Here is a 53,937-nt window from a genome sequence, read left to right as displayed (position 1 = left end):
CATGTGCTTCGACGTCTACCTGCGCAGCAAGGCGCGTCAGCAGCAGTTTTCCCGGGTGATCTGATCGACTACCCATACTGAGCAATAAAAAACCGCCTCTCGGCGGTTTTTTATTGGAGGCGGGATGGCGGTTAGCCCCGACGGCTGGCGGCGCGGGCGCTCAGTTCGGCCTTCTCGGCCTCGCTCAGGAAGGCCAGCGTCAGACCATTGCGCTGTGCGGTGCGGATTTCATCCGCAGTCATGCCGGCTGCAGGGGCTGCGACCTCGTATTCATATGGCAGATCTATGCCTTCAACAGCAGGGTCATCTGTGTTGAGACAGGCCAGCACGCCGGCAGCCAGGAACTGGCGGATCGGGTGATCGGCGAGGCTCGCCACCGTGGTGGTCTGCAGGTTGGAGGTGAGGCAGGATTCGATGCCGATGCGGTGCTCCGCCAGATAGGCCATCAGGGCCGGATCCTGGATGGCCTTGACGCCGTGACCGATACGCTCGGCCCCCAGATCGCGGATGGCTTGCCACATGCTTTCGGGGCCCGCCGCCTCGCCGGCGTGGACGCTGACCCGCATGCCCGCATCCCGCACCCGACGGAAGTGGCTGGTGAACAGCTCGCCGGGGAAGCCCAGCTCGTCACCGGCCAGATCGATGGCGACCAGGCGATCCCTGAGGGCCAGACAGGCATCCAGCTCGACCCGGCACTGCTCGGTGCCGAAGGTGCGGCTCATGATGCCGATGAGGTTGGTCTTGATGCCAAAATCACGGCTGCCGGCGGCCACGCCGTCGATGATGGCCTCGACCACTCCTTGTGGGTGCAGCTTGTGGGCCATCGCCATGTAGGCCGGACTGAAGCGCAGCTCGGCGTAATCGATGCCGGCGCGCAGCAGGTCTTCCACGTTCTCGTAAGCGACCCGGCGGCAGGCATCGTAATCGGCCAGCACGGCCACGCCCCAGTCCAGCTTCTTCAGGAAGGCGACCAGACTCGGCTCGTTCTCGACGATCTGCACGTGGGGGCGCAGCGCCTCTAGCTCATCGGCGGGCAACCGGATGTTGTGCAGGCGACCCAGCTCGAGAATGGTCTGCGGACGGATGTTGCCATCCAGATGGCGGTGCAGGTCGGTCAGGGGGAGGGATCTGTCAATCATGGTGGCGCCTTCTGCGAGTCGGGTTGGAAAGCCTGCCATTCTAGGCGGGACTCTTGAAAAAGATACCCCGTTTGCGAGCAAACGGGGTCTGATTGGCAGGGGATTCGTCAAGGCGTGATGGGAATCGTTTTTCCCAACGGCTTATGGAATGTCGAGCTCCTTGAGCTTGCGGGTCAGGGTGTTGCGGCCCCAACCGAGCAGGCGGGCCGCCTCCTGCTTGTGGCCTCGGGTATGCTCCAGCGCGGTTTCCAGCATGATCCGCTCGAACTGGGGCAGGGCATCGGCCAGGATGTCGGTCTCCCCCAGCGCCAGCTTGGTGGCCACCCAATCCTGCAACTGCTGTTGCCAGCCGCCGGTCAGGGCGGGCTGACCCGGCTCCGCCGTGCTGGTGATGGGGGTCAGCAGTTCCGGCGGCAGATCGCTCACCAGCACCTCCTGCCCCGAGGCCATCACCGTCAGCCAGCGGCAGACGTTCTCCAGCTGGCGCACGTTGCCCGGCCAGGGCAGGCGGCTGACGTAGGCCTGGGTATCCGGGTGCAGGCTCTTGGCCTCCACGTTCAGCTCCTTGGCGGCCCGCAGCAGGAAGTGCTGGGCGAGCTGGGGGATGTCCTCACGGCGCTCCTTGAGGGCCGGGATATGGATGCGGATGACGTTGAGGCGGTGGAACAAGTCCTCCCGAAACTCGCCATCCGCGACCCTTTTTTCCAGATTCTGGTGGGTCGCGGCGATGATCCGCACGTCCACCTGCACCGGCTGATGACCGCCGACTCGGTAGAACTGGCCATCCGCCAGCACCCGCAGCAGTCGGGTCTGCACATCCAGCGGCATGTCGCCTATCTCGTCCAGAAACAGGGTGCCGCCGTCGGCCTGTTCGAAGCGACCGTGACGGATGTTGTTGGCACCGGTGAAGGCCCCCTTCTCATGGCCAAACAGCTCGGATTCGATGAGATCTTTCGGGATGGCAGCCATGTTGAGGGCGATGAAGTTCTTGTGGGCGCGCGGGCTGTGCTTGTGCAGGGCATGGGCGACCAACTCCTTGCCGGTGCCGCTCTGGCCGTTGATCAGCACCGAGATGCTGGAGCGGGACAGCCGGCCGATGGCGCGAAACACCTCCTGCATGGCGGGGGCCTCGCCGATGATCTCGGGGCTGTTGCCGGGCTCCTGCTGGCGTCCCTTGCGCTTGGTGCGCTGCTCCTTGAGGTGATTCTCGGCCCGGCGCACCAGGGTGACCGCCTCGTCGATGTCGAACGGCTTGGGCAGGTATTCGAAGGCGCCGCGCTGGTAGGCGTTGACCGCACTGTCGAGATCCGAGTGGGCCGTCATGATGATGATGGGCAGGTCGGCCTGACGACGATGGATCTGCTCCAGCAGGCTGAGGCCGTCGATGCCCGGCATGCGGATATCGGACAGGATCACGTCCGGCGAGCGCATCTCCAGCGAGCTCAGCAGGGCTTCGCCATCGGCAAAGCTCTCGCACTCGAAGCCCTCGCTGCCCAGGGTTCGCTCCAGCACCCACCGGATGGAGCTGTCGTCGTCGACGATCCACACTTTTGCTGTCATGAGGTTCCCTTATTTGCGAAGCGGTAGATAGATGGTGAATTCGGTGTGGCCGGGCCAGCTGATGCAGTCGATGCGCCCCTTGTGCTGATCGATCAGGTTCTGGGCGATGGAGAGACCGAGGCCAGTGCCCCCCTCCTTACCGGTGATCATGGGGTAGAAGAGGGTGTCACGAATGGCATCGGGGATGCCGGGGCCGTTGTCGATGATCTTGATCTCCGCCGCCAAGCGGTAACGCTGGCCGTGGATGGTGATCTGGAAGGCGGTGCGGGTCTTGATGCGGATGAGCCCGGCCTGCTCGCCCAGCGCCTCGGCGGCATTGCGCACCATGTTGAGGAAGGCCTGCTGCAGCTGATCCGCCTCCATCTCGAATTCGGGGATGCTGGGGTCGTAATCCCGCTCGATGCGGATCTGGGGCGGCAGCTCCAGATCCACCAGGCGGCGCACCTGCTCGAGCACAGAGTGCACATTGTGCATCTGATGGCGACCGGGACGCTGGGGGCCGAGCAGGCGATCGACCAGCACCCGCAGGCGATCCGCCTGTTCGATGATGATGCCGGTGTATTCGCGCAGGCCAGGGTCCGGCAACTCCTTTTGCAGCAGTTGCGCCGCGCCGCGCAGGCCACCGAGGGGATTCTTGATCTCGTGGGCCAGGCCGCGCACCAGCTCTCTGGCGGCTTGCTGCTGGGCGTGTTGCTGCAGCTCCTGGCTGATCTTCTTCTGCTGATCGATCTTGCGTAGCTCCACCACCATCAGCCGCTGCTCGTGGTCGCCAAGGGTGTCGGCCATAGGGCTCACACTGATCTCGACCAGCCTGGGCTCCCCTTCCACCACCAGCGTGACTTCGCTGTCGGTGAAACCTTGCCCCGAAATGAGGCACTGTTTGAATCGCTGCAAGTCGAGAGAAATATGCTCAAGCAGATGGGGCAGCTCGATCCCGATCAACCGCCGTTCACTGAGGGAGAGCAGCTGTTCGGCCGCGGGGTTGACGAATTGGATGCAGAGCCGTTCATCCATCAGGATGACGGCGGTCAGCAGATTGTCCAAGAGGGTCTTGGCGTGGTCCGAGCGGGTTGGCACAGGTTTCTCCCTAAAACGGTGCTGCACACCAGTTGTGCACCGATATGGTGCATTGAGTTTACCCGCATCGGTGCATCACATCACCCCTAATTGGCCTTGGGGGTGGCTTTGGGAGCCTGATCCACAGTCGTTCTATGCAGGTAGAAGGTGGCTAGCTTGGATTTAGCAAGGATCGTACCGTCTTTGGCGAGCAGCTCGAGCTGCGCCTCATGGGCACCGCGATCGAGGTTTTCTACCCGGATGGCCAGGCTGTTGTGGACCAGGGGGGCCGCCTTGCCGTCCAGAGTCAGGCGCACATCGAATTGCACCGGGGCCTGAGGGTGGACTTCGGCCTGGAAGACGATGTTGCCGGTGTTGTCACGCAGGGTGCTGCCCGGCTCAGGGGAGAGCAATTCGATCGTCAGCTGGGCGGCTTCCTGTGCCTTCTTGGCATCGACCCCGGTCAGGCTGTTGAAGTTGTCGACCTGGACCGAGTGGGGTGAGGTGCCGATGAGGGGGGAGACCCGCAGGTCTATTTCCTTGGCATTCTTGCCGGGAGGGGGGGCATCGGTGTAGTGGGTGACGCCGTTGGCATCGGTCCAGGAATAGACTCTGGCAGCCTGGGCGGTGCAAGACATCATCAGCAATAGGCCCAGCATCCATGGTACTGTTTTCATCCATCTCTCCTTGACGGGGTTTCACTTAATCCTATCAGAGAAAAAACCGTCAGACCGATTGTCGGGTCTGTGGCGGCGATATAGATCCTTTAGTTAGATGACTCGCCCGCTCGGCAGGCGGGATCATGATATTTCAGCCCCTTAGATAAAAAACCCGCCAGATGGCGGGTTTTTCATTTGAGACAAGCTATCCGGCTTAGACGGAGTAGTACAGCTCGAACTCCAGCGGGTGCGGGGTCATGCGGACGCGATCCACGTCATGCTGCTTCAGCTCCAGGTAGGAGTTGATGAAGTCATCGCTGAACACGCCACCACGGGTCAGGAACTCGCGATCGCTATTCAGGGCGGACAGCGCTTCGTCCAGGGAGCCGGCAACGGTCGGCACTTCTGCGGCTTCTTCCGGCGGCAGGTCATACAAGTTCTTGTCCATGGCGTCGCCCGGGTGGATCTTGTTGATGATGCCGTCCAGGCCGGCCATCAGCTGGGCGGCGAAGGCCAGGTAAGGGTTGGCAGCCGGATCCGGGAAGCGGACTTCGATACGGCGGGCTTTCGGGCTCGGTACCACAGGGATACGGATGGATGCAGAGCGGTTGCGGGCGGAGTAGGCCAGCATGACCGGTGCTTCATAACCCGGGACCAGACGCTTGTAGGAGTTGGTGGTCGGGTTGGCGAAGGCGTTGATGGCCTTGGCGTGCTTGATGATACCGCCGATGTAGTGCAGTGCCATCTCGGACAGACCGCCGTACAGGTCGCCAGCGAACAGGTTGACGCCGTTCTTGGCCAGGGACTGGTGGCAGTGCATGCCGGAGCCGTTGTCACCGAACATGGGTTTCGGCATGAAGGTGACTGTCTTGTTGTAGGCGTGGGCCACGTTGTGGATCACGTACTTCAGCACCTGAACTTCATCCGCCTTCAGGGTGAGGGTGTTGAAACGGGTCGCGATCTCGTTCTGACCGGCGGTCGCCACTTCGTGGTGGTGAGCCTCAACGACCTGGCCCATCTCTTCCAGCACCAGACACATGGCGGCACGGATGTCCTGGGAGGAGTCAACCGGTGCAACCGGGAAGTAACCACCCTTGACGAAGGGACGGTGACCCTTGTTGCCGTGCTCGTACTCGGTACCCGAGTTCCAGGCAGCTTCTTCGGATTCGATCTTCACGAAGCTGTGGCCCATGGTGTTGGAGAAGGTGATGTTGTCGAACATGAAGAATTCCGGCTCCGGCCCGAACAGCACGGTGTCAGCGATGCCGCTGGACTTCAGGAAATCTTCGGCGCGCTTGGCGATGGAGCGCGGGTCACGGTCGTAGCCCTGCATGGTGGCAGGCTCGAGCACGTCACAGACGATGTTCAGGGTGGTCTCTTCGGTGAAGGGATCCAGCTTGGCGGAGGCCGCATCCGGCATCAGCACCATGTCAGACTCGTTGATGCCCTTCCAGCCGCCGATGGAGGAACCATCGAACATCTTGCCGTCTTCGAAGAACTCTTCGTTGACCTGGTGGGAAGGGATGGATACGTGCTGCTCTTTACCCTTGGTGTCGGTAAAACGCAGATCAACAAACTTGACTTCGTGTTCCTGGATCAAGGCCAAAACGTTCTGGGCTGACATGCTAAGTAACCTCCGGTGTTAAAACTCTTTGGGTGAATGCGTCGTCACATTCACATAAGCCAGTATCGTGCCAAGTTTGTGACAGCTTGATTTCAGGGCATTTGCACCGTTTCAGGCTGTCGGGTCACCCGCTCTCGTGCATGGCTGCGCATCAAAGTGGTGCAACCTTGGATCGTTTTGGTGCACCAGCTTGGTGCGCCCACGTCCCGATGCCATCTAAGCAGGCTTTCGGCGTGGGGTCCATGATCCAGATCCCCTGTTGTATTCGAATGTGCTGCAATTCTGCTAGGCAGATCACAAAGGCGAGAGTACAATTAGCGCCCAATTTTACCCGGTGATTTGAGGCGAGAATGTTAGAGAATTTACGCAATATTGCGATTATTGCGCACGTTGACCACGGCAAAACGACTCTGGTTGATAAGCTGCTGCAGCAATCCGGTACTCTGGATCGCACCAGCGAAGGTCAGGAACGGATCATGGACTCCAATGATCTGGAACGGGAACGTGGCATCACCATTCTCGCCAAGAACACTGCGATCCGCTGGAACGACTACCGCATCAACATCGTTGATACCCCGGGTCACGCCGACTTCGGTGGTGAAGTTGAGCGCGTGCTGTCCATGGTTGACTCCGTGCTGCTGCTGGTTGACGCCGTTGACGGCCCGATGCCGCAAACCCGTTTCGTGACCCAGAAGGCTTTCGCCCAGGGTCTGAAGCCGATCGTGGTCATCAACAAGATCGACCGTCCGGGTGCTCGTCCTGATTGGGTAATGGACCAGGTCTTCGACCTGTTTGACAACCTGGGTGCCACCGACGACCAGCTGGACTTCAAAGTTGTCTACGCCTCAGCACTGAACGGTTGGGCCACCATGGATCTGGACGTTGAGTCCGAGAACATGGAACCCCTGTTCCAGGCCATCGTTGACAACGTAGAAGCTCCTGCGGCAGATGCCGACGGTGGTTTCCAGATGCAGATTTCCCAGCTGGACTACAACTCCTACGTCGGTGTTATCGGTATCGGCCGTATCACCCGTGGTCGCGTCAAGACCAACCAGCAAGTCACCATCGTCGGTGCCAACGGCAAGAGCCGTACCGGTAAAGTCGGTCAGGTGCTGGGTTACCTGGGTCTGTCCCGTACCGAAGTGGCCGACGCGCAAGCGGGCGACATCATTGCCATCACCGGTCTGGGCGAGCTGAAAATCTCCGACACCATCTGTGACAACAATGCCGTCGAAGCCCTGCCGCCGCTGTCCGTTGACGAGCCGACCGTGAACATGACCTTCCAGGTCAACACCTCCCCATTCGCCGGTAAAGAAGGCAAGTTCGTGACCTCCCGCAACATCATGGAGCGTCTGAACCAGGAGCTGGTCCACAACGTGGCCCTGCGCGTGGAAGAGACCGAAGATCCGGACAAGTTCCGCGTCTCCGGCCGTGGTGAACTGCACCTGTCCATCCTGATCGAAAACATGCGTCGCGAAGGCTACGAACTGGCCGTATCCCGTCCGGAAGTTATCCTGCGCACCGTTGACGGCGTTCTGCAAGAACCGTTCGAAACCGTGACCGTGGACGTGGAAGAGATCCACCAGGGTTCCGTGATGGAGCAACTCGGCCTGCGTAAGGGCGAGATGACCAACATGACCCCGGATGGCAAGGGTCGTGTCCGTCTGGACTTCATGATCCCGAGCCGTGGCCTGATCGGCTTCCAGACCGAGTTCCTGACCATGACCTCAGGTACCGGTCTGCTGTACCACACCTTCGACCATTACGGTCCGCACAAGGGTGGCAGCATCGGCGAGCGTCAGAACGGCGTGCTGATCTCCAACGCTACCGGCAAGGCCCTGACCTTCGCCCTGTTCGGTCTGCAAGACCGCGGTCGTCTGTTCATCGGTCACGCGACCGAAGTGTACGAAGGCCAGGTGATCGGTATTCACTCCCGCTCCAACGATCTGACTGTTAACTGCCTGAAGGGCAAACAGCTGACCAACATGCGTGCCTCCGGTACCGACGAAGCCCAGGTGCTGACTCCGCCGATCCGCATGACCCTGGAGCAGGCGCTCGAGTTCATCGACAACGATGAGCTGGTCGAGATCACGCCGAAGGCGATCCGCATCCGTAAGAAACTGCTGACCGAAATGGATCGCAAGCGCGCCGGTCGTGCTTGATATCTGTTACTCGACAGACAGAGAGAGGCCTTAGGGCCTCTTTTTTTATGGCCGTTTGAGCGCCGATGACGGCTTGCCCGCTGTTACTGGCCATGTCGAGCCTGCTCATGGGTGGTCAAATGGCCACCCTGTCTGACACAATATCCCCATGACGAACTCTTCGAGAACCACGATGCAGCATAAAATCAGCGGCCGCCTGGCTCATGTAATCTCCTTCTTGCGCCACGATGGTGGCCACTTCGCCCACTTTGTCTGGGGCCGTTTCCAACAGGACAGGCTGACCGTCACCGCCGGTTATCTGGCCTATGTGACCCTGCTTTCCCTGGTGCCCATGGTTGCCGTGGTGTTCGGTATGATGTCGGCCTTCCCCGTGTTCCAGAGCCTGAAGCAGCAGATGGAGCAGTTCGTCTATCACAACTTCGTGCCCACCGCCGGCGAGATGCTCAAGGAGTACATCGACGGCTTCGTGGCCAATGCCACCAACACCACGGCGGTCGGCATCGGCGCCCTGATCGTGGTGGCCCTGATGCTGATCTCGGCCATCGACAAGAACCTGAACTACATCTGGCGCTCGACTCAGAACCGGCCGCTGGCCCAGGCCTTCGCCATGTACTGGATGATCCTGACCCTGGGCCCCGTGCTCATCGGTGCCAGCCTCGCCATCTCCTCTTACATACTGTCTCTCAAGCTGTTCGCCGCCGACAGTCTGTTTGGCGTCGGCTATCTGCTGCTGCGCAGCCTGCCATTCCTGTTCTCGGTGCTCACCTTCCTGCTGATCTATACCGTGGTGCCGAACTGCAAGGTGCGGCTGAGCCACGCCTTCATCGGTGCTCTGGTGGCGGCAACCCTGTTCGAGCTGGCCAAGCGTGGCTTCTCTATCTACATCACCAACTTCCCCTCCTATCAGGCCATCTATGGCGCCTTGGCGACCATCCCCATCCTGTTTGTCTGGGTCTACCTGAGCTGGTTGGTGGTGCTGCTGGGAGCGGAGACCACCGCCTGCCTCGGGGAGTACGAGAAACCGGGTGCCGAGGAGCTGGGCTGAGTCTATCGCCCGCCCCGGCGAGCGCTGTGCCCATCCTGTTCGTCTGGGTTTACCTGAGCTGGTTGGTGGTGGTGCTGGGGGCGGAGACCACCGCCTGCCTCGGGGAATACGAGAAACCGGGTGCCGAGGAGCTGGGTTGAGTCAGCTGCCTGCTGTGGCGATGGCCGTGCCGAGAAATTGGCCTCTGCCCGCCGCTTATTGCTAACATTGACGACCGCCTTCGGGCGGTCGCTTATTTTTGACATGGACAAAGGAGTCGCGGGTGATTGCATTGATTCAACGGGTATCCGAGGCCAGCGTGACCGTGGAGGGAGAGATCGTCGGGGCCATCGACGGCGGTTTGCTGGTGCTGCTCGGGGTTGAGCAAGGGGATGACGAGGCCAAGGCCGACAAGCTGCTGCACAAGGTGAGCGGCTACCGGATCTTCTCCGATGAGGCCGGCAAGATGAACCTCAATGTGAGTCAGGCAGGCGGCGGCCTGCTGGTCGTCTCCCAGTTCACCCTGGCGGCGGATACCGGCAAGGGGATGAGGCCGAGCTTCTCCGGCGGCGCCCACCCGGTGGAGGCCGAGCGACTGTACGACTACTTCGTCGCCAAGGCACGGGAGAGCGGCCTGCCGACCGAGACCGGCCGCTTTGCCGCGGATATGAAGGTGCGACTGCTGAACGACGGCCCCGTGACCTTCTGGCTGCAGGTCTGACATCTTGATATTTATCTCGTAAATTCGATATTTATCAGCACATCTTGCTGTTAATTGTAGCATTAATAGTTATTAAAACTGCCTTGGCGCCGCCGTTTATGATGTCGGCGGCCTCTCCTGGCCGAGCATGGGCCGGCCTATGCGGGTTGGCGAGTCGTGTGCAGGATGAGGTTGCGGTAGCCGGGCACGGCGTGGGCCTGGGTCGGGCCAACCCACTCACTGGCCAGCCGCAGCGCCTGCTCCTGCTCCAGTCGGGTGCGTGGCAGCAGGTTGATGATCAGGGTACCGCACAGGCGCCGGGCCAGCGCTTGATAGAGGGGGGCCTGGAACAGCAGCAGCGGGTTGCCGTCCTGGTTGAACAGGTCCAGCAGCACCAGATCGTAGCTATCCTGGCTCTGGAGCAGGAACTGCAGCGCATCGGCATGGTGCAGCTTGGGCCTGTGCCCCGGGGAGGGCTGAAAGAACTGTTGGAACAGGGTGAGGATCTCGGCGTCCAGATCCACGCAGTCTTGCTGCGCCTCGGGCCAGCGGGCGGCCAGGTGGCGGCTGAGATCGCCGCCGCCAAGCCCCAGCTCCAGGATGCGGCTCGCCTGGGCGGGCAACTGAGCCGCGATGTAGCGCTGATGGGGCAGGCAGAGGGTGGCCGGGTCGGCGAGGCTCATGGCCGACTGCACCACGCCGTCCATTTCCAGCCAGCGGTGCTGACCATTTTCCAGCACACAGAGCCGACGCTCGGCTTTGACGCTGAGGTGCAATAAGTGGTCGGCTTGGTACGCTTGCAGATTGAAGTCCATGAATTTGCACGGCAAGATGGATTTCGACCAGTGTAACTCAAGGATGTACCTATGTACCGGGTGGTCACTCCCCAAACGCCAGCCGAGCTGGACTCTTACTACCCGCTGCGCTGGGAGGCATTGGTGCGCAAGCCCTTCGATCTGTCCGTCGGCGCTAACTCAAGGATCGCTTTATGTACCGGGTAGTCACTCCTCAAACAGCAGCCGAGCTGGACTCTTACTACCAACTGCGCTGGGAACTGCTGCGAAAACCCTTCAATCTGCCCATCGGCTCCGAGCGGGACGAATACGACAGCGTCGCCATTCACCGGTTGATGCTGGCCGAGGATGGCACCCCCATCGCCGTCGGTCGGCTGTTCGTCGGCGGTGACGAGGCCCAGATCCGCTTCATGGCGCTGCGCCCCGAGTTTCGTGGCCAGGGGCTGGGGGCCCGCATGGTGGAGGATCTCGAACAACTCGCCCGGGACGAGAAGGTGAAGCGGTTGGTGATGAACGCGCGCCAGGAGGCGGTGGAGTTCTACCGCAAGTGCGGCTTTCTCGAGGTAGGGGAAGGGCCCGTCTCCTTCGGCCGCATCGCCCACCGTCAGATGATCAAGTCCCTGAGCCCGCTGCAGACCATCCAGTACCGCCCCGAGTGGTGCCAGGATCTCACCACCCGCTGGTCGAGGGGCATTCCCATCAGCGAGAAGATGGGGGTCCACATCACCCATTACGACGGCCAGACCTTCCATCTCAAGGCCAAGCTGGCGGCCAACCTCAACGTCCACGACACCATGTTCGCCGGCAGCATCTATAGCCAGTGCGTGCTGGCGGGCTGGGGGCTTATCTGGTTGCAACTCAAGGAGGCCGGGCTGGGAGGCGACATAGTGCTGGCCGAGGGCAACATCAAATACCACAGGCCGGTACGCGAGGAGCCGGAGGCCAGGGTGGCCCGAGAGGGGATGCCCGCCGTGCTGGCGCCGCTCAAGGAGGGGGAATCCGCCCGGTTCAGCCTCAAGGTGCAACTGTTCAGCGGTGGCAAGCTGGCGGCAGAGTTTGCAGGCCACTATGTGGTGCAACCCATCAAACGAGGTCAGCCACCGGGTCAATGACCTGCGCTATCCAGCAACCTATTGCAAACAAGGCCTCATCGTGAGGCCTTGTTTGTTACTGGGTGGCTTCCTGCGCTGCTTGTGGCTTGGGCGTCGTTGCCGGTCGCCATAGCGGGCTGCTGCGGCCCTGGGCCGGGTAGCGCACGCCCGGCTCCCAGCCGCAGGAGGCCTGGGCCGGCAGCTCCCAATTCAGGCTGGGATCGTCGAGCGGACCGCGCCAGCGGGCCAGCAACTCGGCGCAGCGCTGACCGTTGAGCACGCCGAGATCCAGCTGCCACTGACCCTTGGCCAGATCCACGCCCCCTTGCAGGGCAAGCAGGTGGGTGATGGTGGAGGCACCGGCCTGCTCGATCGCCAGTTGGCCCTGCTCCGCCTTGGCCTGCAGCTTGATGCGATAGAAGGGGGTATCCCCCTGCTGCATCGCCTGCCACAGCGCCGCCGGTGTCAGGCTGGGGGGCTTGTTGCCCTTGAACCAGTCATCCAGCAGGGGATCTATGCCGACCTTGTCCCAGAAGGGATCCTTGGCATCCAGGCTGATCTTGCCCTGCAGGGTGCCGAGCCAGCCGTCAGCGGCCTCATCCGGCGCGCCGTCCTGCGTTTTTTGCATGTCTGCCTGCAGGTCGGCGCTGATATCCAGCTTGCCTGCCAGGGAGACGGGAGACGGTGAGTGGGGATGCAGCAGCTTGTTCCACTGCTCCAGATCCAGCTGCTTGCCCTGCAGTTGCAGCTGGCTGAGCTGGCCGGGTGCCTTGCCCCACTGGCCGCTCAGGCTGAGGGAGCCCTGATCCGGCAGTGCGCTGGTCAGCTTGTTGAGCTGCCAGGAGCTGGGGGTCAGCTCCGCATCGAGCTCGCCGTTGCGAGCACTGAGGCCATCCCACACCAGCTCGAACCACTTGCTCTCGACCCTGGCCCGGCCGAGCAGGGGCCCCGGCTGGTTGTCGCGCAGGCTGAGATCGGTCAGGTAGAACTGCCAGCCGGTCAGGGAGAGCGGCAGGGCATCGTCGAAGGAGAGCACCTTGAGCCGATCAAACGTCAGCTTGCGCACGTCGATCTGCTGGGGGCGCCACCCTTGCCAATCCTGCCACCAACCGTCCGGCAGGCTGATGTCCATGCCGCTCAGACTCATCTCTTTGAGGGTCAGCTTCTGCAGATCGGGGTCCGCCGCCAGCTCCAGGCTGAACTCCCCCTCGTAGGCCTTGCCCTGCAGCTCGGCATCGATCTGCTGGGGTGAGAAGGCGAGCCGCCCCTTGATCGCTTCCAGCTGGAACAGGCCGCGGCCGAGATCCGCCAAGGAGCCGGAGAGATAGCCGCTTGGCCGACTACCGGCTTGCCACTCGAAGGCGGTCAGCTGGCCGCTGAAGTTGTTGAGGGCGATCTCCTGGTCGATGGCATTGAGGCTGGTCTCATCGAATTGACCCCGATCCAGGCTGATGCGGCGCAGGGGGAACTCGCCCTGCCGGAAGTCGCCGAGCTCGACGCGTATGGCCCGCGCCTTGAGTCCGTGCAGTTGCAGGCTGCGCTCGGGCCAGTCCAGCACCATGCCGGTCTCCACCAGGCCATCAAACAGGTTGGTGGTCAGCCTGTCGCTGCTCAGCACCTGGCCCTCCAACCGCCCCTTCAGGCTGAGGCGGGCCAGGGTGAACTGGGGCGTCTCCAGCTGATTGATGCCGAGACTGAGATTGGCCTGTGGCTGGCGCTTGGGATCGATCAGTTCCCAGTCGCTCAGGGTGGCGCTCAGGCCGCGCAGGGTCAGCTGTGGGCTCAGCAGGCTGAGGTTGTCTATGGTGCTGTCGCTGATGGTGAGGGATCGCACCGGCAGGGTCGGCAGCTGATTGGGCAACGGCAGCTTGATGATGGGGCGGATGAGATCGAGATGGGCGATACGCACGTCCCGGTTCAGCCAGTCGATGTTGTCTATCTCCAGATAGATCTTGTCCAGCTGCACCGCGTCCCCGTAGTGCACCTGCTCCGCCAGCAAGGTGTAGGGATGCAGTGGATTGAACACCAGCCGGCCTATGGAGACGGGCACGCCGGTCTGCTGGCTGAGCCAGTTGGCGATGGGAGCCCGGGCGCGCTCGGCGTCGAACAGGCCGAGACCCACCCAGACGAACAGCAACAGGAAGGCAAAGAGGTAGAGCAGGGCGCGTAGCCAGGAATTCATCGGTGCTTTCCTCCTCGTCAGGAAATTATCAGGCGTTGGAATAGTGATCCCGCAGGCCCAGCCAGCGGCGGATCAGCGGTTCGACATGGTTGGGATGCCTGTCCATCAGGCACTCTGACCACTTTCTGCCTATCCCCAGGTCAGGCATTGGAATAGTGATCCCGCAGTCCCAGCCAGCGGCGGATCAAGGGTTCGACATGGCCCGGATGCCTGTCCATCAGGCAATCTGTCCATCTTCTGCCTATCCCCAGGTCAGGCATTGGAATAGTGATCCCGCAGTCCCAGCCAGCGGCGGATCAAGGGTTCGACATGGCCCGGATGCTTGTCCATCAGGAAGCGCGCCATCTTCTGCACCTGGGGGATGAGCGACTGGTCGCGCACCAGATCGGCGATCTTGAGATCCGCCAGCCCAGTCTGGCGGGTGCCGAGCAGTTCCCCTGGGCCGCGCAGCTCCAGATCCCGCTGGGCGATGAGGAAGCCGTCGTTGGTCTCGCGCAGTACCCCGAGCCGGCTCTGGGCCGTCTTGGAGAGGGGGGCGTGGTAGAGCAGCACGCAGTGAGAGGCAACGGATCCCCGCCCGACCCGGCCACGCAGCTGGTGCAGCTGGGCCAGCCCGAGCCGCTCCGGGTTCTCGATGATCATCAGGCTGGCGTTCGGCACGTCCACTCCCACCTCGATGACGGTGGTCGCGACCAGCAGTTGCAAGATGCCGGCCTTGAACTCCTCCATCACCCTCTGTTTCTCCACCGGCCGCATCCGGCCGTGCACCAGTCCGATGTGCAGGCCGGGCAGCTGGGCCTGCAGCTCGGTGGCGGTATCCTCGGCGGCCTGGCACTCCAGCACCTCGGATTCCTCGATCAGGGTGCAGACCCAGTAAGCCTGCTTGCCCTCCTGGCAGGCCAGCTTGACCCGCTCGATCACGTCGCTCCGGCGACTGTCTGGCAGGGCGACCGTGGTGATCGGGGTGCGACCCGGCGGCAGCTCGTCGATGACGGAGGTGTCGAGATCGGCGTAGGCGGTCATCGCCAGGGTACGGGGAATGGGAGTGGCGGTCATGATCAGTTGATGGGGGTGAACTCCCTCCCGCTCGCCCTTCTCGCGCAGGGCGAGGCGCTGGTGCACCCCGAATCTGTGTTGTTCGTCGATGATGACCAGGGCGAGACGCTGGAACACCACCTGCTCCTGGAAGATGGCGTGGGTGCCCACCACCATCTTGACGCTGCCATCGGCAATGGCGGCGAGCTGGGTCTCCCGCGCCTTGCCCTTCTGCTTGCCCGCCAGCCAGCCGACCTTGATGCCGAGCGGCTCCAGCCAGTGGGCGAAGTTGATGGCGTGTTGCTCGGCCAGCAGCTCGGTCGGCGCCATCAGCCCCACCTGACAGCCGTTGCCGATGGCCTGCAGCGCTGCCAGCGCCGCCACCAGCGTCTTGCCGGAGCCCACATCCCCCTGCACCAGCCGCATCATGGGATAGCTGCGCTGCAGATCCTGGCTTATCTCCGCCACCACCCGGCTCTGGGCCCCGGTCGGCTTGAACGGCAGGGCGCCGAGCAGTTGCTTGACCAGGGTCGGCGCCGGTTTGAGTATTCGGGCCAGCTGGGTTTGGGCCTGGGCGCGCACTTTCAGCACAGACAGGTTGTGGGCCAGCAGCTCTTCGAGCACCAGCCGCTGCTGGGCCGGGTGTTGGCCGCTCTCGAGCAGCGCCAGCGCCACCGAGGGGGGCGGACGGTGCAACAGCCGCAGGGCGGCGGCCAGATCGATCTGCTGGGGATAGAGGCCGGCGGGCAGCAGCTCGTCCACCCCATAGAGATCGAGCTGGGCCAGCGCCTGATCGGTGAGGCTGCGCAGGCTGAGCTGACGCAGCCCTTCGGTGGTGGGGTAGACGGGGGTGAGTGCCTCTTCGGTCTGGCCGGCCTGTTCCTCGCCGAGCAACTTGTACTCGGGGTGGGCCATCTCCAGTCCGTATTTGCCGGGGCGTACCTCACCGAAGCAGCGCAGCAGGCGGCCTGGGGCCAGGCTGTTCTTCTGGGCGGCGGTGAAGTTGAAGAAACGCAGAGTCAGGCTGCCGGTGCCATCGCTGATGCGGCACACCAGCATGCGGCGGCGGCCCATCACCAGCTGGGTGTCCTGGATTTCGCCCTCGACCGCACCGTGCAGGCCCGGCGGCAGATCGCCGATGGGCCACACCTGGGTGCGATCCTCGTAGCGCAGGGGGAGGTGGAACAGCAGATCCTGCACCGTCGCTAGCCCCAGTCGTTCGAGTTTCTCCAGCATCTTGCTGCCGACGCCCTTGAGGCTGTCGAGGGAGATTTTATCCAATTTCATCAATTAGATGCCCGGAAATACTGTAAATATGTCCAGATGATAGGGTCTATCGATGTCTCGATGCAAGCCGCGTTGCTGTGCGCCGTCCGGGTTTTGAGATCTGTTACCTCTCCCTCTGGGAGAGGGCAGGGTGAGGGGACTTTCTTCTTACACTTCAATGCTTAGGGGGAAAATTGGTATTCGCCCCTCATCCCCGGCCCTTCTCCCGCGAGGGGAGAAGGGGGGAAAGGAGCCAGCATCATCTGGGGGACTGTGCCAGACAACCTGTTAGATGATGCGTTTGAGCAGCAGGTGCGCCTTGACCCTGTGGATGCGGGCCAGCAGTTTGCGGACCTGTTCCGGGTAATCCTTGATCTGCTCTATCTGGTCGAAGTGGCTGATGCGACGGGTGTGCGCCAGTATGTTGGCCCGCTCCTCGCCGAACCGCTCGCGCAGGTGGTGATGCCTGTCGTGCACCAGCAGGCCGTTCTCCAGATCCAGCGCCCAGGCGCGGGGATTGAGGTTGTTGCCGGTCAGCAGCGCCCACTCCTGGTCCACGAAGAGCCCCTTGAGGTGATAGGAGTTCTGCTCGCAGCACCAGAGCATCAGGTTGAGACGGCCGGCATCGATGTGACGCTGGTTGCGCTCGGCAAACTTGCGCAGGTTGGTCTCGTACAGATAAGGCAGGCCGCCTATGGTGGAGAACTTCTCCTCCGGCGGGATGAAGAAGTCGTTCGCGGTCTTGTCGCCCACCACTATGGTCACGGTGCAACCGCGCTTGAGCAGCGACTCCACGTCCTTGCTCAACTCCTTTGGCGGGTTGAAGTAAGGGGTGCAGATGAAGATCTCGCGCTCGGTGGCGCGCACCAGGTTGCGGATCATCCGGTTGAGCTGGTTGCCACGCTTGCCCAGCCCCGCCATGGGAGTGATGGCGATCTCCTGGCTGTTGGCCGGGATGCTCTCGAAACGGTACTGGCTGGTGCGCAGGCTCTGCTTGAAGCGGCGGATCTGGCTCTTCAGCTGTTTGGCGCCCGGGATCTTGGTGCGATCCAGTCGCTGGACGGCATCGCTGCGCAGGAACACATCGTCCACGTAGTTGATCATGCTGCGGGTCAGCGCCTGGCTGCGGATCTGGTGATAGCGATCGAAACGGTAGCGATCCTGCTGATGCAGGTAGATGTCGTTCAGGCTGGCGCCGGAATAGAGCAGGGTGTCGTCGAAGATGAAGCCCTTGAGGTGCAGCACGCCGAGCAGCTCGCGTCCCTTCACGGGCACGCCGTAGATCTCGATCTGGTGTTCGTGGCGAGCGGCCATCTCCTGATACATCAGGTGGTTGCCGCCCTGCTTGCCCTTGCCGATGAGGCCGCGCTGGGCGCGGTGGAAGTCGACAAACACCTTGATGTCGAGGGCCGGGTTGCGCTGCTTGGCGGCATAGAGCGCCGACAGTATCTCCCGTCCCGCCTCGTCATCCTGCAGATAGAGGGCGATCAGATAGATGCGCTGGGTCGCGCCGGCGATGAGCGACAGGATCCGGCTCTTGAAGTCTTTGGCGCTGCTGAGTACCTGAAACTGATCCGCGGCAACCGCGATCTGGGGTAAACGTGTCAGCAACTGTCGATAATGTGCCGATGAATGCATAGAGAAACCTGAAATCACGGGGTTAAGCGTTCCACTCGGGGCAATGAATAGGCGATTCTAGCAATCTCGGCGCTGAATACCCAATAAAGAATCCACGCCGGTGTGACCCTGCTAAAAGAATACGGGTCGGGGAAAGGGCCCGACCCGTATTGCAAGCGGCATAAATAGTGGGTGATTAGAACAGCATGCTGGCCAGCGCCACTATGAGGAAGGCGATGGTGCCGAGCAGGGTCTCCATCACTGTCCAGGTCTTGAGGGTGGTCTTCACATCCATGTTGAGGAAGCGACCGACCAGCCAGAAGCCCGAGTCATTGAAGTGAGACAGCACGGTCGCCCCGCCGGCGATGGCGATGACGATGAAGGTCAGATCCAGCTCGCTCAGGCCAGGGGTCGCGGCCACCATGGGGGCCATCAGGGCGGCGGTGGTGGTGAGGGCCACGGTGGCGGAGCCCTGGGCCACGCGCAGTGCGGTGGAGACCAGGAAGGCGGCCAGGATCACCGGCATGCCGGTATCCGATAGCACGTCCGCCAGTGCCGAGCCGATGCCGCTGGCGCGCAGCACACCACCGAACATACCACCGGCACCGGTGACCAGGATGACGGCACAGACCGGGGCCAGCGCATCGTTACAGAACTTCTCGAGCTGCACCCGGCCTTGCTGGCGATGGAATATCCAGAGGGCGTAAAGCAGGGTGATCATCAGGGCGATCGGGGTTTTGCCGATCATGCGCAGCAGGTTGACCCAGTCCGCACCCTTCTCGATCAGCCCCATGGAACCCAGGGTGTTGAGGCCGGTATCCATGAAGATCAGCACCAGCGGCAACAGCAGGATGGAGATCACCTGACCGAAGCTCGGCAGCATGTTGGCCGGGATCTCGGGCTGTGCGGTGAAGCTCGGCGGCAGCGGCAGCTCGAATTTTTTGCCGGCCCAGAGGCCAAACAGATAGGCGCCCAGGTACCAGGTCGGGATGGCGACTAGCAGGCCGACTATGGTCAGCAGTCCTATGTTGGCACCGAGCAGCTCGCTCGCGGCGACGGGGCCGGGGTGTGGAGGCATGAAGGCATGCATCACCGCGAAGGCGCCGGCGGAGGGCAGTGCGTACTTGAGAACGGAGCCCCCGAACTGCTTGGCCACGCTGAAGATGATGGGCAGCATGACGATGAGGCCCGCATCGAAGAAGATGGGGAAGCCGAACAGCAGAGAGGCCACCCCCAGCGCGAAGGGGGCGCGGTGGGCGCCGAAGCGGCTGATGAGGGTGTCGGCCAATACCTTGGCCCCGCCTGTCATCTCCAGGATCCGACCTATCATGGCGCCGAGACCGACCAGCAGGGCGACCGAGGCCAGGGTGCTGCCGAAGCCACCGAGGATGGTGGGGACGACCTGGTCATAGGCGACGCCGGTGGCGAGGGCAGTGACCACGCTGACCAACGTCAGGGAGACGAAGGCGTGGATCTTGAAGCGCATGATCAACAGCAGCAGCAGGATAATTGCACCGCCTGCTACCGAGAGCAGGTAGGTGACATCGGGGGTATTTACCGCACCATCCATAATTTTTATTTCCTCACGAGTTCCAGTTATTGGCCTGCACTATTTTGTGCACCACTTCACACACCGTAACGTTACCGGTAACATGTTACCGGTAACGTGGTAGCTTAGAACCCATCAACGACAGGTTATTTAAGAATTGAGATAGAGGTCAAAAAATGGCGGGAAAGAGCATTATCGTGATGGGCGTCTGTGGTAGCGGCAAGTCGAGCGTCGGCCTCAAGCTGGCGCAAGCCCTGGGAGCCAAGTTCATCGACGGGGACGATCTGCACCCCCGTGCCAACATCCAGAAGATGGCCAGCGGCGCCCCGCTCGACGATGCGGATCGCGCTCCCTGGCTTGAACGGATCCGTGATGCGGCCTACAGCCTGGAGCAGAAGAACGAGGTGGGGGTGATCGTCTGCTCCGCCCTCAAGCGTCAATACCGGGATCAGATCCGCGAGGGCAACGATTCGGTGCACTTCCTGTTTCTGGATGGCAGCCAGTCGCTCATTCTCGAGCGGATGCGGGCTCGCAAGGGTCACTTCATGCGCGAGGGCATGGTGCAGAGCCAGTTTGATGCCCTGGAGCGGCCGGATGGCGAGGCCGGAGTATTCCACATCGACATAGACGGGTCCTTCGATCAGGTGGTCGATCGCGCCGTCACCGTACTGGAGCCGGCACTATGAGCCGCCCCCTGATCCCGGCGGTTGCCGACCGCCGCCTCATCACCGTATTGGAGCAATCACTATGACCCATAGCGTCATCACCGCGGTCACCGAGCGCATTCGTGAGCGCAGCCGCAGCCGTCGCGCGGCCTTCCTGGCCCGCATCCAGCGCCAGGCCGATCAGGGCAAGACCCGCGCCGCCCTGGCCTGTGGCAATCTGGCCCACGCCGTGGCCGCCTCCGGCTGTGACGAGAAGGGTCGCATCCTCGACATGACCCGTGCCAACGTCGGCATAGTCACCGCCTACAACGACATGTTGAGCGCCCATCAGCCCTACCAGGGCTACCCGGACCAGATCAAGGCCGCGCTGGCCGAACTCGGCCACAGTGCCCAGGTCGCCGGCGGCGTGCCCGCCATGTGCGATGGCGTCACCCAGGGCCAGCCCGGGATGGACATGTCGCTGTTCTCCCGGGATCTCATCGCCCAGGCCACCGCGCTGTCGCTGTCTCACAACACCTTCGACGCCACCCTGCTGCTCGGCATCTGCGACAAGATAGCCCCTGGCCAGATCATGGGGGCGCTCTCCCATGCTCATCTGCCCACCGCCTTCGTGCCCGCCGGCCCCATGGCCAGCGGCATCAGCAACGACGAGAAGGTGAAGGTACGCCAGCAGTATGCTGCCGGTGAGGTGGGTCGCGAGGCCCTGCTGGAGATGGAGTGTGGCGCCTACCATTCGGCCGGCACCTGCACCTTCTATGGCACCGCCAACACCAATCAGCTGGTGTTCGAGGCCATGGGCCTGATGCTGCCGGGCTCTGCCTTCGTGCATCCCCACAGCGAGCTGCGCCATGCCCTGACCGCCGAGGCGGCCCGTCGCATCAGCGCCATGATCCCCGGCTCCCCGGCCTATCGCCCCCTGAGCGCCGTGCTGGACGAGCGCTCTCTGGTCAACGGCCTGGTGGCCCTGCTCGCCTCCGGCGGCAGCACCAACCACAGCATCCACATGGTGGCGCTGGCCCGCGCCGCCGGTCTGGAGCTGACCTGGGACGACCTGAGCGATCTCTCCGAGGTGGTGCCGCTCTTGGTGCGCATGTACCCGAACGGCCCGGCGGACGTGAACGCTTTCGAGCAGGCGGGTGCCGTGCCAGGCCTGATGCGCCGTCTGGCCGAAGATGGCCTGATCCACATGGATGCCACCCCGACCTTCGGCGAGATGCAGGATTACCTCAGTCGCCCCGCGCTGGTGGATGGTAAGCTGGCGTGGCAGCCGGTGGGCGAGAGCCAGGATCCGAGCGTGTTGTCAGTGTCAGGCGCCCAGTTCCAGGCCACCGGTGGCACCAAGTTGCTGTCAGGCAACCTGGGCCGCGCCGTGGTCAAGGTCTCGGCCGTTGCGCCGGAATACCGCGTCATAGAGGCGCCCGCCCGGGTCTTCTCCTCCCAGCACGCGGTGGAGGCGGCTTACAAGGCCGGCGAACTCAACCAGGATGCGGTCATCGTCGTGCGCCACAACGGCCCCGCCGCCAACGGCATGCCGGAGCTGCACAAGCTGATGCCGGTGCTCGGCAACCTGCAAAAGGCGGGTCACAAGATGGCGCTGGTCACCGATGGCCGCCTGTCCGGTGCCTCCGGCAAGATCCCGGCCGCCATCCACGTCACCCCGGAGGCACTGCACGGCGGTGCCATCGGCCTGCTGCGAGACGGTGACCTGCTGCGGGTGGATGCCGAAACCGGCCGCCTGGATTGCCTGACCGATTTGACCGGCCGCACCCAGGCCGAGATCGATCTCAGCCTGGAACAAGAGGGCTGGGGCCGTGAACTGTTCAGCGTGATGCGTCGCGCGGTATCGAGCGCCGAGTGTGGCGCCACCATCTTTGACTAAGAGCTGACTAAGGAAGAGCTATGCAAAACTGGAAAGTGACTCCCGCCGAGGTGTTTGCCGCCTCCCCGCTGGTACCCGTGATGGTCATCAACGATCTGGAGCAGGCCCTGCCCATGGCCAAGGCACTGCTGGCCGGCGGCATCTCGGTGTTCGAGATCACCCTGCGCACCCCGGTGGCACTGGATGCCATCGCCCTGATCGCCAAGGCGATGCCGGAAGCCATGGTCGGCGCCGGCACAGTGCTGAACTGTGCGCAGTTCGATGCCGCCGTGGCCGCCGGTGCCCGCTTCGTCATCTCCCCGGGCATGACCCCGGCCCTGCTGGCTCACGCGGCCCGGAGCACGGCGCCGCTGATCCCCGGTGTTGCCACCCCGTCCGAGGTGATGCAGGCGCTGGAAGCCGGTTATGACCACCTGAAATTCTTCCCGGCCGAGGCCAACGGCGGCACCAAGGCGCTGGCCGCCATCGCCGCACCTTTGCCTCAGGTGCACTTCTGCCCGACCGGAGGCATAGGCCCGAAGAACGTGGCCGACTACCTGGCGCTCAAATGCGTGGCCACCGTCGGCGGCTCCTGGATGCTGCCGGCCGATGCCATCAAGAGCGGCAACTGGGATGAGGTGACTCGTTTGTCTCGTGAAGCGGTTGAGCTGGTTAAACGCTAAGCGCATATCGTTTAGAAAAACCAAACAGGTCACCCTAGGGTGGCCTGTTTTTTTCATGGATTTCAGAGGGTGGCGAGCGCTTCTCTGCCGTGGGGAGAGGGGGCGGGGATGAGGTCAGCCCAGGCTCTCCCCCTGATAGAGGGAGAAACCCAGGTCCCGGCAGGTCTCGGTCAGCGGCTGGCCATTGAGCCGGGCCAGCATCATGGTCGCCGCCTCGCGGCCTATCTCCTGGCGCGGGGTGATGATGCTGGCGAGCTTGGGGGTCATGGCCTGGCCGATGTCGAGGCCATTGCTGCCGGCGATGGCGACCTGCTGCGGCACGGGTATCCACTTGGCTTGGCACTGCAGCAGGGCACCGACCGCGAGGTCGTCGTTGGTGCAAAACAGGCCGTCGAGATCGGGATAGCGCGTCAGCGCCTGTTGCAGCAACTGGCCCCCCAGGGTGAAGCTGGAGGATTGCTCGGTCAGCAGGTGCTGGCCCTCGAGACCATAATCGCTCATCGCCTGGTAGTAGCCCTCCATCCGCAGCTGGGTGCGCACATCGAGCCGGGCGCCGAGATAGACCACCTTGCGCCGACCCCGCTGCAGCATCTCTGTTACCATGGCCCGGGCGGCGGCCCTGTGATCCATGCCGGCCACCATGTCGATGGGAGTCTGGGGCAGATCCATGGTCTCCACCACCGGAATGCCGGCGGTGGCGATCATCTTGCGGGTGCGCTCGGTGTGCTCGCTGTCGGAGAGGATCAGCCCATCCACGTTGTAGGAGAGCAGGGCGGCCACCTGCTCCTCCTCCCGCTGCGGGCTGTAGCCGTAGTGGGCGAGCAGGGTCTGGTAGCCGGCGGGGCGGGTCACTGCCTCTATGCCCTGTACCAGGGCGGAGAAGACCTGGTTGGAGAGGGAGGGGATCAGGATGCCGATCGCCTTGCTGGTGGCGTTGGAGAGCATCTCCGGCGCCCGGTTCGGGATGTAGCCGAGCTCTTCCACCGCGGCGGCGATGCGCTCACGGGTGCCTTCGGCCACGGCGCCGGGATCGCGCAGGTAGCGGCTGACGGTCATCTTGGTGACCCCGGTCAGATCGGCGATGTCTTGCAGGGTGGGGCGGCGCTTGCGGGTGTCGTTCATCTCGAGATCCGTCAAAAATGTTACAGGTAACATTACCGTTTTTACGCCAGGGTGTCAGCATATGGCGCCATAAACAGGAGGAAGCTTGGCATGATCAAGGGCAAAACGTTCGAGGGGAAGCGGTTCGAGCAGCAGGAGGTGGAGGATGAGCAGTTCAGCGATTGCCGCTTCATCGGCTGCAACTTCTCCTGGCTCGACTTGAGCGAGAGCAGGTTCGTCGACTGCAGCTTCTATGAGCGCGAACGCGAGCTCGGCTGCCAGTTGCAGGGCTGCGATTTGCGGGAGGCCAGCTTCCTGCGCTGCGATCTGACCCTGGCAGATTTGAGCCGCAGCCAGTGCCTGGGGCTGGAGATGCGGGAGTGTCAGGCCATGGGGATCAACTTCGCCCAGGCCAGCTTCGCGAACCAGATCACCGCCAAGAGCTACTTCTGCGAGGCCCATCTGACCGGCAACAACTTCAGTTATGCGAACTTCGATGGCTGCCTGCTGGAGCGCTGCGAGCTGAGTGGCAACCGCTGGCAGGGGGCCAGCCTGCGGGGAGCCTCGCTGGCGGGATCCGATCTCAGCGGCGCCGAATTCGGCCAGATAGACTGGACCAGCTTCAACCTGCAGGGCTGCGACCTGCGCCAGTGCGATCTGCCCGGGCTGGATCTGCGGCGAGTCAATCTGGACGGGGTGCAGATAAACGAAGAGCAGCAGCAGGGGCTGCTCGAACAGATCGGCCTGATCGTCTTCCCCTAAGAACCTGTTCACGATCTTACTGCGAGACCGTGATCAAGGCTCATGCGCTGCTCGCTTGTTTGTCATCAAGAAAGCTCATTTATGTCTATAAACTCCGGTTCTTGCGCTGCTCTTCACCTTGCTGACAGCCTCTCGTGACAGATCGTGAACAGGTTCTAAGAGACAGGAAATGCCGTAAGTTTTCATCATTCTGGGCCGGCGCCTGGCGAAGGACGGCATGAAAAAAGCCTGCAAGATGCAGGCTTTTTTCATGGATTGGACGAGGATGTCAGCGCTTTGCCAGCCACTTGGTGGGGTTGATGGCCTCACCCTGATAGCGGATCTCGAAGTAGAGGCCGGGTCTGTCCTGGCCACCGCTGTCACCGACCAGGGCCACGGGTTCACCCTGCTCCACCTTCTGGCCGACCTGGCGCAGCAGCGACTGGTTGTGACCGTAGAGGCTCATATAGCCGCGGCCGTGGTCGATGACCAGCAGCATGCCGAAGCCATCCAGCCAGTCCGCATAGACCACCTGACCCGCCGCCACCGCCTTGACCTGGGTACCTTCGCTGGCGCCGATCAGGGTGCCCTTCCACTTCAGCTCGGCGGTACGGGCCGAGCCATAGGAGATGAGGATGGGGCCCTGCACCGGCCAGCGCAGGCTGCCATTGGTGCTGAGGCCGCCGTAGCCGTTGCTGCTGGCCTTGGCGCTGTTGCGCGCGGCGGCTTGCTGCTTCGTCACCCTGTCCTGTTGCTCGGTGACTCTCTGCTGCTCGGCCGCGAGTCGTTGTTGCTCGCCGACTTGTCGCTGCTGGGCCGCGATCCGCTGCTGGGCCGCGATCCGCTGCTGCTCCGCAATCCGCTTCTGCTCGGCGGCCAGGCGTTGCGCCTCCAGACGGCGCTGGCGCTCCTGCTCGGCCTTCAGCTTGGCGAGGCGTTCCCGCTCGGCGCGCTCGCGCCGCTCTTTCTCTTCCTGCTGACGGCGCAGCTCTTCCAGCCGGGCCTTCAAGGCCTTCTCCGCCTTGACCAGCTTGGTGAGCTTCTGTTCGTCATCTTGCACCGACTGCTGCAGCTGGTTGCGCACCGTGGCACGGCTCTGCTGGCTGGCCAGCAGGCTCTGGTGATGTTGCTGCTGTTCGCTCAGCAGGCTCTGTAGCTTGCTTTCGGTCTCTTGGGTGGCCTGCTGGTTCTTGGCCAGCTTGGTGCGGGTGGCGCGCAGGGCCTCGATGGCCTCGATGCGGGCCTTGTTGAGGTAGTCGAAGTAATCGAGAGCGCGGCTCAGTTTGGCCGGATCCTGCTGGTTGAGCAGCAGTTTGAGGTAATCGTGATTGCCCGCCTGGAAGGCGCTTTCCGCCTGCTTGGCCAGCAATTGCTTCTGATGTTTGGCCTGTTGCTCCAGATCCAGCTTGTCTCGCTGCAGTGTTACCAGCTTCTGCTGGTTCTGCTTGAGTTGCGCTTTGGTCTGATCGAGCTTGGCGGCTGCGGCCGAGATGGCCTGCTCATCGGCCTTGAGCTGGGTGTTGAGCTTGGCCAGCTCCTGCTTGCTGAGCTTGATGGTCTTCTGTTGTTCTTTGATCTCGGACTGCATGGCGCCGAGCTGCTGGTTGGCAGCCAGGGCCTTGCCTGCGCCGAACGACAGACAAAAAAACAGCGCGCCGGCCAACAGGCCGACGCGACTGGTTTTGGTTGAAATAACTTCGCATCCCCGCATGGGGAAGGATTATTTCAGAATCATCAGGGGCTTGCCAGTCATTTCCGGCGGCACCGGCAGACCCATCAGGGTCAGCATGGTGGGGGCCAGATCGGACAGTTTGCCGCCTTCCAGCACCTCGGCCTTGCGACCGAAGTAGATGAGGGGGACGGGCAGATTGGTGTGGGCGGTGTGGGCCTGACCGGTCTCTTCGTCCAGCATCTTCTCGGCGTTGCCGTGGTCGGCGGTGATCAGGCATTCGCCGCCCACTTCGGCCAGAGCCTCGGTGACGCGACCGATGCAGTGGTCAACCGCTTCACAGGCTTTGACGGCCGCATCGAACACACCGGTGTGGCCGACCATGTCGCCGTTCGGGTAGTTGCAGATGATGGTGTCGTACTTGCCGCTCTTGATGGCCGCGACCAGCTTGTCGGTCAGCTCTTCCGAGCTCATCTCCGGCTGCAGATCATAGGTGGCCACTTTCGGGCTGGCGACGATCTCGCGATCTTCACCGGTGAAGCACTCTTCCTCGCCACCGTTGAAGAAGAAGGTGACGTGGGCGTACTTCTCGGTCTCGGAGATGCGCAGCTGGGTCTTGCCCTGCTTGGCCAGCCATTCACCCAGGGTGTTCACCAGGGCAGTGGGCGGGTAGGCGCAAGGGGTTTTGATGTCGGCCGCGTATTCGGTCAGCATCACGAAGTTCAGGGCCGGGGTGACGGCACGGGCGAAGCCGGTGAAGTCGCTGTCGACGAAGGCGCGGGTGATCTCGCGAGCACGGTCGGCACGGAAGTTCATGAAGATCAGCGCATCGCCATCCTGCATGGGGGCGGCGGCACCGATGCGGGTGGCCTTGACGAACTCGTCGTTCTCGTCGCGCGCATAGGCGGCGGCCAGGGCTTCGCTGGCGCTGTCGGCGGTGAACTCGCCCTTGCCCTGAGTCATCAGGTCATAGGCTTGCTGCACGCGATCCCAACGGTTGTCACGGTCCATGGCGTAGTAACGGCCGATCATGGAGGCGAAACGACCCTTGCCCAGACGGGCAAACAGGGCATCGAACTGCTCGATGGAGGACTGGGCGGAGCGCGGCGGTACGTCGCGGCCATCCAGGAAGGCGTGGAAGTAGATCTGCTCGGCGCCACGCTTGGCGGCCATCTCGATCATGCCCATGATGTGCTCTTCGTGGCTGTGTACGCCACCCGGGGACATCAGACCCATGATGTGCACGGCCTTGCCGTTGGTCACGGCGCCGTCAACAGCCTTGGCCAGCTCGACGTTCTGGAAGAAGTCACCGTCCTGGATCTCTTTGGAGATGCGGGTCAGCTCCTGATACACGATGCGACCTGCACCTATGTTGACGTGACCCACTTCGGAGTTGCCCATCTGGCCATCCGGCAGGCCCACGTCCAGGCCGGAGCCGGAGATCAGGGTGCTGGTGTAGTCACGGGCGAGGCGGTCGAGGTTGGGGGTCTTGGCGGCAGCGACGGCGTTGTGCTCTTGCTTGGTGCTGTAGCCCCAACCGTCCATGATGACCAGAACCAAAGGTTTCTTAGCTGTTGACATAAGGCTATGTCCTCTCGGATAGGAATGAATTGCGGGAAGTGAAACTAGCGTAATATTACTACATCTGCCGAAATAGTCACCTGATAGCCAAGTCCCTCTGTGGCCTGGCTTTTTGGTTGTTAAGACCGCGTTTTAGGCATGTTGCCGGCTTGTCTGACAACCCGCATTTCCTCCTTATTTCCTAGGGAACCTGCCCGCCGGATCCATATCCAGGGTCGCTTCATTAGAGGGGGCGATCGGCTGGCAACCCCCGATGGGAGCTTGCTCTCGCTTTGCCGCCAAGATGGCTGATCTTATCAAGGGCCCCATGTATACTCGGGCCCTTGTCTTGGTCCCTGGATAGTAGAAGATGCAAGAGTATTTGGATTTTGCGACCCGCAACCCGCTGCTGACCGCAGCCTGGTTGGGTCTGGCAGGCACCCTGGTGTACACCACGGTGCGTGCTCGTTTTTCTCCGGTCAAGGTGGTGAACAACCACGCCGCCACCCTGCTGATCAACCGTGAGAATGCCACCGTCGTGGACATTCGCAGTCAGGATGAGTTTGCCAAGGGTCATCTGGCCGGTGCCCATCACCTGCCACTCACCCAGATCCAGGCCAACAATCTGGGCCCGGTTGAAAAACACAAAGACGCCCCCATCATAGTGGTGTGCGAGTCGGGGATGACCGCTGGTGGCGCGGGTCGCCAACTGAGCAAGGCCGGTTTCAAGCAGGTATATGTGCTCAGCGGTGGCATGGCCCAATGGCGTGCAGAAAATCTGCCGGTGACCAAAAAACGCTGATTTAAGGGCCTGCGCCCACTCATTTTCTTAAAAGGAATCAAACGAAATGGCTGACGAAATCAACAATCAGGAAGTGCAACCGGAATTCCACATCCAGCGTGTCTACACCAAGGATGTTTCCTTCGAAGCCCCGAATACTCCCCACATCTTCCAGAAAGAGTGGCAGCCGGACGTCAAGCTGGACATGGACACCAAGACCAACGTGCTGGCTGACGGCGTGTTCGAAGTCGTGCTGACCCTGACCGTGACCTGCAAGCTGGAAACCGAAACCGCCTTCCTGTGCGAAGTACAGCAAGCCGGTATCTTCACCATCGGCAACCTGCCGGAGCCCCAGCTGGCTCACTGCCTGGCCGCCTTCTGCCCGAACATTCTGTTCCCGTACGCCCGCGAAGCAGTGGCTAATCTGGTGAGCAAGGGTTCCTTCCCGCAGCTGAACCTGGCACCGGTCAACTTCGATGCCCTGTTTGCCCAGCACATGGCGCAAGCACAGGCCCAGCAGGCGACTGCGGAAGCCTGATAATGGCCGACCAGATCGCTATCTCGGTCTTGGGGGCGGGGTCTTACGGCTCCGCCCTTGCCATTTCTCTGGCGCGCAACGGCCATCCGACCCTGCTGTGGGGTCACGATGCCGCCCATGTCGCCGTGCTGGAACAAGATCGCTGCAACAAGGCTTTCCTGCCGGATGTGCCTTTCCCCACCGATCTGCAACTGACGGCGGATCTGCAGGCCGCGGTGCAAGCCGCCCCCGTGCTGCTGCTGGTGGTGCCGAGCCATGTGTTCGGCCAGGTGCTGACCCGGGTCAAGCCCTTCCTGCGCCCCGATACCCGTATCGCCTGGGCCACCAAGGGGCTGGAGCCGGACAGTGGCCGTCTGCTGCAGGACGTGGCCCGCGAGGTTCTGGGTGACGAGATACCGCTGGCGGTGATCTCCGGTCCCACCTTCGCTCGCGAGCTGGCCGCCGGCATGCCGACCGCCATCTCGGTGGCCTCGACCCACGACGACTTTGCCGACGATCTGTCCCACCTGCTGCATTGCGGCCGCTCTTTCCGGGTCTATACCAACCCGGACTTCATCGGCCTGCAACTCGGCGGCGCGGTCAAGAACGTCATCGCCATCGGTGCCGGTCTGTCCGACGGGCTGGGTTTTGGCGCCAACGCCAGAACCGCGCTCATCACCCGGGGTCTGGTGGAGATGCAGCGTCTGGGCGCCGCCTTGGGTGCCGATGCCAAGACCTTCATGGGGATGGCGGGGCTCGGGGATCTGGTGCTGACCTGTACCGACAACCAGTCTCGCAACCGTCGTTTCGGTCTGGCGCTCGGGGCGGGCAAGAGCGTGGACACCGCCATGGCGGAGATAGGCCAAGTGGTGGAAGGTTATCGCAACACCAAGGAGGTGCATCTGCTGGCGGCCCGTTTCGGCGTCGAGATGCCCATCTGTGAGCAGATCTTCGAAGTCCTCTATCAGGGCAAGAACCCGAAAGAGGCCGCTATCGCCCTGCTCAGCCGGGACAAGAAGGACGAGTAGTCGTCATGGTGCTCGGTGCGCCGGATAGCAAAAGGCCCTGCCAATTGGCAGGGCCTTTTTCATGGGTAGGCGGGGAGATTAATAGTAGGAGTGATCGCCACGCTGGTGCTCGGTGGCATCTTTCACGCCGTTGAGCTCGCCCGGGAATTTCTCCAGCAGCTGCTTCTCGATCCCCTCTTTCAGGGTGTAATCCACCTGAGAACAGCCGTTGCAACCGCCGCCAAACTGCAGAATCGCCAGCTTGTCGTCGGTGATGTCAATCAAGGTCACCTTGCCACCGTGACCTGCCAGCATGGGGTTCACCTCTGACATCAGCACGTATTCGATGCGATCGGCCAGGGGGGCATCGTCGTCGACCTTGCGCATCTTGGCGTTCGGCGCCTTCAGGGTGAGCTGGGAGCCCATCTGATCGGTGACGAAGTCGATGGTGGCATCTATCAGGAAGGGGGCGCTCAAGGGATCTACCAGGCAGTCAAAGCCGCTGAAGGGCAGGTGTTGATCTTCCGGATCGACCGCGTCGGGTGGGCAATATGATACGCCGCACTCGGCATTTTGGGTTCCCGGATTGACCACAAACACCCGGATATTGGTGCCATCAGGCTGCTTTTCCAGCAACTTGCGGAAATGGGCCTGGGCGGTGTCGGAAATGCTGATCATCACTATCCTCATAAACCTGAGTGTACGACTAGGGTATTCATGATAACTCTCTTGGCCTGGCTTGGGTAGCGTGTCGATGGCTACCCGATGTGACCCTGAACGCAACAAGCGCATGACAGGGCGTCAGGCCGCCATTTCCTCTTCTCCATGTGGCCCCGACTATTTGATCTGTCTCTGCGTGCGGCAGAGTGCCCACACGTCCACCTGTTCAACACCGCTGGCGCGGAGTAAACGGCTGAGCTGGCCGGCGGTGGCGCCCGTGGTGACCACGTCGTCGAGCAGGGCGACATGACGGTAGTGGTGGGGGGCAATCTGAAAGGCGCCGCGCAGGTTGCGCCTGCGTTGCCCCGCACTCAGGCTGGTCTGCCGAGGGGTCGCCCTGATCCTGCGCAGCAGCCGGGTATCGCAGGGAATCTTGGTGATAGCGCCAGGGCCAGGGCAATCTCTTCCGCCTGATTGAAGCCGCGCCACCACTGGCGCCACCAGTGCAGGGGCACGGGCAGGATGGCCTCGGGGGGATCGTCCATCACCAGATGGTCGGCGAGCAGACGGGCCAGGGGCGGGGCCAGCAAGACCTGACCCGCGTATTTCAGCTGGGGGATCAGTAAGGGGTAGGGGGGAAGATAGTCTCCGATCACCTGCAGCCGTTGCCAGGGGGGTGGCCTGCGCTGGCAGCGGCCGCAGACCGGCTCCGTCTCTTCCGCGCTTTCCGGCAGTGGCACCGCACAGAGCTGACACTTGAGACCAGGCTGGTGCAGGGCGTGCTGACACCAACTGCACAGCAGCGGCTGGGTGTCGCAAGGCTGGCGGCAGAGCAGGCAGAGGCCCAGCCAGTCGGCCCGGTCGCCGAGGATCGGACTTGCTTTGCCGAGCAGCCGCTTTAACATGCAGGCTCCAAGCAGATAAACAGGATCTTGAGTCTAGATGAGCGTATCGGTTGAGCGGTTTGGCCAGGGTCAGGACCTTGTGTTGTTGCATGGCTGGGGCATGAATGGGGCCGTCTGGCACGGCATAGTCCCCGAGCTGGCGGCCCATTATCGGCTGCACCTGGTCGATTTGCCGGGGTTTGGCAACAGCCCCTTGGCGAGCGGTGTCGAATACGACCTGCCCTGGCTGGCGGAGCAGGTCGTCGCCGTCTTGCCGGAGAGATGCCATCTGCTCGGCTGGTCCCTCGGCGGTTTGGTGGCGAGCCAGTTGGCCCTGACTCATCCCGAGCGGGTGCAATCCCTGCTTACTGTTGCCAGTTCCCCCTGCTTCATGGCGCGGGAGGAGTGGCCCGGTATCGCCCCCAAGGTGCTCGCCGGTTTCAATCAGATGCTGGCCGGTGACTTCAAGCAGACCATAGAGCGTTTCCTCGCGATCCAGGCCATGGGCAGCGAGCACGCCCGTGACGACATCCGCCAGCTGCGCCACTGGTTGGCGGAGCGGCCGGCGCCTCAGCTTGCTGCTCTGGAGGCGGGCCTCGGCCTGCTGGCCGACGTCGATCTGCGGGACGAGCTGACGGCGCTCAGCCTGCCCTGGCTGCGGATCTATGGCCGGTTGGACTCGCTGGTGCCCAAGGCGGCCATCCCGTTGCTGGACGAGCGTTATCCCCATAGCCAGAGCCGGGTGCTGGACAAGGCCTCCCACGCCCCCTTCATCTCCCATCCAGCCCAGTTCATCACCATGGTGCGGCAGTTCATCGGCTGAAAAGTGAGCGTCAGACTTCAATAATGCCTCCGGGTGGTGAATAATCAGCCAACAGCCAGAGGAGCAAGATGATGCGTATCGATTCTGCCATGACCACGGGGGTACAGGGATTTCAGCGGGCGGAGCAGCTGGCCGATCAGGCATCGGGCCAGATAGCCCGCCTCAATACACCGGCTGGTGAGCGGGTGGAGCTACCAGAGGAGCTGGTCAATCTCAAGGTGGCCGAGCTGCAGGCCGGCGCCTCCGCCAAGGTGATCCAGACCGCCAGCGACATGATGGGTACCCTGATCGACATCAGGGTGTGAGATGAACATCAACGTCAGTCTGCCGCCCATCATTCCGAATCAACTGCATCCGCAGACGGAATCGGCACAGACTGACAACCGCCGCGCCGAGCTGGTTCCCCAGCTGCGCCAGAGCGAGGCCTCCGGTGCCGAGTCCGGCGTCTCCTCCCAGAAAGACAAGTCCAGTACTCCCCAGACCCATCCCAATGCACTGCCTCAATCGACCCGGGACAATCCTCAGGCCAATCCGGCGGCCTTGCCCCAGCGTTTTGCCGAGGCCACGGATGAAGAGGGCAAGCGCAGACAGCAGCAGGAGTCCGGCCGACAGGAGCAACAGAAGCAGCAACGACAGGTCGAGGTGCTGGTCGAGCGGGATCTGGAGGTGCGCAAGCACGAGCAGGCACACCAGAGCGCGGGTGGTCAGCATGCGGGCAGCCCGACCTATGAGTATGCCTATGGGCCCGATGGCAAGCGCTACGCCAGCGGGGGGGAGGTGGCCATCGATATTGCCGCCGTTCATGGAGACCCGGCGGCGACCCTCGCCAAGATGCAACAGGTGCGTGCCGCGGCGCTGGCACCGATCGAGCCGTCTTCCCAAGACCTGAGCGTGGCCCGCAGCGCTATCCTCAAGGAGGCGCAGACCCGCAAGGAGCTGATGGCGGCAGGGTCGGAGGATGCGCAGTCGGCCAGCCCGCTCGGTATTTACATGGACAGGCGCAATCAGGTCATAGCACAGCACTATCAGCAGGCGAGCCGACCGGCACCCCGCCAGAGCTTCGGCCTGGATATCTGAGGTGACGCTGGGGGGGATGCAACGCCCGCCGACTCGCGATGATAAGCGCCGTCAGGCACTAGCAATAAAAAAGCCCCTCACGGGGCTTTTTGCATTTTCGGGCAGCTTACTTCTTGGTCTTGGAGAGGGCGGCGGCGAAGGCGTTGCCCATGGCACCCCCCAGGGGGCTGGCTGGGGCTGGCTTGCTGCCAGAGGCACCCTTGGGTCTGGCGCTGCCCACCGGTGATTGACGCTGCTCGGCTGGCTTGCGGGCCGGTTGCCCCGGCTTCTCATCGAGGCGCATGGTGAGGCTGATGCGTTTGCGCGGGGCATCCACCTCCAACACCTTGACCCTCACTATGTCGCCGGCCTTCACCACCTCGCGGGGATCCTTGACGAAGCGATCGGTCAGCGAGCTGATATGCACCAAACCATCTTGGTGTACCCCAATGTCGACGAAGGCACCGAAGTTGGTGACGTTGGTGACCACCCCTTCCAGCACCATCTCGGGCACCAGATCGCTTATCTTCTCCACCCCTTCCTTGAAGGTGGCGGTCTTGAACTCGGGGCGCGGATCCCGGCCCGGCTTGTCCAACTCGCCGATGATGTCGGTGACGGTAGGCACCCCGAAGCGCTCATCCGTGTAGTCGGCAGGCTTGAGGCTCTTGAGCAGACTGCCGTTGCCGAGCAGGTTTTCAACCTGCTGCTGTAGCTGCGCCAGGATCCGCTCCACCACGGGGTAGGATTCCGGGTGCACCGCCGATCCGTCCAGCGGGTTGCTGCCGCCGCGGATGCGCAGGAAGCCGGCGCACTGCTCGAACGCCTTGGGACCGAGCCGGCTCACTTTCAGCAACTGCTGGCGGTTGTGGAAGGCGCCGTTATCGTCTCTATAGGCGACGATATTCTGGGCCAGGGTCTGGGAGAGGCCGGAGACCCGGTTCAGCAGGGCCACCGAGGCGGTGTTCACATCCACCCCGACCGCGTTCACGCAGTCCTCGACCACGGCGTCCAGCCGGCGGGCCAGCTGGCTCTGGCCCACGTCGTGCTGATATTGGCCGACGCCGATGCTCTTGGGATCGATTTTGACCAGCTCGGCCAGGGGATCCTGCAGCCGGCGGGCGATGGAGACGGCACCGCGGATGGAGACGTCGAGATCCGGGAACTCCTGGGAGGCGAGCTCGGAGGCGGAGTAGACGGAGGCCCCCGCCTCGCTTACCACGATTTTCTGCGACTTGGCGGCGGGGTAGCGCTCGAACAGATCGCTCACCAGCCGGTCGGTCTCCCGGGAGGCGGTGCCGTTGCCGATGCTGATGAGTTCGACCTTGTGCTTCTGGCACAGCTCGCTCAGGGTCTTGAGGCTCTGATCGATCTGGCGCTTCGGTTCGAACGGATAGATGGTGGCGTAATCGACCAGCTTGCCGGTGGCATCCACCACGGCGACCTTGACCCCGGTGCGGATGCCCGGATCCAGCCCCATGGTGCAGCGCATGCCGGCCGGCGCCGCCATCAGCAGATCCTGCAGGTTCATGGCGAACACCTTGATCGCCTCCTCCTCGGCGCTCTCGCGGATACGGCCGATAAGCTCGGTCTCCATCTGCAGGGAGAGCTTGATCTTCCAGGTCCAACTCACTACCCCTTGCAGCCACTTGTCCGCCGGGCGGCCTTGCAAGTTGAGCCTGAGGTGATGGGTGATGATCCCCTCGCAGGGGCTGGCACTCTCATCCTCGCCGGTCACCAGCGCCAGGTTGAGCACTCCCTCGTTACGGCCGCGCAGCATGGCGAGCACCCGGTGGGAGGGCGCCTTGTGCAGCGGCTCGTCGTGCTCGAAGTAGTCCTTGAACTTGGCCCCCTCCTGCTCCTTGCCCGCCACTACCCGGGCGCGCAGGGTGGCGTTGTGCCACAGGTAGTCCCGCAGCTTCTCCAGCAGGTCCGCCTGCTCGGCGAAGCGCTCCATCAGTATGTAGCGGGCGCCGTCGAGGGCGGCTTTGGCATCCGTGATGCCTTGTTCAGCATTGAGGAAGGCCAGCGCCTCCTGCTCGGGATCCCGCATGGGATCGGTGAGCAACAGGTTGGCCAGGGGCTCCAGTCCGGCTTCGATGGCCATCTGCCCCTTGGTGCGGCGCTTGGGTTTGTAGGGCAGGTAGAGATCTTCCAGCCGGGTCTTGCTGTCCGCCTCGTTCAGCTCGCGGGCCAACTCGGGGGTGAGTTTGCCCTGCTCCTCGATGGAGCGCAGGATCACCTGGCGGCGATCGGCCAGCTCGCGCAGGTAGCCGAGGCGGCTCTCCAGGGTGCGCAGTTGGCTGTCGTCCAGACCGCCGGTCACTTCCTTGCGGTAACGGGCGATGAAGGGCACGGTCGAGCCTTCATCCAGCAGGCGTACGGCGGCCTGCACCTGTTCTGGGCGAGCGTTGAGCTCGGTGGCGATCTGTTTCTCTATGACGTGGCTGTGCATCGGGGGTCTCTAATGGTCGGGTCTGTAACTGGCCGGCCATGGCGTCGGATTGCCGTGGCTGGGGTCAGCGGCCTCTTGCGGCATATGGATGAGGTATCGAGCATCGCTGTGGCCGGTTTGCGCCCTGAGGCGCCGAGTGTGAGCACTATATGGGGTCGGGGCAGGGGATGCCACCCTGGCCAAGGGAACCTGTGATGGGCTCACCGGCATGGGATGGTCGCAAGATGCCCCTGTCGGGATCACCTGGGATAGGTTATCTCGTTCACATACCAGCAGGCGTCACCCACTGGGGTGCGCACTATGGCCTCGTCGCCGACCTCTTTCTTGAGCAGGGCGCGGGCCATGGGGGAGTCGATGGAGATGTAATCCTTGCGACCGAAGATCTCGTCATAGCCGACGATGCGAAAGCGCTTGGTCTCGCCCTCCTCGCTCTCCACCTCGACCCAGGCGCCGAAGAACACCTTGCCCTCCTGGGAGGGGGCATAATCGACTATGGTCAGCTCCTCCAGACACTTGCGCAGGTAGCGCACCCGTCTGTCTATCTCCCGCAGCCGCTTCTTGTTGTACTGGTAGTCGGCATTCTCGCTGCGATCCCCGAGGCTGGCCGCCCAGGTGACCTTCTTGGTGACCTCGGGCCGCTCCTCCCGCCACAGCATGTCGTGCTCTTGCCGCAGTCGGTTGTAGCCTTCACGGGTAATGAGTTTGGTTTTCATGGGGTTATCAGTCCCTGACGCCAGCTGGCGGGTTAGGTTGTACTGCAGGGGATAGTAGAGTCTGTCGATGCCAAGACACAAGCCGCGCGACTGCGTCAGCAGATCTTGCACCCGCTGCCTGGCGGTCGGGCACCTACGCGCCGCTGGCGGCTCCTTGCCCTGTGACTGGCAGCCGCCATGGCCCGCGGTTGACCGGCTGGGGGTAATAACCGGTAACACTTTTATGCTTTGCCGTTGCAGGGGGGAGCCCTAGTATTGGGAGCAGAGAAAGAGGAGTGGCAAGCATGAGTCAGCAATACAAGGTCCTGGTGGTCGACGATGACCTGAAATTACGTTCCCTGCTGGAGCGTTACCTCACCGAGCAGGGTTTCATGGTGCGGGGCGTCGCCAACGGGGAGCAGGCCGATCGCCTGCTGACTCGCGAGAATTTCAGCCTGATGGTGCTGGATCTGATGCTGCCGGGGGAGGACGGCCTCTCCATCTGCCGCCGCCTGCGCGAGGCGGGCAACCAGATCCCGGTGCTGATGCTCACCGCCAAGGGAGACGAGGTGGATCGCATCGTCGGACTCGAGATGGGAGCCGACGACTATCTGCCCAAGCCGTTCAACCCCCGCGAACTGCTGGCCCGGATCCGCGCCGTGTTGCGCCGTCATACCGTCGAGTTGCCCGGCGCACCCTCCGTCGCCGAGAAGATGGTGAGTTTCGGCGCCTATCAGCTCAACCTGGCGACCCGGGAACTCAGTCGGGACGGTGAGCCCGTGGCCCTGACCAGCGGCGAGTTCGCCGTGCTCAAAGTGCTGGTGAGCCATCCCCGTGAGCCGCTCTCTCGCGACAAGCTGATGAACCTGGCCCGTGGCCGCGAATACACCGCCACCGAACGCAGCATCGATGTGCAGGTCTCCCGCCTGCGCCGGCTGCTGGAGCAGGATCCGGCCCAGCCCCGTTACCTGCAGACCGTCTGGGGTCTCGGCTATGTCTTCGTGCCGGACGGTGACGGCGAATGAAGAAAGTGAGCAGCATGTTCTCCCGCATGCTCTGGTTTCTGGCCGCCGTGCTGGTGGTCTATCAGTTTGTCTCCTATGCCACCTTCTACAACTACCTGCTGGCGCCCACCGTCAAGCAGATAAGCCACCTGCTGGCCAATCAGGTCAAGCTCATCTTCCCCATCGACAGCAAGCAACTGGCGCTCAGCGAAGATGCCGAGGCGCTGGTCTATGTGGCGACCGGCAGCGATATCTATACCCAGGCCGAGGCGGAGCAGCACGGTCTCAAGGAGTCCAAGCCTTACACCTACCTGGAGGAGAGCATCAGCCGCGAGCTGAAGGGGCAGACTAAGGTCAGGGTCGAAATCCAGGATCACTACATCATCTGGATTCAGCCGCCCCAGGCCAAGCAGATGTGGGTGCGGATCCCCTTGACCGAGATCGAGGACGACGACATAGAGCCGCTGCTGCTCTACATGAGCGTGCTGCTGGTGGTGACCCTGTTTGCCGCCTGGCGCTTCGCACGCCAGTTGGTGCGCCCGCTGGAGGATCTGGAGGCGGGGGCCGTGGCGGTGGCCCGTGGCAACTTCCCCGATGCGTTGGGGGAGCAAGGCTCTCGGGAGGTGCGCCGGCTGACGCGCACCTTCAACCACATGTCGAGCTCCATCAAGCGGCTGATCGAGGAGCGCAACATGATGATGGCCGGGGTCTCCCATGATCTGCGCACGCCTCTGACCCGCATCCGTCTGGCGACCGAGATGATGTCATCCGGGGATGAGTACCTCAAGGAGAGCATCAACGCGGACATCGACGAGTCCAATGGCATCATCGATCAGTTCATCGATTACATACGGCCGGATGAAGGGCTGGATACCCAGCAGATCGATCTGACCCAGCTGATCCACGATGCCTTGCTGATGCAAACCGATCAGGGGCTGGAGGTGGAGCTGCTGTTGCCGGAGCAGGCGGTGCGAGTCGCCTGCAACCCCATCAGCCTGCGCCGTATCCTCAACAACCTGTCGGGTAATTCCCTGCGCTACGGGGCAACCCGACTGCAGGCGGAGCTCAAGGATGACGGTCACTGGGTGCGGCTGCGGCTGTCGGACAACGGACCCGGCATTCCGGAACAGGACTACACCCGGGTGCTCAAGCCCTTTACCCAGGGCAATGTGGCGCGCACCGGCGGCGGCAGTGGCTTGGGGTTGGCCATCGTCGCCAAGATAGTGTCCCAGCACCACGGCACCATACGGCTTGGCCAGTCCGAGCTGGGAGGGCTGCTGGTGGAGATCCGGCTACCCAAGTACCAGCCGCTGGAGTGGGTGGATTGAACAGAGGGCGCATCGATGGGTGCGCCCTCTGTGTTATCAAGCTTGGGGTTCGGTCTTCTTGCGGTAGCGTTTGCCGTATTTGAGCTGCTGAATGAGCAGGGCGGCCACGATCAGCGCCAGCCCTATGGGGGTGGCCGGATGAATGGTCTCGCCGATCAGCAGGTTGAGCAGCACCAGGGAGGCAAACGGGGAGATGAAGATGAGGTTGCTGATGGGGGCCGTGTTGGTGGCGTGGCGCAGGGCCATCAGCCAGAGTACGAAGCCAAAGCCCATCTCGAATAGCCCGACGTAGATGGCGCCGGCCCAGCCCTGCCAGGCTGTCATGTGGAAATCGGCGAGCAGCCAGGTTGCCACGACGATGAAAGGCAGGCTGATGATAAAGCCGAGCAGCAGGCTGACGATGGGATCCCCCTGATTGCGGGTGTTGAGGATCCAGTAGCCGGCCCAGATGAAGGTAGACACCAGCGCCAGGGTGACCCCGAGCGGGCTGTCGAAGTGCAGACCGAACAGGTCCCCCTTGGTGGCGATGACCAGGGCGCCGAAGTAACCCAGTACGATGGCAACCCCATCGCGGCGGCGCAGCTTCTGGCCGAGGAAGGGCACTGCCAGCAGGCTGAGGGTGATGGCCCAGGTGTAGTTGAGGGTCTGGGCCTGCTGGGCGGGCAGCAGATCATAGGCCTTGAACAGCAGCAGATAATAGAGGAAGGGGTTCAATACTCCCAGCGCCAGATAATAGTAGGGGCGCGTCTTGATGTAGCTCAGCAGCAGGGGCAGCTTGCCCTGCTTGGCGACGATGAGCCCCAGCGTCAGGGTCGAGGTGAAGGCCGCCACAAGCAGCAACTGCACCGGCTCGAAGTAGGCGAGGGAGATCTTGAAGGCGGTGGCCACGGTCGACCAGAGGGCGACGGCGCAGAGTCCATATTGATAGGCTTTCTTCTGATCTTTGATCATCTGGGGTCGTTCCACTGACAGAGGCGAGGGCGCAGTCTATCAGCCTGCTTGGGGCCTTGTCGTCACCACCGCATGGGGGCAATCCGCCCGGCGAGTGCGAGATCCATCCGTCCCACAAGATTGCGCACTATCTGTCCGCCCTCTCTTGCACGAATTGAAAAAATCCGTATAATCCCCTCCGCTTACCCATGAGGTAGCCAGACGATATGTCTGCTTGCTGAGCTTCCCGTTTACGAGTCGCCAGCCTTACAGTCCTCCCGATATGGGAGGAAACGTGAAAAGTCGCACCTCTGGCGGGAATATTCCCGGTCGGGCGGTGTTGATTTATGTTCTTTTATCTATTGGAGCTCTGTCAATGCAGAACCAAAGAATCCGTATTCGCCTGAAGGCTTTTGATCATCGCCTGATTGATCAATCCACAGCGGAAATCGTTGAAACTGCAAAGCGCACCGGCGCGCAGGTTCGCGGTCCTATCCCGCTGCCGACTCGCAAAGAGCGCTTCACCGTCCTGATCTCCCCGCACGTCAACAAAGATGCGCGTGATCAGTACGAGATCCGCACTCACAAGCGTCTGGTAGACATCGTTGAACCGACTGACAAGACCGTTGACGCTCTGATGCGTCTGGATCTGGCAGCTGGTGTAGACGTCCAGATCAGCCTGGGTTAATTACGGAAAGAGGTTGATAACAATGACAATCGGTCTTGTAGGTCGCAAAGTGGGTATGACTCGCATCTTCACTGAAGATGGCGTTTCTATCCCGGTGACTGTTATCGAAGTTGAAGCTAACCGTGTAACTCAGGTCAAATCTGTAGAAACCGACGGCTACAACGCTATTCAGGTTACCACTGGCGCCAAAAAAGCCAGCCGTGTAACCAAGCCGGAAGCTGGCCACTTCGCCAAAGCTGGTGTAGAAGCCGGCCGCGGTCTGTGGGAATTCCGCTTGAACAACGGTGAAACTTTCACTGTTGGTAGCGAGCTGAAAGTAGATCTTCTCGCTGACGTTAAGATGGTAGACGTTACCGGCACATCCAAGGGTAAAGGTTTTGCGGGCACTGTTAAGCGCCACAACTTCCGTACCCAGGATATGACCCACGGTAACTCCTTGTCTCACCGCGCTCCGGGTTCTATCGGTCAGAACCAGACTCCGGGTCGTGTATTCAAGGGCAAAAAGATGGCTGGTCACATGGGTGCTGAGCGTGTAACGACTCAGAACCTGGAACTGGTTCGTGTTGACGCTGAACGTAACCTGCTGCTCATCAAAGGTGCAGTACCGGGTGCAACCAACGGCAACGTGATCGTCAAACCTGCCGTCAAAGCGTAACGTCTGAGGAGATAGTAATGGAATTGGTAATGAAAGACGCCAAGAGCGCTCTTGAAGTTTCCGAGACTACCTTCGGGCGCGAATTCAACGAAGCTCTGGTTCACCAGGTCGTCGTTGCATATGCCGCTGGTGCCCGTCAGGGTACTCGTGCGCAGCTGACTCGCTCTGAAGTGTCTGGTGGCGGCAAAAAGCCGTGGCGTCAGAAGGGTACTGGTCGTGCCCGTGCTGGCTCCATCCGTTCGCCCATTTGGCGTTCCGGTGGTGTGACTTTTGCTGCTAAGCCGCAAGATCACAGCCAAAAAGTAAACAAGAAGATGTACCGCGGCGCTATCCGTAGCATCCTGTCCGAGCTGGTACGTCAAGAGCGCCTGATCGTTGTTGAGAAATTCGGCATCGAAGCGCCGAAGACTAAAGAACTGATCGCCAAGCTGAAAGAGATGGAACTGACTGACGTTCTGATCGTGACTGCTGAAGTCGATGAGAACCTGTTCCTGGCTGCTCGCAACCTGTACAAAGTTGACGTGCGTGACGTTGCCGGTATCGACCCGGTCAGCCTGATCGCTTTCGACAAGATTCTGATGACTGCTGACGCAGTTAAGCAAATCGAGGAGATGCTGGCATGATCCGCGAAGAGCGTTTGTTGAAAGTTCTGAAGGCTCCGCATATCTCTGAAAAGAGCACCATGGTCGCAGAAAAGCAGAACACTATCGTGTTCAAGATTGCTGTTGATGCCACCAAGGCGGAAGTCAAAGCTGCAGTTGCGAAACTGTTCGAGGTCGAAGTTGAGACCGTCCGTACCCTGAACATGAAGGGTAAAACCAAGCGCTCAGGTGCGCGTGTAGGCCGTCGTTCCGATTGGAAAAAGGCTTATGTGACCCTGAAAGCTGGTCAGGACATCGACTTCATGGGCGCAGCCGAGTAAGAGGAGTTCTGAAAAATGGCAATCGTTAAGTGCAAGCCTACTTCTCCGGGCCGCCGCCACGTCGTTAAGATCGTCAACCAAGAGCTGTACAAGGGTAAGCCCTTCGCCGCTCTGCTGGACAGCAAAAGCAAGTCCGGTGGTCGTAACAACAACGGCCGTATCACCACCCGTCATATCGGTGGTGGTCACAAGCAACACTACCGTCTGGTCGACTTCAAGCGCGACAAAGACGGCATTCCGGCCAAAGTAGAGCGTCTGGAATACGATCCTAACCGTACCGCTAACATCGCCCTGGTGTTGTATGCAGACGGTGAGCGTCGTTACATCCTGGCCCCGAAAGGCCTGAAAGCTGGTGATGCAATCGCTTCTGGTGCTGATGCTGCGATCAAGGTAGGTAACACCCTGCCGATGCGTAACATCCCGGTTGGTTCTACCGTTCACGCCGTTGAGATGAAACCTGGTAAAGGGGCCCAGCTGGCTCGTTCCGCTGGTACTTTCATCCAGATCCTGGCTCGTGATGGTAACTATGTAACTCTGCGTCTGCGTTCCGGCGAAGTACGTAAAGTTCTGGCCGAGTGCCGCGCCACCATCGGTGAAGTGGGTAACTCCGAGCACATGCTGCGTCAACTGGGTAAAGCCGGTGCAAACCGCTGGCGTGGTATTCGTCCGACCGTTCGCGGTATGGCGATGAACCCGGTTGATCACCCGCACGGTGGTGGTGAGGGTCGTAACAAGGGCATGCAGCCTGTGTCCCCATGGGGCCAGAAGGCTAAGGGCTTCAAGACCCGTAAGAACAAGCGTACCGACAAGTACATCGTACGTCGTCGTAACAAGTAATTGTTAACATAGAGGAATCACCATGCCACGTTCTCTCAAGAAGGGTCCATTTATTGACCTGCACTTGCTGAAGAAGGTAGAGAAAGCGGTGGAAAGCGGGGATAAAAAGCCGGTTAAGACCTGGTCCCGTCGTTCAATGATCATCCCGAACATGATCGGTTTGACCATCGCTGTCCATAATGGTCGTCAGCACGTTCCGGTTTTCGTTACCGAAGAAATGATCGGTCACAAACTGGGTGAATTCGCACCGACTCGTACTTATCGCGGCCATGCTGCTGATAAGAAGGCTAAGAAGCGCTAAGGGATAAATGATGGAAGCTATCGCTAAACACCGTTATGCCCGTACTTCTGCCCAGAAAGCTCGTCTGGTAGCCGATCAAGTACGTGGTCTGTCCGTAGACAAGGCTCTGAACCTCCTGACCTTCAGCCCGAAAAAGGCTGCAGTTCTGGTGAAGAAAGTGCTGGAATCTGCCATTGCAAACGCTGAGCACAACGAAGGCGCCGATATCGACGCCCTGCGTGTTGCCACCATCATGGTAGACGAAGGTCCCTCCATGAAGCGCATCCGCCCGCGTGCCAAAGGTCGCGCGGATCGTATCCTCAAGCGTACCGCTCACATCACTGTAGTGGTATCCGACGCTAAGGCTGGGAGATAAGCAATGGGTCAGAAAGTACATCCTAATGGCATTCGCCTGGGTATTACCAAGCCTTGGAATTCTACCTGGTTCGCGAACACCAAAGACTTCGCTGACAACCTGTACAGCGATTTCCAAGTACGCCAGTTCCTGACCAAGGAGCTGAAAAACGCTTCCTTGTCCAAGATCACCATCGAGCGTCCGGCCAAGAGCATCCGTGTGACTATTCACACCGCTCGTCCGGGTGTCGTGATCGGCAAGAAAGGCGAAGACGTTGAGAAACTGCGCAAAGCCGTCGCCGTAATTGCTGGCGTGCCTGCTCAGATCAACATTTCCGAAGTCCGCAAGCCGGAGCTGGATGGCAAACTCGTTGCCGACAGCATCACTTCCCAGCTGGAACGTCGCGTTATGTTCCGTCGTGCTATGAAGCGCGCCGTACAAAACGCCATGCGCCTGGGTGCCAAGGGCATCAAAGTGGAAGTGTCCGGTCGTCTGGGCGGCGCTGAAATCGCGCGTACCGAATGGTACCGTGAAGGTCGTGTGCCGTTGCACACCCTGCGTGCCGACATCGACTACGCAACTTCTGAAGCCCACACCACTTACGGTGTGATCGGCGTCAAAGTTTGGATCTTCAAGGGCGAAGTTCTGGGCGGTCTGGCTGCAGTCAATGCTGCCGCTGCTCAAGAGCAAGCTCCTGCAAAGCCCAAGCGTGACAACAAGCGCCGCGCTGCTAAGTAAGGAGATTCGGTAAATGTTGCAACCTAAGCGTACTAAATTCCGCAAGACCCATAAGGGTCGTAACCGCGGTCTGGCCAACTCTGGTAACGAAGTATCCTTCGGTACCTTTGGCCTGAAGGCGACATCTCGTGGTCAACTGACTGCTCGTCAAATCGAAGCAGCTCGTCGTGCCATGACCCGTCACGTTAAGCGTCAAGGTAAAATCTGGATCCGTGTGTTCCCGGACAAACCGATTACCGAAAAGCCCCTCGAAGTTCGTATGGGTAAAGGTAAGGGTAACGTCGAATACTGGGTATGCCCGATTCAACCTGGCAAGGTTCTGTACGAGATGGATGGTGTTCCTGAGGCTCTGGCTCGTGAAGCCTTCGCCCTGGCTGCTGCCAAGCTGTCCGTTCAGACCACTTTCGTAATTAAGACGGTGATGTGATGAAAGCCCAAGATCTGCGTCAAAAGAGCGTCGATGAACTGAACCAGGAACTGCTGGGTCTGCTGCGTGAGCAATTCAACATGCGCATGCAAGCTTCCACCGGTCAGCTGGCTCAGACTCACACTCTGAAACAAGTGCGTCGTGACGTCGCACGTATCAAGACTGTACTGACAGAGAAGGCAGGTGCGTAATGACTGATAAAATCCGTACTCTGCAAGGTCGTGTGATTAGCGACAAGATGGACAAGTCCATCACCGTCGCTATCGAGCGCAAGGTAAAGCACCCGATCTACGGTAAGATCATCAAGCGTACTACCAAGCTGCACGTACATGACGAAAACAACGAGTGTAAAGCTGGTGACCTCGTGGAAATCCGCGAATGCCGCCCGCTGTCCAAGACCAAGTCCTGGACCCTGGTTGCTGTCGTAGAAAAGGCCTAATCGGTTCTTTTTTGCCCAAACGGCCCCTTATCGGGGCCGTTTGTTTTTTAGGCTACCTTTTCGAAAATAGCTGTGTTATAGTTTCGCGCCTTTTGAAGGCAGCCAGATCCCCCAAAGGGATAAGAAGTAAACAAAGCGGAGCACTAAGATGATCCAGATGCAAAGTATGCTGGGTGTTGCCGACAACTCCGGCGCTCGCAGTGTAATGTGTATTAAGGTTCTGGGTGGTTCGCACCGCCGTTATGCCGGCATCGGCGACATCATCAAGGTTTCCATCAAGGAAGCCATTCCTCGCGGTAAAGTGAAGAAAGGTGATGTGTATAACGCGGTGGTCGTACGCACCCGTAAAGGCGTTCGTCGTCCGGACGGCTCTGTCATCCGTTTCGACAACAATGCGGCTGTGTTGCTTAACAACAACCAACAGCCAATCGGTACTCGTATTTTTGGCCCGGTGACCCGTGAACTCCGTAATGAGAAGTTCATGAAGATTGTGTCCCTGGCACCCGAAGTACTGTAAGGAGTCGAACGATGGCAGCTAAAATCCGTCGCGAAGACGAAGTGATTGTTCTTACCGGCAAAGACAAGGGCAAGCGTGGCAAAGTCACTCAAGTCCTGATTGCAAAAGGTAAGGTTATCGTGGAAGGTCTCAACCAGGTGAAGAAACACCAGAAGCCGGTACCCGCATTGGGTCAGGCTGGCGGTATCGTCACCAAAGAAGCCCCCATTGATGTATCTAACGTAGCGCTGTTCAACTCTGCCACTGGCAAAGCTGACCGCGTTGGTTTCCGGGTTGAAGACGGCAAGAAAGTCCGTTTCTTCAAATCCACCGGCGAACTTGTGAAGTAATTGGAGTTTAACGATGGCGAAACTGCATGATTACTACAAATCCGATGTAGTAAATGAACTGTCCAAGCAGTTCGGTTACAAGACTATCATGCAAGTCCCTCGGATCGAGAAAATCACCCTGAACATGGGTGTTGGTGAGGCGATTTCTGACAAGAAATTGCTGGAAAATGCTGCTGCCGATATGGCTGCCATTTCCGGTCAGAAGCCGCTGATCACCAAAGCACGCAAATCTGTTGCGGGCTTCAAGATTCGTGAAGGCTACCCGATAGGTTGTAAAGTAACCCTGCGTGGCGAGCGTATGTGGGAGTTCCTGGAACGGCTGATTTGCATCTCCGTACCGCGTATCCGTGACTTCCGTGGTCTGAACGCCAAGGCGTTCGATGGCCGTGGTAACTACTCCATGGGCGTGCGTGAGCAAATCATCTTCCCGGAAATCGACTATGACAAGGTCGATCGCGTCCGTGGTCTGGATATCACCATCACCACTTCCGCGAATACCGACGAAGAAGGCCGTGCTCTGCTGGCTGCCTTTAACTTCCCATTCCGCAAGTAAGGTTAGGGTTATGGCTAAAACATCCATGAAAGCACGTGAAGCAAAGCGTGCGAAGCTGGTAGCCAAGTTCGCCACTAAGCGAACCGAGCTGAAAGCTATCATCGTTGATATGAACGCTTCTGAAGAAGCGCGTTGGGATGCTGTCTTGCAACTGCAACAGCTGCCCCGTGATTCCAGTCCGTCCCGCCAGCGTAACCGTTGCAATATTACTGGTCGTCCGCACGGTTTCCTGCGCAAGTTTGGTCTGTCTCGCATCAAGGTGCGTGAGCATGCCATGAAGGGCGAAATTCCAGGCCTCAAAAAGGCCTCTTGGTAAGAATCTCGGGAGTTAGACTATGAGCATGCAAGATCCGATCGCGGATATGCTGACCCGCATCCGTAACGGTCAGGCGGCGAGCAAAGTTGCGGTTTCCATGCCTTCTTCCAAGCTGAAAGTGGCAATTGCCAAAGTGCTGAAAGAAGAAGGTTACATCGCTGGCTACTCCGTAGCAGGTGATGTGAAGCCGGAGCTGGAAATTGAACTGAAATATTTCCAGGGCAAGCCGGTTGTAGAACTGATCCAACGCGTGAGCCGTCCCGGCCTGCGTATTTACAAGCGCACTACTGATCTGCCGAAAGTTATGGGCGGTCTCGGTGTTGCTATCGTGTCCACGTCTAAAGGTGTGATGACCGACCGTGCTGCCCGCAAGGCAAGCATGGGTGGTGAGATCATCTGCTACGTCGCTTAATTAGGAGGTCGGAAATGTCTCGCGTTGCTAAGGCACCCGTCACTATTCCTGCTGGCGTAGAGGTGACTCTGAACGGTCAGGAACTGTCCATCAAAGGTGGTAAAGGTTCTCTGGTTAGTTCCATCCACGCCGGTGTAGAAGTGACCAAAGAAGACAATGTACTGAAGTTCGCCCCGCGCGACGGCATCGCTGGTGCTGACGCTCAGGCCGGTACTGCCCGTGCATTGGTCAACAACATGGTAATCGGTGTTACCCAAGGCTTCGAGCGTAAGCTGCAGCTGGTTGGTGTAGGTTACAAAGCCTCCATCAAGGGCAATGCTGTCGCGCTGGCCCTGGGCTTCTCTCACCCGGTAGAGCATGCGCTGCCGGCTGGTGTCACCGCTGAATGCCCGACTGCTACTGAGATCGTTCTCCGTGGTGTGGACAAGCAGCTGGTTGGCCAAGTCGCCGCCGACATCCGTTCTTACCGCGCTCCGGAGCCCTACAAGGGCAAGGGTGTACGCTATGCCAACGAGCAAGTGCGTACTAAAGAAGCTAAGAAGAAGTAAGGTAACACTATGGACAAGAAAGCAGCTCGTCTCCGTCGTGCTACTCGTGCTCGGAAGAAGATGCAGGAACTGGGAGCCACCCGTCTGGTTGTTCACCGTACCCCGCGTCATATCTACGCGCAGGTTATCGCAGCCAACGGTTCCGAAGTTCTGGCCTCTGCTTCTACAGTAGAGAAAGCCATCAGTGAAGCGCTCAAGTCTACCGGTAATGCTGATGCAGCTACCGCAGTAGGTAAAGCCATCGCTGAGCGAGCTATTGCCAAAGGCGTTCAGAACGTATCTTTCGATCGTTCCGGTTTCAAGTATCACGGTCGTGTAGCCGCTCTGGCTACCGCTGCTCGTGACGCTGGTCTTCAGTTCTAAGCTAGGAGTCGAAGATGGCTAAAGTCGAATCTCAAGCCGGCGAACTGCAAGAAAAGCTGATTGCAGTCAACCGTGTTTCGAAAACTGTTAAAGGTGGTCGTATCATGTCCTTCACCGCGTTGACCGTGGTGGGTGATGGTAACGGCCGTGTAGGTTACGGTTACGGTAAAGCCCGTGAAGTTCCAGCTGCCATTCAAAAGGCAATGGAACAGGCTAAGCGTAACCTGAACAAAGTTGAGCTGAACAATGGCACTCTGCACCACCCGGTGCGCGGTGTTCACTCTGGCTCCACCGTGTTCATGAAGCCGGCCTCACAAGGTACTGGTATCATTGCAGGCGGCGCTATGCGTGCCGTGCTGGAAGTTGCTGGTATCCACAACGTGCTGGCTAAGACCTACGGTTCCACCAACCCAATCAACGTTGTTCGCGCAACTGTCGACGCTCTGGTACAGGGTCAATCCCCGGCCCAGATCGCTGCCAAGCGTGGTCTGCGCGTTGAAGAAATTCTGGGGTAATGCGACATGGCTAACACTGTAAAAGTAACTCAAACTCGCAGCTCTATCGGCCGTCTGCCAAAGCACAAGGCGACTCTGCGTGGTCTGGGTCTGCGTCGCATTGGTCACACCGTCGAGCTGGAGGATACTCCTTGCGTACGCGGTATGATCAACCAGGTTTATTACATGGTTAAGGTGGAGGGCTAAGCATGCGTCTGAACACTCTGTCTCCGGCCCCAGGTTCCAAGTCTGTTAAGCACCGTCCGGGCCGTGGTATCGGTTCTGGTCTGGGCAAGACTGGTGGTCGTGGTGTTAAAGGCCAAACCTCTCGTTCCGGTGGCGGCAAAGTCCGCAACGGTTTCGAAGGCGGCCAGATGCCTTTGAAAATCCGTCTGCCGAAGTTCGGTTTCTTCTCTCGCAAGTCTTTGGTTTCTGCCGAAGTCCGCCTGAACGAAATCGCCCTGGTAGAAGGTGATGTGGTCGATTTGAGCACTCTGAAGCAAGCCGGTGTTGTTACTAAGAACATCGTTTTCGCTAAAGTTGTTCTGTCTGGCAACATTGACCGTGCTGTGACCGTTCGTGGTCTGTCCGTCACCAAAGGTGCACGCGCAGCCATCGAGGCCGCTGGCGGTAAAATCGAGGAATAATCAGTACAATGGCTAAGAAACCAGGATTGGATGTTAAAGCACAGGGTGGTCTGAGTGAATTGAAGAGCCGTCTGCTCTTCGTTCTCGGGGCGATTATCGTTTTCCGTGCAGGCTCTTATGTGCCGATTCCTGGTATTGACGCCGCCGTACTGGCCGAGTTGTTCCAACAACAGAAGGGCACCATCATTGAGATGTTTAACATGTTCAGTGGTGGTGCACTCTCGCGTGCTTCTATTCTTGCGTTGGGGATCATGCCGTACATTTCGGCATCGATCATTATCCAGCTGCTGACTGTGGTTCACCCCGCTCTTGCTGAACTCAAGAAAGAAGGTGAATCAGGCCGTCGCAAGATTAGCCAATATACCCGTTGGGGCACGCTGGTTTTGGGAACTTTCCAGGCCATTGGTATTGCAACCGGTCTGCCGAATATGATGCAAGGACTCGTGAGTCATCCGGGTTTGGGCTTCTATTTCACGGCCGTTGTGAGTCTGGTCACCGGTACCATGTTCTTGATGTGGTTGGGTGAGCAGATTACCGAGCGTGGGATTGGTAATGGCATCTCGTTGATTATCTTCACGGGTATCGTTGCTGGTCTGCCTCATGCCATTGGCGCTACGGCCGAACAGGCACGTCAAGGGGAATTGCACATCCTGCTGTTGTTGTTGCTGGGCTTGATTGTTTTCGCAGTGACTTACTTTGTGGTGTTCGTGGAACGTGGTCAGCGTCGTATCGTCGTTAACTACGCCAAGCGTCAACAAGGCCGCCAGGTATTCGCCGCGCAAAGCACACACCTGCCATTGAAAGTGAATATGGCCGGTGTGATTCCTGCGATTTTCGCATCCAGCATCATCCTCTTCCCAGGGACCATCACCTCTTGGTTTGGTCAGGGCGAGGGCAAGGTAGCCGACGTGCTGCAACAGGTCTCTATGGTCCTGCAGCCGGGTCAGCCCTTGTATGAGATGCTCTATGCAGCAGCCATTATCTTCTTCTGCTTCTTCTATACCGCGCTGGTGTTTAACCCCCGCGAGACAGCAGATAATCTGAAGAAGAGTGGAGCCTTTATCCCGGGGATCCGCCCGGGCGAGCAGACAGCACGTTACATCGATAAGGTTATGACTCGCCTGACATTGGCAGGTGCGCTCTATATCACCTTTATCTGTCTGGTACCCCAGTTCTTGATGACTGCCTGGAACGTACAGTTCTACTTCGGTGGCACTTCGCTGCTGATTATCGTGGTAGTTATCATGGACTTCATGGCTCAGGTACAAACCCATATGATGTCTCATCAATATGGTGACGTCCTGAGGAAGGCCAACCTGAAGGGCTACGGCCGCTAAAGGTCGGCGTAGTTACGGAGTTAAGCAATGAAAGTTCGTGCTTCCGTTAAGGCAATCTGCCGTAACTGCAAAATCATCAAGCGTCACGGTGTGGTGCGTGTGATTTGCAGCGAGCCAAAGCATAAACAGCGCCAAGGCTAATTTTTTACGGTTAGTACTTGCAACAAATAGTTGTGCTGGCTAATATAGCCAGCCAACTTTTGTTGTGTATTGGTTGACCGCCACGTATCCGCTCACGGGCTTTGTGGTGGTCGTTATCTACTCTACGTAGGAGTGAACAGTGGCCCGTATCGCTGGCATTAACATTCCTGACCATAAGCATGCAGTCATTGCGTTGACTGCGATTTATGGCGTCGGTCGTACCCGCTCCAAGGCCATCTGTGCCGCAGCCGGTATTGCTGAGAATGTGAAAATTAAAGACTTGGACGAAGCTCAGATCGAAAGTCTGCGCGAGCAAGTAGGTAAATTCACCGTTGAAGGTGACTTGCGTCGTCAGATTTCCATGAACATCAAACGCTTGATGGATCTGGGTTGCTACCGTGGTTTGCGTCACCGTCGTAGCCTGCCTGTTCGTGGTCAACGTACCAAGACCAACGCTCGTACCCGTAAGGGTCCGCGCAAGGCTATCAAGAAGTAACGGGAAGGTAGAAAATGGCTAAAACTCCGACTCGTGCTCGCAAGCGCGTTAAAAAGCAAGTGAGCGACGGTATTGCGCACGTTCATGCATCTTTCAACAACACAATCGTGACCATTACTGACCGTCAGGGCAATGCTCTGTCTTGGGCTACCTCTGGTGGTTCCGGTTTCCGTGGTTCCCGTAAGTCCACTCCGTTTGCTGCCCAGGTAGCTGCTGAGCGTGCTGGTGAGATCGCCAAAGAATACGGCGTGAAGAACCTGGAAGTCATGGTTAAAGGTCCGGGTCCCGGTCGTGAGTCTTCCATCCGCGCTCTGAACGCGGCTGGTTTCCGCATCACTAATATTACTGATGTGACTCCGATCCCGCACAACGGTTGTCGTCCTCCCAAGAAGCGCCGCGTATAACGCTGTAGCTACTTGGTCTAGGATTGTTGGAGAAAGAAGATGGCAAGATATATCGGTCCTAAGCTTAAGCTTAGCCGTCGTGAGGGCACCGACCTCTTCCTGAAGTCTGGTGTTCGTGCGATTGATTCTAAGTGCAAGATTGACACCGTTCCTGGTCAACACGGTGCGCGTAAAGCGCGTCTGTCCGACTACGGTGTGCAACTGCGCGAGAAACAAAAAGTACGTCGTATCTACGGCGTATTGGAAAAACAGTTCCGCAACTACTACCGCGACGCTGCCCGTCAAAAGGGTAACACCGGTGAGAACCTGTTGCAGCTGCTGGAAGGTCGTCTGGACAACGTCGTCTACCGTATGGGCTTCGGCGCTACCCGTGCTGAATCTCGTCAGCTGGTGAGCCACAAGGCCATCATGGTAAACGGCCGCGTTGTGAATGTTCCTTCTTTCCAGGTATCCCCTGAGGACGTGATCTGCGTTCGTGAGAAGGCTAAGAAGCAAGCGCGTATCAAAGCTTCCCTGGAAGTTGCTGGTCAGCGCGAGAAGCCGACTTGGGTAGAGGTTGACACTGCTAAGATGGAAGGTGCCTTCAAGCGCCTGCCAGAGCGTTCCGACCTGTCTGCCGACATTAACGAACAGCTGATCGTCGAGCTTTACTCCAAGTAAAGCTAGCTTCTAAAGAGAGGACACAATGCTGGGTTCTGTAACAGATTTTCTTAAACCGCGGCTGGTTGACATCGAGCAAGTTAGCCCGACTCACGCAAAAGTGACTCTCGAGCCGCTTGAACGTGGCTTTGGTCACACGCTGGGTAATGCCCTGCGTCGTATTTTGCTGTCATCTATGCCCGGTTGTGCGGTTACTGAAGTCGAGATCGACGGAGTACTGCACGAGTACAGCAGCAAAGAAGGTGTACAGGAAGACATACTGGAAATCCTGCTTAACCTGAAAGGTATCGCTGTGAAGCTGGAAGGCAAGGACGAGGTAACTCTGTCCCTGACCAAGTCTGGAACAGGCCCCGTTACCGCTGGTGATATCACTCACGGTGATGAAGTCGAGATCGTAAACCCGGAGCACGTAATCTGCCACCTGACTGGTGCCAATGCTGAAATCAGCATGCGCCTGAAAGTTCAGCGCGGTCGTGGTTATGTGCCTGCTTCTGCTCGTGTTCACAACGATGATGAAGAGCGTCCTATTGGTCGCCTGCTGCTGGACTCCGCGTTCAGCCCCATCGTTCGCATTGCCTACAATGTTGAAGCGGCACGTGTAGAACAGCGCACCGACTTGGACAAGCTGGTTATCGACATGGAGACCAATGGTACTCTGGATCCTGAAGAAGCCATCCGTCGTTCTGCCACTATTCTGGCCGAACAACTGGAAGCCTTCGTGGATCTGCGCGATGTCAGCGTGCCTGAGAAGAAAGAAGAGAAACCCGAGTTTGATCCGATTCTGCTACGTCCTGTCGATGATTTGGAGCTGACAGTTCGTTCTGCGAACTGTCTGAAGGCAGAAGCAATCCACTATATTGGTGATCTGGTACAGCGTACCGAAGTTGAGTTGCTTAAAACTCCTAACCTCGGTAAGAAGTCCCTGACTGAGATCAAGGACGTGTTGGCCTCCCGTGGTCTGTCTCTTGGCATGCGCCTTGAGAACTGGCCGCCCGCCAGCATCGCTGACGAGTAATCCAGATTACGGGTTTCACAGATTTAGTTAGAAGGATAAGGTCATGCGCCATCGTTTGAGTGGTCGTCAACTGAACCGGAACAGCAGCCACCGTCAGGCTATGTTCCGTAACATGGCCAGCTCCCTGGTTCGTCATGAGATCATCAAGACGACTCTGCCTAAGGCAAAAGAGCTGCGTCGTGTAGTTGAACCGCTGATCACCCTTGCCAAGACCGATAGCGTTGCTAATCGTCGTCTGGCATTTGCCCGCACTCGTGACAACGCGATCGTGGCTAAGCTGTTCAATGAACTGGGCCCGCGCTACCTGGAGCGCGCCGGCGGTTATACTCGCATTCTGAAATGCGGTTTCCGTGCAGGCGATAACGCCCCTATGGCTTACATTGAGCTGGTAGACCGCCCGGCCGCTGCTGAAGCAGCTGCTGAGTGATAAAGAAAAAGCCGGGCTTGTCCCGGCTTTTCTTTTAAGTAATCCTGATACTGCCTCTACTGCCTCTA

Annotated in this window: 63 protein-coding genes and 1 pseudogene (1 of these 64 running past the window's edge); 46 read left to right on the top strand and 18 right to left on the bottom strand. The window is 60.2% G+C overall.

Annotated elements, in window-relative coordinates:
• Positions 1-64, top strand: partial view of an oxygen-independent coproporphyrinogen III oxidase gene (gene hemN, locus BN1124_RS03575; RefSeq protein WP_042639243.1) — the 3' end only. Its footprint begins 1,310 nt before the window's first position; only the last 64 of its 1,374 coding nucleotides appear in the window; its start codon lies beyond the left edge, outside the window; it ends in the stop codon at positions 62-64.
• Between the two features lie 67 nt (positions 65-131).
• Here the strand turns inward: hemN and add are convergent, their stop codons facing one another.
• The 5 genes from add to glnA all read right to left on the bottom strand — a co-directional run bounded on the left by add (position 132) and on the right by glnA (position 6,038).
• A complete protein-coding gene (gene add, locus BN1124_RS03570) occupies positions 132-1,139 on the bottom strand; it encodes an adenosine deaminase (protein ID WP_042639241.1) in 1,008 nt (335 codons plus the stop codon).
• 141 nt (positions 1,140-1,280) lie between these two features.
• Complete coding sequence (gene glnG, locus BN1124_RS03565) at positions 1,281-2,699, bottom strand: nitrogen regulation protein NR(I) (RefSeq protein ID WP_042639239.1); 1,419 nt, start codon at positions 2,697-2,699, stop codon at positions 1,281-1,283.
• 9 nt (positions 2,700-2,708) lie between these two features.
• Positions 2,709-3,776, bottom strand: coding sequence for a nitrogen regulation protein NR(II) (glnL, locus tag BN1124_RS03560; RefSeq protein WP_042639237.1), 1,068 nt, complete (start codon positions 3,774-3,776; stop codon positions 2,709-2,711).
• 86 nt (positions 3,777-3,862) lie between these two features.
• Entirely contained in the window at positions 3,863-4,432 is a 570-nt protein-coding gene (locus tag BN1124_RS03555; RefSeq protein ID WP_042639235.1) for a DUF4124 domain-containing protein, read from the bottom strand.
• A gap of 196 nt (positions 4,433-4,628) precedes the next feature.
• Positions 4,629-6,038: a glutamate--ammonia ligase gene (glnA, locus tag BN1124_RS03550; RefSeq protein ID WP_042639233.1), complete on the bottom strand. Its 1,410-nt coding sequence runs from the start codon at positions 6,036-6,038 to the stop codon at positions 4,629-4,631.
• A 350-nt stretch (positions 6,039-6,388) separates the two neighbouring features.
• Here glnA and typA point away from each other — a divergent pair, with 350 nt between their 5' ends.
• From typA to dtd, 4 genes are all read left to right on the top strand, one after another.
• A complete protein-coding gene (typA, locus tag BN1124_RS03545) occupies positions 6,389-8,200 on the top strand; it encodes a translational GTPase TypA (RefSeq protein ID WP_042639231.1) in 1,812 nt (603 codons plus the stop codon).
• A gap of 172 nt (positions 8,201-8,372) precedes the next feature.
• The gene (locus BN1124_RS03540; RefSeq protein ID WP_042639230.1) at positions 8,373-9,245 is read left to right on the top strand and encodes a virulence factor BrkB family protein; all 873 of its coding nucleotides are present in this window, start codon (positions 8,373-8,375) and stop codon (positions 9,243-9,245) included.
• Between the two features lie 26 nt (positions 9,246-9,271).
• Complete coding sequence (locus BN1124_RS03535; protein WP_378051777.1) at positions 9,272-9,385, top strand: ribonuclease BN; 114 nt, start codon at positions 9,272-9,274, stop codon at positions 9,383-9,385.
• Between the two features lie 122 nt (positions 9,386-9,507).
• The gene (gene dtd / locus BN1124_RS03530; RefSeq protein ID WP_042639226.1) at positions 9,508-9,945 is read left to right on the top strand and encodes a D-aminoacyl-tRNA deacylase; all 438 of its coding nucleotides are present in this window, start codon (positions 9,508-9,510) and stop codon (positions 9,943-9,945) included.
• A gap of 137 nt (positions 9,946-10,082) precedes the next feature.
• Here the strand turns inward: dtd and BN1124_RS03525 are convergent, their stop codons facing one another.
• Positions 10,083-10,739 carry a spermidine synthase gene (locus BN1124_RS03525; protein ID WP_042639350.1) on the bottom strand — a complete coding sequence of 219 codons (657 nt, stop codon included), beginning with the start codon at positions 10,737-10,739 and terminating at the stop codon, positions 10,083-10,085.
• 173 nt (positions 10,740-10,912) lie between these two features.
• On the opposite strand from BN1124_RS03525, the gene BN1124_RS03515 reads away from it, so the two are divergent.
• Positions 10,913-11,830 (top strand): bifunctional GNAT family N-acetyltransferase/hotdog fold thioesterase, encoded by a 918-nt coding sequence (locus BN1124_RS03515; protein WP_042639222.1) that lies wholly within the window; start codon positions 10,913-10,915, stop codon positions 11,828-11,830.
• A 55-nt stretch (positions 11,831-11,885) separates the two neighbouring features.
• Here BN1124_RS03515 and BN1124_RS03510 read toward each other — a convergent pair whose 3' ends face one another.
• The 4 genes from BN1124_RS03510 to BN1124_RS03495 form a co-directional block, all read right to left on the bottom strand.
• A complete protein-coding gene (locus BN1124_RS03510; RefSeq protein ID WP_042639220.1) occupies positions 11,886-13,991 on the bottom strand; it encodes an AsmA family protein in 2,106 nt (701 codons plus the stop codon).
• Between the two features lie 252 nt (positions 13,992-14,243).
• Positions 14,244-16,313: an ATP-dependent DNA helicase RecG gene (gene recG / locus BN1124_RS03505; RefSeq protein WP_042639217.1), complete on the bottom strand. Its 2,070-nt coding sequence runs from the start codon at positions 16,311-16,313 to the stop codon at positions 14,244-14,246.
• A 267-nt stretch (positions 16,314-16,580) separates the two neighbouring features.
• Positions 16,581-17,930 (bottom strand): CDP-diacylglycerol--serine O-phosphatidyltransferase, encoded by a 1,350-nt coding sequence (gene pssA / locus BN1124_RS03500; RefSeq protein ID WP_042639215.1) that lies wholly within the window; start codon positions 17,928-17,930, stop codon positions 16,581-16,583.
• A 175-nt stretch (positions 17,931-18,105) separates the two neighbouring features.
• Entirely contained in the window at positions 18,106-19,479 is a 1,374-nt protein-coding gene (locus tag BN1124_RS03495) for a GntP family permease (protein ID WP_042639213.1), read from the bottom strand.
• A 155-nt stretch (positions 19,480-19,634) separates the two neighbouring features.
• Between BN1124_RS03495 and BN1124_RS03490 the strand changes: the two genes are divergently transcribed.
• The 3 genes from BN1124_RS03490 to BN1124_RS03480 all read left to right on the top strand — a co-directional run bounded on the left by BN1124_RS03490 (position 19,635) and on the right by BN1124_RS03480 (position 22,664).
• Entirely contained in the window at positions 19,635-20,144 is a 510-nt protein-coding gene (locus tag BN1124_RS03490) for a gluconokinase (RefSeq protein WP_042639211.1), read from the top strand.
• A gap of 61 nt (positions 20,145-20,205) precedes the next feature.
• Positions 20,206-22,002, top strand: a complete 1,797-nt coding sequence (gene edd, locus BN1124_RS03485) for a phosphogluconate dehydratase (protein ID WP_042639209.1) — start codon at positions 20,206-20,208, stop codon at positions 22,000-22,002.
• A 20-nt stretch (positions 22,003-22,022) separates the two neighbouring features.
• Complete coding sequence (locus tag BN1124_RS03480) at positions 22,023-22,664, top strand: bifunctional 4-hydroxy-2-oxoglutarate aldolase/2-dehydro-3-deoxy-phosphogluconate aldolase (protein ID WP_042639207.1); 642 nt, start codon at positions 22,023-22,025, stop codon at positions 22,662-22,664.
• Between the two features lie 114 nt (positions 22,665-22,778).
• Here BN1124_RS03480 and BN1124_RS03475 read toward each other — a convergent pair whose 3' ends face one another.
• Positions 22,779-23,786, bottom strand: a complete 1,008-nt coding sequence (locus tag BN1124_RS03475) for a substrate-binding domain-containing protein (RefSeq protein WP_042639205.1) — start codon at positions 23,784-23,786, stop codon at positions 22,779-22,781.
• A gap of 90 nt (positions 23,787-23,876) precedes the next feature.
• Between BN1124_RS03475 and BN1124_RS03470 the strand changes: the two genes are divergently transcribed.
• Positions 23,877-24,527 carry a Qnr family pentapeptide repeat protein gene (locus tag BN1124_RS03470; protein WP_042639203.1) on the top strand — a complete coding sequence of 217 codons (651 nt, stop codon included), beginning with the start codon at positions 23,877-23,879 and terminating at the stop codon, positions 24,525-24,527.
• 268 nt (positions 24,528-24,795) lie between these two features.
• Here BN1124_RS03470 and BN1124_RS03465 read toward each other — a convergent pair whose 3' ends face one another.
• A complete protein-coding gene (locus BN1124_RS03465) occupies positions 24,796-26,217 on the bottom strand; it encodes a peptidoglycan DD-metalloendopeptidase family protein (RefSeq protein ID WP_042639201.1) in 1,422 nt (473 codons plus the stop codon).
• A gap of 9 nt (positions 26,218-26,226) precedes the next feature.
• Positions 26,227-27,756: a 2,3-bisphosphoglycerate-independent phosphoglycerate mutase gene (gpmM, locus tag BN1124_RS03460; RefSeq protein ID WP_042639199.1), complete on the bottom strand. Its 1,530-nt coding sequence runs from the start codon at positions 27,754-27,756 to the stop codon at positions 26,227-26,229.
• Positions 27,757-28,105: 349 nt separating this feature from the next.
• On the opposite strand from gpmM, the gene BN1124_RS03455 reads away from it, so the two are divergent.
• Genes BN1124_RS03455 through gpsA form a run of 3 tightly spaced genes read left to right on the top strand, consistent with a single transcriptional unit; the run spans position 28,106 to position 30,061 of the window.
• Positions 28,106-28,537 (top strand): rhodanese-like domain-containing protein, encoded by a 432-nt coding sequence (locus tag BN1124_RS03455; RefSeq protein ID WP_033132362.1) that lies wholly within the window; start codon positions 28,106-28,108, stop codon positions 28,535-28,537.
• A 46-nt stretch (positions 28,538-28,583) separates the two neighbouring features.
• Positions 28,584-29,054 (top strand): protein-export chaperone SecB, encoded by a 471-nt coding sequence (secB, locus tag BN1124_RS03450; protein ID WP_033132363.1) that lies wholly within the window; start codon positions 28,584-28,586, stop codon positions 29,052-29,054.
• Between the two features lie 2 nt (positions 29,055-29,056).
• Positions 29,057-30,061, top strand: a complete 1,005-nt coding sequence (gene gpsA / locus BN1124_RS03445; protein WP_042639195.1) for an NAD(P)H-dependent glycerol-3-phosphate dehydrogenase — start codon at positions 29,057-29,059, stop codon at positions 30,059-30,061.
• A gap of 78 nt (positions 30,062-30,139) precedes the next feature.
• Here gpsA and nfuA read toward each other — a convergent pair whose 3' ends face one another.
• Positions 30,140-30,718 (bottom strand): Fe-S biogenesis protein NfuA, encoded by a 579-nt coding sequence (gene nfuA / locus BN1124_RS03440; protein WP_042639193.1) that lies wholly within the window; start codon positions 30,716-30,718, stop codon positions 30,140-30,142.
• A 159-nt stretch (positions 30,719-30,877) separates the two neighbouring features.
• Positions 30,878-31,605, bottom strand: a pseudogene (locus tag BN1124_RS03435) (ComF family protein).
• Positions 31,606-31,642: 37 nt separating this feature from the next.
• Here BN1124_RS03435 and bioH point away from each other — a divergent pair.
• The 3 genes from bioH (at position 31,643) to BN1124_RS03420 (ending at position 33,484) form a co-directional block, all read left to right on the top strand.
• Positions 31,643-32,407 carry a pimeloyl-ACP methyl ester esterase BioH gene (gene bioH / locus BN1124_RS03430; RefSeq protein ID WP_042639192.1) on the top strand — a complete coding sequence of 255 codons (765 nt, stop codon included), beginning with the start codon at positions 31,643-31,645 and terminating at the stop codon, positions 32,405-32,407.
• Between the two features lie 71 nt (positions 32,408-32,478).
• On the top strand, positions 32,479-32,712 hold the full coding sequence (locus BN1124_RS03425) for a hypothetical protein (protein WP_042639190.1): 234 nt from the start codon (positions 32,479-32,481) through the stop codon (positions 32,710-32,712).
• Position 32,713: 1 nt separating this feature from the next.
• On the top strand, positions 32,714-33,484 hold the full coding sequence (locus tag BN1124_RS03420; protein WP_042639187.1) for a putative metalloprotease CJM1_0395 family protein: 771 nt from the start codon (positions 32,714-32,716) through the stop codon (positions 33,482-33,484).
• A 106-nt stretch (positions 33,485-33,590) separates the two neighbouring features.
• Here BN1124_RS03420 and BN1124_RS03415 read toward each other — a convergent pair whose 3' ends face one another.
• Positions 33,591-35,915 carry a Tex family protein gene (locus tag BN1124_RS03415; RefSeq protein WP_042639185.1) on the bottom strand — a complete coding sequence of 775 codons (2,325 nt, stop codon included), beginning with the start codon at positions 35,913-35,915 and terminating at the stop codon, positions 33,591-33,593.
• 239 nt (positions 35,916-36,154) lie between these two features.
• Positions 36,155-36,628, bottom strand: coding sequence for a transcription elongation factor GreB (greB, locus tag BN1124_RS03410; RefSeq protein ID WP_042639183.1), 474 nt, complete (start codon positions 36,626-36,628; stop codon positions 36,155-36,157).
• A 284-nt stretch (positions 36,629-36,912) separates the two neighbouring features.
• On the opposite strand from greB, the gene ompR reads away from it, so the two are divergent.
• A complete protein-coding gene (gene ompR, locus BN1124_RS03405; RefSeq protein ID WP_042639181.1) occupies positions 36,913-37,632 on the top strand; it encodes an osmolarity response regulator transcription factor OmpR in 720 nt (239 codons plus the stop codon).
• On the top strand, positions 37,629-38,939 hold the full coding sequence (gene envZ / locus BN1124_RS03400; RefSeq protein WP_042639180.1) for a two-component system sensor histidine kinase EnvZ: 1,311 nt from the start codon (positions 37,629-37,631) through the stop codon (positions 38,937-38,939). Before ompR ends, envZ begins: the two co-directional genes overlap by 4 nt.
• Positions 38,940-38,975: 36 nt before the next feature.
• Here envZ and BN1124_RS03395 read toward each other — a convergent pair whose 3' ends face one another.
• Positions 38,976-39,890 (bottom strand): DMT family transporter, encoded by a 915-nt coding sequence (locus BN1124_RS03395; protein WP_042639178.1) that lies wholly within the window; start codon positions 39,888-39,890, stop codon positions 38,976-38,978.
• A gap of 355 nt (positions 39,891-40,245) precedes the next feature.
• Between BN1124_RS03395 and rpsJ the strand changes: the two genes are divergently transcribed.
• The 28 genes from rpsJ to rplQ all read left to right on the top strand — a co-directional run bounded on the left by rpsJ (position 40,246) and on the right by rplQ (position 53,869).
• On the top strand, positions 40,246-40,557 hold the full coding sequence (gene rpsJ, locus BN1124_RS03390) for a 30S ribosomal protein S10 (RefSeq protein WP_005307944.1): 312 nt from the start codon (positions 40,246-40,248) through the stop codon (positions 40,555-40,557).
• A gap of 22 nt (positions 40,558-40,579) precedes the next feature.
• A complete protein-coding gene (gene rplC, locus BN1124_RS03385; protein ID WP_005319753.1) occupies positions 40,580-41,212 on the top strand; it encodes a 50S ribosomal protein L3 in 633 nt (210 codons plus the stop codon).
• Positions 41,213-41,229: 17 nt separating this feature from the next.
• A complete protein-coding gene (gene rplD, locus BN1124_RS03380) occupies positions 41,230-41,835 on the top strand; it encodes a 50S ribosomal protein L4 (RefSeq protein ID WP_025325386.1) in 606 nt (201 codons plus the stop codon).
• Positions 41,832-42,134 (top strand): 50S ribosomal protein L23, encoded by a 303-nt coding sequence (gene rplW / locus BN1124_RS03375; protein WP_005319747.1) that lies wholly within the window; start codon positions 41,832-41,834, stop codon positions 42,132-42,134. Before rplD ends, rplW begins: the two co-directional genes overlap by 4 nt.
• A gap of 15 nt (positions 42,135-42,149) precedes the next feature.
• A complete protein-coding gene (rplB, locus tag BN1124_RS03370; protein WP_033130006.1) occupies positions 42,150-42,971 on the top strand; it encodes a 50S ribosomal protein L2 in 822 nt (273 codons plus the stop codon).
• Positions 42,972-42,993: 22 nt separating this feature from the next.
• Positions 42,994-43,272, top strand: coding sequence for a 30S ribosomal protein S19 (gene rpsS / locus BN1124_RS03365; protein WP_005307960.1), 279 nt, complete (start codon positions 42,994-42,996; stop codon positions 43,270-43,272).
• A gap of 10 nt (positions 43,273-43,282) precedes the next feature.
• Positions 43,283-43,627: a 50S ribosomal protein L22 gene (rplV, locus tag BN1124_RS03360; RefSeq protein WP_033130007.1), complete on the top strand. Its 345-nt coding sequence runs from the start codon at positions 43,283-43,285 to the stop codon at positions 43,625-43,627.
• A gap of 3 nt (positions 43,628-43,630) precedes the next feature.
• Positions 43,631-44,344 (top strand): 30S ribosomal protein S3, encoded by a 714-nt coding sequence (rpsC, locus tag BN1124_RS03355; RefSeq protein ID WP_033130008.1) that lies wholly within the window; start codon positions 43,631-43,633, stop codon positions 44,342-44,344.
• Positions 44,345-44,357: 13 nt separating this feature from the next.
• Positions 44,358-44,771: a 50S ribosomal protein L16 gene (gene rplP / locus BN1124_RS03350; protein ID WP_005307963.1), complete on the top strand. Its 414-nt coding sequence runs from the start codon at positions 44,358-44,360 to the stop codon at positions 44,769-44,771.
• Positions 44,771-44,962, top strand: coding sequence for a 50S ribosomal protein L29 (gene rpmC / locus BN1124_RS03345; RefSeq protein WP_005319733.1), 192 nt, complete (start codon positions 44,771-44,773; stop codon positions 44,960-44,962). Before rplP ends, rpmC begins: the two co-directional genes overlap by 1 nt.
• A complete protein-coding gene (gene rpsQ / locus BN1124_RS03340) occupies positions 44,962-45,210 on the top strand; it encodes a 30S ribosomal protein S17 (RefSeq protein WP_005307966.1) in 249 nt (82 codons plus the stop codon). Before rpmC ends, rpsQ begins: the two co-directional genes overlap by 1 nt.
• A 148-nt stretch (positions 45,211-45,358) precedes the next feature.
• Complete coding sequence (rplN, locus tag BN1124_RS03335; RefSeq protein ID WP_005307975.1) at positions 45,359-45,727, top strand: 50S ribosomal protein L14; 369 nt, start codon at positions 45,359-45,361, stop codon at positions 45,725-45,727.
• Positions 45,728-45,738: 11 nt separating this feature from the next.
• The gene (gene rplX, locus BN1124_RS03330) at positions 45,739-46,056 is read left to right on the top strand and encodes a 50S ribosomal protein L24 (RefSeq protein ID WP_033130010.1); all 318 of its coding nucleotides are present in this window, start codon (positions 45,739-45,741) and stop codon (positions 46,054-46,056) included.
• A gap of 13 nt (positions 46,057-46,069) precedes the next feature.
• Positions 46,070-46,609 carry a 50S ribosomal protein L5 gene (rplE, locus tag BN1124_RS03325; RefSeq protein WP_005331162.1) on the top strand — a complete coding sequence of 180 codons (540 nt, stop codon included), beginning with the start codon at positions 46,070-46,072 and terminating at the stop codon, positions 46,607-46,609.
• Between the two features lie 10 nt (positions 46,610-46,619).
• The gene (gene rpsN, locus BN1124_RS03320; protein ID WP_005319722.1) at positions 46,620-46,925 is read left to right on the top strand and encodes a 30S ribosomal protein S14; all 306 of its coding nucleotides are present in this window, start codon (positions 46,620-46,622) and stop codon (positions 46,923-46,925) included.
• Positions 46,926-46,944: 19 nt separating this feature from the next.
• Positions 46,945-47,337 (top strand): 30S ribosomal protein S8, encoded by a 393-nt coding sequence (rpsH, locus tag BN1124_RS03315; RefSeq protein WP_005307980.1) that lies wholly within the window; start codon positions 46,945-46,947, stop codon positions 47,335-47,337.
• A gap of 14 nt (positions 47,338-47,351) precedes the next feature.
• Entirely contained in the window at positions 47,352-47,885 is a 534-nt protein-coding gene (rplF, locus tag BN1124_RS03310; RefSeq protein WP_033130011.1) for a 50S ribosomal protein L6, read from the top strand.
• A 9-nt stretch (positions 47,886-47,894) separates the two neighbouring features.
• Entirely contained in the window at positions 47,895-48,248 is a 354-nt protein-coding gene (gene rplR / locus BN1124_RS03305; RefSeq protein ID WP_033130012.1) for a 50S ribosomal protein L18, read from the top strand.
• A gap of 14 nt (positions 48,249-48,262) precedes the next feature.
• A complete protein-coding gene (gene rpsE / locus BN1124_RS03300; RefSeq protein ID WP_011704318.1) occupies positions 48,263-48,763 on the top strand; it encodes a 30S ribosomal protein S5 in 501 nt (166 codons plus the stop codon).
• Positions 48,764-48,769: 6 nt separating this feature from the next.
• Positions 48,770-48,949 (top strand): 50S ribosomal protein L30, encoded by a 180-nt coding sequence (rpmD, locus tag BN1124_RS20640; protein ID WP_005307985.1) that lies wholly within the window; start codon positions 48,770-48,772, stop codon positions 48,947-48,949.
• A gap of 2 nt (positions 48,950-48,951) precedes the next feature.
• The gene (gene rplO, locus BN1124_RS03295; protein ID WP_042639167.1) at positions 48,952-49,389 is read left to right on the top strand and encodes a 50S ribosomal protein L15; all 438 of its coding nucleotides are present in this window, start codon (positions 48,952-48,954) and stop codon (positions 49,387-49,389) included.
• A gap of 8 nt (positions 49,390-49,397) precedes the next feature.
• Entirely contained in the window at positions 49,398-50,726 is a 1,329-nt protein-coding gene (secY, locus tag BN1124_RS03290) for a preprotein translocase subunit SecY (RefSeq protein ID WP_033130014.1), read from the top strand.
• Between the two features lie 27 nt (positions 50,727-50,753).
• On the top strand, positions 50,754-50,867 hold the full coding sequence (gene rpmJ / locus BN1124_RS20635) for a 50S ribosomal protein L36 (RefSeq protein WP_005319705.1): 114 nt from the start codon (positions 50,754-50,756) through the stop codon (positions 50,865-50,867).
• A gap of 139 nt (positions 50,868-51,006) precedes the next feature.
• Positions 51,007-51,363 (top strand): 30S ribosomal protein S13, encoded by a 357-nt coding sequence (gene rpsM, locus BN1124_RS03285; RefSeq protein ID WP_005307991.1) that lies wholly within the window; start codon positions 51,007-51,009, stop codon positions 51,361-51,363.
• A gap of 14 nt (positions 51,364-51,377) precedes the next feature.
• Positions 51,378-51,767 carry a 30S ribosomal protein S11 gene (rpsK, locus tag BN1124_RS03280; protein ID WP_005319702.1) on the top strand — a complete coding sequence of 130 codons (390 nt, stop codon included), beginning with the start codon at positions 51,378-51,380 and terminating at the stop codon, positions 51,765-51,767.
• Positions 51,768-51,806: 39 nt separating this feature from the next.
• A complete protein-coding gene (rpsD, locus tag BN1124_RS03275) occupies positions 51,807-52,427 on the top strand; it encodes a 30S ribosomal protein S4 (protein ID WP_033130015.1) in 621 nt (206 codons plus the stop codon).
• A 25-nt stretch (positions 52,428-52,452) separates the two neighbouring features.
• The gene (locus BN1124_RS03270; RefSeq protein ID WP_005307997.1) at positions 52,453-53,442 is read left to right on the top strand and encodes a DNA-directed RNA polymerase subunit alpha; all 990 of its coding nucleotides are present in this window, start codon (positions 52,453-52,455) and stop codon (positions 53,440-53,442) included.
• A 43-nt stretch (positions 53,443-53,485) separates the two neighbouring features.
• Positions 53,486-53,869 (top strand): 50S ribosomal protein L17, encoded by a 384-nt coding sequence (gene rplQ, locus BN1124_RS03265; RefSeq protein ID WP_005307999.1) that lies wholly within the window; start codon positions 53,486-53,488, stop codon positions 53,867-53,869.
• The last annotated feature ends 68 nt before the right edge of the window (positions 53,870-53,937 follow it).

It is taken from the genome of Aeromonas eucrenophila, assembly GCF_000819865.1.
GTDB classification, from domain to species: domain Bacteria; phylum Pseudomonadota; class Gammaproteobacteria; order Enterobacterales; family Aeromonadaceae; genus Aeromonas; species Aeromonas eucrenophila.
This window is presented reverse-complemented; position numbering and strand designations above follow the sequence as displayed.

Excerpts from the sequence above, each read along its gene's own strand:
- rpmC (WP_005319733.1), top strand. The coding sequence starts at position 44,771 with ATGAAAGCCCAAGATCTGCGTCAAAAGAGCGTCGATGAACTGAACCAG.
- greB (WP_042639183.1), bottom strand. The coding sequence starts at position 36,628 with ATGAAAACCAAACTCATTACCCGTGAAGGCTACAACCGACTGCGGCAA.
- ompR (WP_042639181.1), top strand. The coding sequence starts at position 36,913 with ATGAGTCAGCAATACAAGGTCCTGGTGGTCGACGATGACCTGAAATTA.
- rplN (WP_005307975.1), top strand. The coding sequence starts at position 45,359 with ATGATCCAGATGCAAAGTATGCTGGGTGTTGCCGACAACTCCGGCGCT.
- BN1124_RS03480 (WP_042639207.1), top strand. The coding sequence starts at position 22,023 with ATGCAAAACTGGAAAGTGACTCCCGCCGAGGTGTTTGCCGCCTCCCCG.
- rpsC (WP_033130008.1), top strand. The coding sequence starts at position 43,631 with ATGGGTCAGAAAGTACATCCTAATGGCATTCGCCTGGGTATTACCAAG.
- BN1124_RS03495 (WP_042639213.1), bottom strand. The coding sequence starts at position 19,479 with ATGGATGGTGCGGTAAATACCCCCGATGTCACCTACCTGCTCTCGGTA.
- nfuA (WP_042639193.1), bottom strand. The coding sequence starts at position 30,718 with ATGATCAGCATTTCCGACACCGCCCAGGCCCATTTCCGCAAGTTGCTG.
- add (WP_042639241.1), bottom strand. The coding sequence starts at position 1,139 with ATGATTGACAGATCCCTCCCCCTGACCGACCTGCACCGCCATCTGGAT.
- BN1124_RS03425 (WP_042639190.1), top strand. The coding sequence starts at position 32,479 with ATGCGTATCGATTCTGCCATGACCACGGGGGTACAGGGATTTCAGCGG.
- rplC (WP_005319753.1), top strand. The coding sequence starts at position 40,580 with ATGACAATCGGTCTTGTAGGTCGCAAAGTGGGTATGACTCGCATCTTC.
- gpmM (WP_042639199.1), bottom strand. The coding sequence starts at position 27,756 with ATGTCAACAGCTAAGAAACCTTTGGTTCTGGTCATCATGGACGGTTGG.
- BN1124_RS03420 (WP_042639187.1), top strand. The coding sequence starts at position 32,714 with ATGAACATCAACGTCAGTCTGCCGCCCATCATTCCGAATCAACTGCAT.
- rpsE (WP_011704318.1), top strand. The coding sequence starts at position 48,263 with ATGGCTAAAGTCGAATCTCAAGCCGGCGAACTGCAAGAAAAGCTGATT.
- BN1124_RS03270 (WP_005307997.1), top strand. The coding sequence starts at position 52,453 with ATGCTGGGTTCTGTAACAGATTTTCTTAAACCGCGGCTGGTTGACATC.
- edd (WP_042639209.1), top strand. The coding sequence starts at position 20,206 with ATGACCCATAGCGTCATCACCGCGGTCACCGAGCGCATTCGTGAGCGC.
- rplE (WP_005331162.1), top strand. The coding sequence starts at position 46,070 with ATGGCGAAACTGCATGATTACTACAAATCCGATGTAGTAAATGAACTG.
- BN1124_RS03515 (WP_042639222.1), top strand. The coding sequence starts at position 10,913 with ATGTACCGGGTAGTCACTCCTCAAACAGCAGCCGAGCTGGACTCTTAC.
- rpsN (WP_005319722.1), top strand. The coding sequence starts at position 46,620 with ATGGCTAAAACATCCATGAAAGCACGTGAAGCAAAGCGTGCGAAGCTG.
- rpmJ (WP_005319705.1), top strand. The coding sequence starts at position 50,754 with ATGAAAGTTCGTGCTTCCGTTAAGGCAATCTGCCGTAACTGCAAAATC.
- BN1124_RS03395 (WP_042639178.1), bottom strand. The coding sequence starts at position 39,890 with ATGATCAAAGATCAGAAGAAAGCCTATCAATATGGACTCTGCGCCGTC.
- BN1124_RS03510 (WP_042639220.1), bottom strand. The coding sequence starts at position 13,991 with ATGAATTCCTGGCTACGCGCCCTGCTCTACCTCTTTGCCTTCCTGTTG.
- bioH (WP_042639192.1), top strand. The coding sequence starts at position 31,643 with ATGAGCGTATCGGTTGAGCGGTTTGGCCAGGGTCAGGACCTTGTGTTG.
- BN1124_RS03490 (WP_042639211.1), top strand. The coding sequence starts at position 19,635 with ATGGCGGGAAAGAGCATTATCGTGATGGGCGTCTGTGGTAGCGGCAAG.
- BN1124_RS03465 (WP_042639201.1), bottom strand. The coding sequence starts at position 26,217 with ATGCGGGGATGCGAAGTTATTTCAACCAAAACCAGTCGCGTCGGCCTG.
- rpsQ (WP_005307966.1), top strand. The coding sequence starts at position 44,962 with ATGACTGATAAAATCCGTACTCTGCAAGGTCGTGTGATTAGCGACAAG.
- BN1124_RS03455 (WP_033132362.1), top strand. The coding sequence starts at position 28,106 with ATGCAAGAGTATTTGGATTTTGCGACCCGCAACCCGCTGCTGACCGCA.
- rplF (WP_033130011.1), top strand. The coding sequence starts at position 47,352 with ATGTCTCGCGTTGCTAAGGCACCCGTCACTATTCCTGCTGGCGTAGAG.
- secB (WP_033132363.1), top strand. The coding sequence starts at position 28,584 with ATGGCTGACGAAATCAACAATCAGGAAGTGCAACCGGAATTCCACATC.
- rplB (WP_033130006.1), top strand. The coding sequence starts at position 42,150 with ATGGCAATCGTTAAGTGCAAGCCTACTTCTCCGGGCCGCCGCCACGTC.
- BN1124_RS03555 (WP_042639235.1), bottom strand. The coding sequence starts at position 4,432 with ATGAAAACAGTACCATGGATGCTGGGCCTATTGCTGATGATGTCTTGC.
- BN1124_RS03415 (WP_042639185.1), bottom strand. The coding sequence starts at position 35,915 with ATGCACAGCCACGTCATAGAGAAACAGATCGCCACCGAGCTCAACGCT.
- envZ (WP_042639180.1), top strand. The coding sequence starts at position 37,629 with ATGAAGAAAGTGAGCAGCATGTTCTCCCGCATGCTCTGGTTTCTGGCC.
- rpsK (WP_005319702.1), top strand. The coding sequence starts at position 51,378 with ATGGCTAAAACTCCGACTCGTGCTCGCAAGCGCGTTAAAAAGCAAGTG.
- BN1124_RS03470 (WP_042639203.1), top strand. The coding sequence starts at position 23,877 with ATGATCAAGGGCAAAACGTTCGAGGGGAAGCGGTTCGAGCAGCAGGAG.
- glnG (WP_042639239.1), bottom strand. The coding sequence starts at position 2,699 with ATGACAGCAAAAGTGTGGATCGTCGACGACGACAGCTCCATCCGGTGG.
- gpsA (WP_042639195.1), top strand. The coding sequence starts at position 29,057 with ATGGCCGACCAGATCGCTATCTCGGTCTTGGGGGCGGGGTCTTACGGC.
- rplW (WP_005319747.1), top strand. The coding sequence starts at position 41,832 with ATGATCCGCGAAGAGCGTTTGTTGAAAGTTCTGAAGGCTCCGCATATC.
- rplD (WP_025325386.1), top strand. The coding sequence starts at position 41,230 with ATGGAATTGGTAATGAAAGACGCCAAGAGCGCTCTTGAAGTTTCCGAG.
- pssA (WP_042639215.1), bottom strand. The coding sequence starts at position 17,930 with ATGCATTCATCGGCACATTATCGACAGTTGCTGACACGTTTACCCCAG.
- glnA (WP_042639233.1), bottom strand. The coding sequence starts at position 6,038 with ATGTCAGCCCAGAACGTTTTGGCCTTGATCCAGGAACACGAAGTCAAG.
- rpsH (WP_005307980.1), top strand. The coding sequence starts at position 46,945 with ATGAGCATGCAAGATCCGATCGCGGATATGCTGACCCGCATCCGTAAC.
- rpsJ (WP_005307944.1), top strand. The coding sequence starts at position 40,246 with ATGCAGAACCAAAGAATCCGTATTCGCCTGAAGGCTTTTGATCATCGC.
- rplX (WP_033130010.1), top strand. The coding sequence starts at position 45,739 with ATGGCAGCTAAAATCCGTCGCGAAGACGAAGTGATTGTTCTTACCGGC.
- rplR (WP_033130012.1), top strand. The coding sequence starts at position 47,895 with ATGGACAAGAAAGCAGCTCGTCTCCGTCGTGCTACTCGTGCTCGGAAG.
- rplP (WP_005307963.1), top strand. The coding sequence starts at position 44,358 with ATGTTGCAACCTAAGCGTACTAAATTCCGCAAGACCCATAAGGGTCGT.
- rpmD (WP_005307985.1), top strand. The coding sequence starts at position 48,770 with ATGGCTAACACTGTAAAAGTAACTCAAACTCGCAGCTCTATCGGCCGT.
- rpsS (WP_005307960.1), top strand. The coding sequence starts at position 42,994 with ATGCCACGTTCTCTCAAGAAGGGTCCATTTATTGACCTGCACTTGCTG.
- BN1124_RS03525 (WP_042639350.1), bottom strand. The coding sequence starts at position 10,739 with ATGGACTTCAATCTGCAAGCGTACCAAGCCGACCACTTATTGCACCTC.
- BN1124_RS03475 (WP_042639205.1), bottom strand. The coding sequence starts at position 23,786 with ATGAACGACACCCGCAAGCGCCGCCCCACCCTGCAAGACATCGCCGAT.
- rplV (WP_033130007.1), top strand. The coding sequence starts at position 43,283 with ATGGAAGCTATCGCTAAACACCGTTATGCCCGTACTTCTGCCCAGAAA.
- typA (WP_042639231.1), top strand. The coding sequence starts at position 6,389 with ATGTTAGAGAATTTACGCAATATTGCGATTATTGCGCACGTTGACCAC.
- BN1124_RS03540 (WP_042639230.1), top strand. The coding sequence starts at position 8,373 with ATGCAGCATAAAATCAGCGGCCGCCTGGCTCATGTAATCTCCTTCTTG.
- rplQ (WP_005307999.1), top strand. The coding sequence starts at position 53,486 with ATGCGCCATCGTTTGAGTGGTCGTCAACTGAACCGGAACAGCAGCCAC.
- recG (WP_042639217.1), bottom strand. The coding sequence starts at position 16,313 with ATGAAATTGGATAAAATCTCCCTCGACAGCCTCAAGGGCGTCGGCAGC.
- secY (WP_033130014.1), top strand. The coding sequence starts at position 49,398 with ATGGCTAAGAAACCAGGATTGGATGTTAAAGCACAGGGTGGTCTGAGT.
- rpsD (WP_033130015.1), top strand. The coding sequence starts at position 51,807 with ATGGCAAGATATATCGGTCCTAAGCTTAAGCTTAGCCGTCGTGAGGGC.
- rplO (WP_042639167.1), top strand. The coding sequence starts at position 48,952 with ATGCGTCTGAACACTCTGTCTCCGGCCCCAGGTTCCAAGTCTGTTAAG.